Here is a 57,671-nt window from a genome sequence, read left to right on the forward strand (position 1 = left end):
GACAATTATTATTAATATTGACGTCATGTTAGCAAAATGAAAGATGAGTGTAACGGAGCTTTCGGAGAAGGTTGAAATTACGATGGCGAATCTTTCTATTTTGAAAAATGGGAAAGCAAAAGCGGTTCGTTTTTCAACATTAGAAGCGATATGTAAAGCTTTGGAGTGTCAGCCAGGGGATATTTTGGAGTATAAAAACGATGAGAATACTCAATAAAAACAGATAACAAATGTAAATAATAGAAGTCAATAAAGAAGGGATAGCCACTAAGCTATTCCTTCTTTACGTTAATTGCTGTTAGTAATAAAAAATATAATTTGAATTGCAATGTCTGCTTATCAAAAGGGAACTTGCTACCTTTGTATTATAGTTGATTTAAAACCCAGTTTGTTGCATCTTCAAAGTTATCTGCAATGTAGTTTGGTTCAATATGTGCCCATTTGTCTCGGTACGTATGCAAAGCATCATACCCAGCGCCTGTTCGGACTAGAATCGTTGTCGCATTTACTTTTGCTCCTGCAACAATATCAGTCCAGCGATCACCAACTACAGCACATTGTGTTAAATCAAGCCTATGTTTTTTTGCTGCTTTAAGCAGCATGCCTGTACTCGGTTTACGGCATTCACAACCATCACCGTGTTTATGAGGACATACATAAATATCATCAAAACCGAAGCCTTTTAATTCTTGTACAAAATCGGCTACAGTTGCTATTCCATCTGCAATCCCAGGTTGATTTGTGAAAGAGAAAATTTTTATATTCTTAGCTTTTAGTTTTTGCAAGGATGTTTTTGTGAATGGAAATAATGTAAAAGATCCTGGATAATGTATTGTAGTGTCACCACCAATTGTACCGTCACGATCAATGAAAATTGCTTTAATGTTTGTCATAGTTATAGCCCCTTCAATTTATAAGTAGTTTAAAAATGTTTTACAAATCGGTAGCCATTTACCTCATAGCCTAATTTTTTGTAAAAAGGATGAGCTTCTACTCTTTTTGTTCCACTAACTAGCCATGTGCCAATGCAATTATGTTTCTTTGCTAATTGTTCTGCATAATCCATCAAAACTTGTCCAATGCCTTTACGTCGTATGTTAGAATCAACGCTAATAATTGAAATCTCTCCATAACGTGTTACATCTTCTAAATTTTCACGTATACGAAATCCAAGTAATCCAAATATAGTTTCTTCTTCCTCGTAAACATATAAAAAATCAAACGGACTCATTTGTACGAATTGTAATCGATTGTTCATATCTTCATAGGAAATAGAGGAACCTTTTAATTCTTTTGTTAAAGAACAAAGTGCGTCTATATCATCTATCGTTGCTTCACGAATTTGAAAAGACATATTATCCACTCCAATAAAATGTAATCAAACATTTAGTATTCTGTTAAAAAATGTTTTTTCCTGCCATAAAAATAAATATTTTATAATGATATATAGATAGTTATATGTTATTCTTTTCCTTGATTGTATTGGAAATGGAAAGAGGGGAAATGCATGTTAGAAGTAAATATCCGCTCAGCTGGATATGAAATAGGTGAAAAAACAATTCGTGATATAGCTTTTTCTATCGAAAAAGGTGAACTAGTTGCTCTTATTGGAGCAAATGGTGCTGGGAAGAGTACGACGATAAAAACGATGCTGGGATTACTTGTAAATATGGACGGTGAAATATCATTCGGTGAAAAGAAAAATCCGTATGCATACGTACCAGAACATCCAACATACTATGATTACTTGACGCTCTGGGAACATATTGAATTATTAATGGCAGCTCGTGGAAGTGAAATGGGAAGCTGGGAAGAAAGAGCGGGACAATTATTACATACTTTTCGAATGGATAAGCATAAACATGAATATTTATCAAAGTTTTCAAAAGGTATGAAACAAAAATCGATGCTAATATTGGCGTTTTTAACTGAGCCAGATTTTTATATAATTGACGAACCCTTTATCGGTTTAGATCCAGTAGCTACGAAAGAGTTTTTAAGTTATTTATATAAAGAAAAAGAGCGCGGAGCAGGAATTTTACTTTGTACGCACGTATTGGATACTGCTGAAAAAATTTGTGAAAGATTTTTACTCATTTCACAAGGTACATTAGTCGCAGATGGGCATTTAGAATCTATTCAAATGTTAGCGGAAATGCCGGATAGCTCATTACTAGACTGTTTTGATATAATTGTAAGGCGTGAACAACATGATTAAACAACAATTTTATAAAAGATTATGTCATGAGCTCCAGCGGAAGTGGAATTCTATATGTTCGGTAACAGATTGGACAGTCGCGTTATATATTATTATTCCAACACTTATATTTATGGGAATCTATTATAGGTCACTATGGATAAATGAATTATCAATGGAAGAGACGATTTATTTCGGATTAGGATTACTCGCATTTTATCTAGTAACATATCCGAGAGGAGTTCGTTCGTTTTTTGAGCAAGCGGATAGTTTATTTTTAATTTCGTATGCAACACATATGCGAAAATTAGTCCAGTATGGCATGATGTACACATTTGTTCGAATAGCGATAACGAATGTAATAGTAGTCGTTATTATGTTACCAGTGTTGATGAAAAGTATCGGAGTAACAGAGATACAAGTCGTATTATTTTGGGTATTCTTTACTATATTTCGATTTATGTTGTCGTTGTTAACAAGATTTATTCATGTACAGGTGGGGAAACGATGGGTTTTATGGATTGTAAAAAATGTAGTATTTTCTATGAGCTTGTCCTTTTTTGGAATTAGTTTATTTTTTATTTATAAAAATCTATATTATTCAATTCTATTTATCGGTCTAGTAATTTTCTTAAGTAGTGTATTAGTAAAAGAGAAAATCAATTATAAAAAGTTCTTTTTTAAAGAAATCGAGAAAGAAAAAGAGGAAAGCATGCGCTGGACGAGCGGAATTATGCAAGTTGGTGGTCATGCAGCTAAACCGAGTAGCTCGAATAAAAAACCGTGGATGTTTCCGCGTTCTAAAAGACTATTAGGAAAAAAAGCAGATTCTCTTATTATCGAATCTTTTTTGAAAGAATTTTTCCGTACAAGTACTGCACGAATATTTTATATTCAAATTGTATGTATGAGTACTGCAAGTATAATCATGACTCCAAGGTGGATTGCAGCTATTGTTCTTGTATTTACTGTAGTTGCAATTTCTCGCTATGCGCGTGATTATTGGAATGAATTTACGAAAAAAATGTTTCTTCATTTATATTGTGAAGAAGGAAAATTACTTTTGCTAAGGTGGAAGGCAGATCGTTATTTACTACTACCAGCAATACTCTTGTATGCAATAGTTATACTTGCCCAGTTTTATTTATTGCCAGCTGTGATTGGTGGCTTTGTTTTTATTTTATTAATTGTATGGATTGTATTTTTACCATAAAAAAAGAGCCATTGACGGCTCTTTTTCTAGTCTGTAACACATTGATAAATAAAATATACTAAAACGAGTATGCTTGCGGCGGAATACATGACATCTAAAGTCATTCAAGTGCCTCCTCAATATTGTGGTATTAATATTGTATGAAATCTTACAATTTCATATTCAAGTGAAAAATATGTGAACGTTAACAAAATTGTAAAGTGCAAAAATTATAATCATTTTGTATAATAGAAGAAACCACCGTTATATAAAAAATAATGAGTGAAAGGGGAGGGAACATAAATGCCAAATTGGTTTAGAAAAACCTTAGTCGCATTAATTACCGTATTTACATTTGGTTTAGTGACGCCTCCTTCCATATTGCTTGATAATGCCAAAGCTGCGGACAAGCCTACGAGCACAGCTGGGCAACAAAGTTTGGAGAGCACGTCCTATACATATGAAGAAACGAATGACAGGTTAACCACCGATACTTTTATTACTTATGCAATGCAAGAAGCAGAGAAGCAGTCGATGCAAAAGTTTGGTACTAAAATTGGTCCAGTAATTGAAGATGAATTTAAAGATGTAATATTACCGAAAATTGAAGAGGCAATTGCTGAGCTTGCTAGTGATGTACCAGAAGACTCACTACAATCATTAGCGATTTCTCAAAAACCAGCTGGTGGAAATAATGAAAAGATTTTTCACGTCTACGATACGAAATCAGGAAATGATTTATTGCGTTTCCATGTAAGAAGAGATCATCCGCCGCAAGATGGTTATTATTTTAATTTCCATTATCACCGTTTTGATGATGGATACTCTGGACATCATGAGTTAGGAAATATTTATTGGAATACAAATGTACCGCCGAAATGGTTGTCTTAAAAAGAACAAGAGAAAATCTTGTTCTTTTTTATGTTTATAGAAGGGACAGACAACTATGTTGTTGAATAACATAGGTTTAGAAAAAAGAAGTAAAAGGAGTATGGAGATGCAAAAATACATTGTTTTTGACTTTGATGGCACATTAGTAGATTCGCAAAATATATTTGTACCAATTTATAATCAAATTGCTGAAAAGCACGGATATAAAACGGTAAAGGAAGAAGAAATTGAACATTTACGTAAATTAACGATGCCAGAGAGATGTAAACAACTCGATGTACCACTGTATAAATTACCGATATTAGCGTTGGAGTTTTATAAATTATATCAGCCTGCTATAAAAGATCTTGTTTTATTTCATGGGATGAAGGATGTATTAGATGAACTATATAAAAAAGGATACGGTATTGCGGTTATATCATCTAACTCAGAAGAGCATATTCGGGCATTTTTACACAAGAATGATATAGAAAATATACAAGAAGTGTATTGTTCTAAAAATCTGTTTGGTAAAGATAAAATGATAAAAAGATTTTTAAAATCGAAAAAGATAACAGAGCAGGATATGTTATACGTTGGTGATGAACAGCGAGATGTAGCAGCGTGTAAAAAGGCTGGAGTGAACGTGATTTGGGTATCTTGGGGATATGATGTCATTGAAACAGTGAAAAAAGATGCACCAGATTATATGGTTCATAAGCCGATGGAAATTGTGGAAGTAGTACAAGGAGCGTATTCTTAATATGAATACACTTCGAGCAGGCATTCATCATATTGAATTTTGGGTAGCGAATTTGGAGGAGTCCATTTCTTTTTATAATAAGTTGTTTTCCATAATTGGATGGAGAAAGTTAAATGAAGTAGCATATAGCACAGGAGAAAGTGAAATATATTTTAAAGAAGTAGATGAGGAAATCGTAAGGACGTTAGGGCCTAGACATATTTGTTATCAAGCTATTCATAGAGAAGTAGTTGATGAAGTAGCAGATTTTCTTTCTAGTACGAAAGTGAAGGTAATACGTGGTCCAATTGAAATGAATCATTATTCGGAAGGTTACTATACGATTGATTTTTACGATCCGAATGGATTTATTGTAGAAGTTGCCTATACACCAAAGGCAGAAATGTAAGGGGAATAGATATGAAGATAATTACAGCGCAGCAAAACAATATACAAATTGTAAAAGATGCAGTGGATATTAAAGAAATTTCTAAAGGTTTTTCGCCTGACAAGAAATATATAATTATGAGTGCGAATAATGAAAAATATTTATTTCGGACAGGCGATATAAAAGAGTATGAAAGAAAGAAAATAGAGTTTCAAATTTTAAATGAAATGGTAAAATGTAACGTACAGGCACAAAGGCCAATTGAAATAGGTATATTGGAAGAAGAAGGTGTATGCTATAGTATTTTTTCATATTTAGAAGGGGAAGATGCGAAGAGACTATTGTCTACGTATTCACCAAAAGAACAATATGATATTGGCATAGAGGCAGGAAAAGATTTAGCGAAAATGCATACACTTGAAGCTCCTAAGAATATACTTCCGTGGTATGAAAGAGCAATGAAAAAACATAGGAAATATTTAGAGGCGTATAAAACATGCGGAATTAAAATTGAAAATGATGATAAAATTATTAAGTTTATAGATGAAAATGAAATGTATGTAAAGGATCGCCCAAATCGATTTCAACACGATGATTTTCATTTAGAAAATATAATTGTACGGGATGGGAGATATGTAGGTGTAGTTGATTTTAATGGTTATGACTGGGGCGACCCACTGCATGATTTCGTAAAAATTGCACTATTTGCAAGAGACATTAGTATTCCATATTCAATCGGACAAATAGAAGGATACTTTAATGAGAGAATACCAGAGGAGTTCTGGAAATTATATGCGGTGTACGTTGGCATGACAGTTTTCTCATCAGTTGTCTGGACATTACGAGCAGCACCGCATATGTTGGAGGATACGTTAGAGCGTCTTCATATTGTATTAGAAGATCATAAAAACTTTGAACTATTGAAGCCGATTTGGTTTCAACCAGATAAGATGGATATGAAATAGAAAAGGTAGGTGTGATTCGCACCTACCTTTATTTTTTACCATCAAAATAATTATTTGATTTTCTTAAATGTCAGCGGCTGAGTACTTAACATAGCTGGCACATGTAACTGAAGAGATGGGAATTCACCACTCACATTCATTTCATAAGCGAATAATAAACTCATTTTCATTTGGAATAAGTCAATTTTTGCAGAGAAGATGTCGTAGTGATGATGGTGCAATTGAACCTTCATCTCCATAAATTGTACAAATAACGAATCATCTTGTTTGTATACTTGTAATGTTCCGTATGCAGGATGTTCAAAAGTACCAGTATAATCCTCTAACTTGTGAGAAGGTGTAGTCCCTTTAATTTGTTCAGGAAGCGATTCAGTTGCTTCTTTCATCATTTCCTTCATTTTCTCAGTATCTTCTACAGCACGTTTATGCCAATCAATGGATTCTAATTCAAGTAGTTCGTCATAAATTTGATTAGCGAGATAAGTAGGAAGTAATGTTCCTCCAGCATTCGTTAAAATGACAAGGCCTATGTTTTCTGTTGGTATGAATGAAACAAGTGCTGAAAACCCATCAATATTACCGCCATGATGAATTACCTTATTACCACGGTAAGCGCTAATAAACCAACCAAGACCGTAACTATTTAATGGAGATTCAGGAAGTGATAAAACTGGTTGATCTGGAATGGAATTATGTGGTGTATACATTTGTTGTAATAATTCAGAGGAGATTAATTCATGATTTCCAAATTTACCTTTGTTTAAGTGAAGAAGGACCCAATTTGCCATATCTTCAATTGTAGAATTAATACACCCAGCAGCTCCAACTGTATCGATGTTATGGAATGGAACTTCTTTTATTTTACCTTCATTTTCAACGTAAGGTAAAGCATAATCATCTGTAGTTTGTGAATCTGTAACAGAGAAGTTTGTTTGATTCATATTTAAAGGCTCTAAAATATGTTCTGTAACGTATTGTTCCCACGTTTGATTTGTAATATTTTCCACAATGTAGCTGATTGTTGTATACATTAAGTTGTTATATAGAAACGCTGTTCGGAACGGCGCATCAAGTGGTAAATGTTTTATTTTTTCAACGAGATTTTTTCGAGATAAGGAAGAGCTATACCAAAGAGCCTCATGACGGCTTACACCGGTTCGATGAGAAGCTAAATCTCGTCCGGTAACTTGTGAGCTAGCAAGTACTTCAGATAAAGAGAAGTTAGGTATAAAAGACTGGACAGGACTATCCCAATTAAATTTTTGTTGTTGTGTTAACAAACTTAATGAAAGTGTGCCAAAAGCTTTCGTTGAGGAACCGATTGCGAATCGAGTATGCGGTGTAACAGCCTCTTTTGTTTCTATATTACGATAGCCGAAACCTTCTGAAATAATAACTTCACCGTCTTTTATTACAGCGACAGCAGCACCAGGAACATTTAAATCCTTCATCATTTTTTCAACCGTTGTTTGTAAAGAAGTCATAACAGGCGTTCCAAATTTAGACATACTTCTAACCTCCAAATATAAATTTTGTTCTACCGCACTATACTTTCGGTAATAGAAAATGAAAACCTTTTTAAATTTGGAAAGTTAATAATTTTGTAAGAATTAGTGGGAGAAATTTTATTAATTAGGATTATTAACTTTACCATTTTTCATGTTATGATAAATTGCATATACGATTGAAAGAAGGTTTTCCTACATATGAAACATGCTGAAAATGAATACTTAAATTTATGCCGCCATGTAATGGAACATGGTACGAAGAAAGAAGATCGTACAGGGACAGGAACTGTATCTGTATTTGGATATCAAATGCGTTTTGATTTGAGTAAAGGATTTCCTTTATTAACGACAAAAAGAGTACCATTTCGCCTTGTAGCAAGTGAACTACTTTGGTTTATGAAAGGTGATACAAATATTCGCTATTTATTGCAGCATAATAATAATATTTGGAATGAATGGGCATTTAAGAGCTGGGTGGAAAGTGACGAGTATACTGGTCCTGACATGACTGATTTTGGTCTTCGCTCACAACAAGATGAAGAATTTAAAGTACAGTACGATGAGCAAATGGAATTGTTTAAAAAGAACGTTTTAGAAGATGATGATTTCTCAAATAAATATGGTTATTTAGGAGACGTATACGGTAAACAGTGGCGTGCTTGGAAAACGACAGCCGGTGAGACACTTGATCAATTAAAAGATGTAATTGAAATGATTAAAAAAACACCAGACTCACGTCGTTTAATCGTTTCTGCTTGGAATCCTGAAGACGTACCGAGTATGGCATTACCGCCTTGTCATACATTATTCCAGTTTTATGTAGCGGACGGAAAACTTTCTTGTCAGTTATATCAAAGAAGTGGTGACATATTCCTTGGAATTCCATTTAACATCGCAAGTTATTCACTACTAACACATTTAATTGCACATGAATGTGGTCTTGAAGTAGGAGAATTTGTTCATACAATTGGAGATGCACACATTTATACAAATCATTTTGAACAAGTAGAAAAGCAATTGGCACGTGAACCACGTCCGTTCCCGAAACTTACATTAAATTCAGATGTGAAATCTGTTTTCGATTTTGAAATGGAAGATTTAACGATTGAAGGATACGATCCGCATCCAGCAATTAAAGCACCGGTTGCAGTATAATTGTAGAGGAGATGAAAAAATGATTGTTTCATTTATGGTCGCAATGGACGAAAATAGAGTAATTGGTAAAGATAATAATTTACCTTGGCGTTTACCGAGTGAATTACAATACGTGAAGAAAACAACGATGGGTCACCCGCTTATTATGGGAAGAAAGAACTATGAAGCGATTGGTAGACCGCTGCCTGGAAGACGTAATATTATTGTAACTCGTAATGAAGGATATCACGTTGAAGGATGTGAAGTTGTTCATTCTGTAGAAGAAGTATTTGAACTATGTAAAAATGAAGAAGAGATTTTTATTTTTGGCGGGGCGCAAATTTATGATCTCTTTTTACCTTATGTAGACAAATTGTATATAACAAAAATCCATTATGCATTTGAAGGAGATACATTCTTCCCAGAAATGGATATGACAAATTGGAAAGAGATTTTTGTGGAAAAAGGTTTAACGGATGAACAAAACCCGTATACGTATTATTACCATGTATATGAGAAACAACAATAATAAAAAAGGTTGATGTGAGAATTCGCATCAATCTTTTTATTTATATTCACCAATATAAGTTTATAGATGAGATTCGATAGTGCTATAATGATAGGTAGCATGTAAAAAATGCTAAAATTTTCAAAATTACTAATATAGAAAGAGGAGGAGAATGGATTGAGAAAGATATGGGGGATTCTTTTTCTTTGCTTAACATTCATGTTAGTTGGATGCGGTAAAGAAGAAAAACCACAAGAAGCGTTTGATACATATGTAAAAGCATGGAATAAACAAAAATTTGCAGATATGTATGATCAACTATCAAAAAATGCAAAAAAAGATATTTCAAAGAAAGAGTTTACTGAGAAATATGAAAAAATTTATTCTGGTATCGAAGTAAAAGACTTAAAGGTAGAAACAGGGGAAGTAAAAGAAGATAAAAAAGATGAAGGCCCTGTTCCTTTTAAAGTAAGCATGGATACAGTTGGTGGTAAAATTACTTTTGGCCATGAAGCAAAAATGGTGAAAGAAAAAGATGGAGATAAAGAATCTTGGAAAATAGATTGGACTCCTGATTTTATTTTCCCTGGTATGACGAAAGATAGTAAAGTGCGTATGCAGACAACACAGCCAAAACGTGGTGAAATATACGATCGTAATGGAAAAGGTCTTGCAACGAATGGGAAAGCTTCTGAAATTGGAATAGTTCCAGAAAAATTAGACGATACTGCTCCGCAAACGAAAGAGACAGTAGCGAAGTTGTTAAATATGACTGTAGAAGAAATTGATCAAAAATTAGCTGCTAAATGGGTAAAACCAGGGTATCTCGTACCAATTGGAATTTTGCCTGAAGGGGCAACGCAAAATACGTACATTGATTTAGCAGGTGTTTCAACAAAACCTGTAAATGTTCGTACATATCCATTAGGGGAAGCGGCAGCTCATCTAACTGGTTATATCGGAAAGGTAAATGCTGAAGATTTAAAAACGCTTCAAAAGAAAGGCTATCAAGCTGATGATCCAGTTGGTAAAGCTGGTTTAGAGCAAGTATTAGAGGAAAAGCTACGCGGTAAAAAAGGTGGCCGTGTCTTTGTAGAAGATGCACAAGGAAAAGAAATTAAAAACTTGGCAAAAACAGATGCTGTTGATGGAGAAAACGTAACTTTAACTATTGATAGTGCTGTTCAAGAAAAAACGTACAATGAAATGAAGGGCGAAGCTGGTTCAAGTGCAGCAATTAATCCGAAAAGTGGAGAAACAATTGCACTAGTAAGTAGTCCAGCATATGATCCGAATTTAATTGCACGAGGAACATCGAAAGCACAACGCGAAGCTTGGAATAATGATCCGAAAAAACCGATGACGAATCGCTTTACACAATTATCGGTACCAGGTTCTGTATTTAAACCAATTACAGCTGCAATTGGTCTTGAAACGAAAACGATTGATCCAAAAGAAGAGTTAAAAATTGAAGGATTAAAATGGACAAAAGATTCTTCTTGGGGTAATTATTATGTAACGCGTGTGAAAGATGCAAATCCGATTGATTTTGATAAGGCGATGAAATACTCGGATAATATTTACTTCGCACAAGAAGCATTGAAAATCGGAAAAGACAAGTTTATGAGTGAAGCGAAAAAATTCGGATTCGATGAAAAATTACCAATTGAATATGGATTCCCTGCTTCTAAAATTGCAAATGACGGTATTAAAAATGATATTCAAATGGCAGATACAGGATATGGACAAGGGCAAGTATTAATGACTCCTCTTCATTTAGCTTTAACGTATGCGCCAATTGTAAATGATGGAACGATTCCATCACCGTATATTATTAAAACAGATAAACAACCAAAAGCTTGGAAAGAAAATGTAATTTCTAAAGGAAATCAGGATATATTAAAAACTGCTATGACGAAAGTAATTAATGATCCGGATGGTACAGGGAAAATTGCTAAAATTGATGGAATGACTCTTGCTGGAAAAACAGGTACAGCGGAATTAAAAGTATCCAAAGAGGCCGAAGGAAAAGAACTAGGCTGGTTCGCTGCATTTGATTTGAATTCACCAGATATGGTCATTACAATGATGATTGAAGATGTAAAAGGTAGAGGTGGAAGTAACATTCCAGCTGAAAAAGTAAAACATGTTTTTCAAAAATAATATGTAATAAAAGGCTATCTCTATAAATTATAGAGATAGCCTTTTTGTATGAGGAGTCTTAATATCTGTATACTAAATTTTAAAGAAACAAAATAAATCATTAACTTACGAAAAAAAAGTAGCTATTTTTTATTGACATTAATTAAAACTTTTTGTATTATACTTACATAAGGTAAGTTATTAACTTTCGAAAAATAAATCTTGAATTAAAGATAAAGAGAAAAAAGGGAGAGAATACAATGACAAAAGTACTATTTATCACAGCAAATCCAAATTCAGCAGAAGGTTCTTTCGGAATGGCAGTAGGGGAAGCTTTCATCGAGGCTTATAAAAACGAGCATCCACAAGACGAAGTTGTAACAATTGATCTATTCAATACTACTGTACCAGCAATCGATGCAGATGTATTTGGTGCTTGGGGTAAATTTGCAGCAGGTGAAGGTTTTGAAACTTTAACTGAAGTTCAACAACAAAAAGTAGCAGCAATGAACACAAACTTAGAAACATTTATGCATGCAGATCGTTATGTATTCGTAACTCCAATGTGGAACTTTAGCTATCCACCAGTAGTAAAAGCATACTTAGATAACGTAGCAATCGCAGGTAAAACATTCAAATATACTGAAAATGGTCCAGTTGGCTTATTAGAAGGTAAAAAAGCACTTCACATTCAAGCAACAGGTGGCGTATATTCTGAAGGAGCATACGCAGCTGTAGACTTCGGTCGTAATCACTTAAAAACTGTATTAGGATTTGTCGGAGTAAATGAAACTGAATATATTGCAGTTGAAGGTATGAATGCAAACCCTGAAAAAGCACAAGAAATTAAAGAAGCAGCAATTGCTAATGCTCGTGAATTAGCAAAACGTTTCTAATATAGAATGCCTTAAAAAGTCCAAACACTTGATGTTTGGACTTTTTTTCTTCTTTTTCCTTCGTTTGTCTAGTATAATGAAGGTCGGAATGATAATAGGTGGGGGTTCTGTATGATTCAAACGTTTTTTAAAATCTTTTATTTAATTTTAATCGTAATTGCGATTACACCGAGAATGTGGCGTCTTAAAAGACAAGTAAATACGATGGCGCCAAAAGAAAAAGATAATGCTGTGTACAAAACGACAAATTGGTTTGGTAAGAAAATGGTACGTGTAGCTGGAGGGACAGTAGAAGTGAAAGGGCTTGAAAATGTTCCGAAAGACAAGCCGGTACTAGTTGTAAGTAATCACCAAAGTAATATGGATATCCCTGTTTTACTAGGTTACTTAAATAAACCAATTGGATTCGTGTCAAAAGCAGAAATTAAAAAGTTCCCAGTTGTGCCAACTTGGATGGAACTTATGAATTGTGTATTTATGGATCGTAGCGATCGTCGTCAATCTCTTAAAGCAATTAAAGATGGAATCGAGCTATTAAAGAATGGACATTCTATCGTAATTTTCCCAGAAGGGACAAGAAGTAAGGGTGGCGAAGTTGGAGAGTTTAAGGCTGGTAGTTTTCATCTTGCAGTAAAGTCAGGTGTAGCAATTTTACCTGTAACGTTAGATGGTACATATAAGATGTTTGAAGCGAATGGAAATCGTATGAAGCCAGCTCATGCAACAGTAACAATTTCTAAGCCGATTACACCTGAAGATTATGCGAATATGGATATTAAAGAATTAACGAAGCATACACAGGAAGTTATCGCATCACAATTACATAAGTAGTAAAAAAGGTTTCAGCTTATAGTAAGCTGAAACCTTTTTTATTATGCTGTAGGTAAGACATAAAAGAGTACACAAAAGAACATCATCGCACTACCACCTAAAACGAACAGGTGCCATATGGCATGGTTGAAAGGTAGCTTTTCCCAAAGGAAGAATATAGCTCCGACAGAATATAAAATTCCACCTGCTAAAAGTAGTGAAAAACCATGTCCAGTTAGATTTTCATAAAGTGGTTTAATGGCAACGATTATGAGCCAGCCCATAATGATGTAACATAAAGTTGATGCCTTTATAAAGCGACGTACAAAGAAAATTTTGAAGACGATACCTCCGATTGCAAGTGTCCATATAATAGCAAGTAACGTCCATCCTAATGGGCCACGAAGTGTAATAAGTAGAAAAGGAGTATACGTGCCAGCAATCAATAAGTAAATGGCTGAATGATCTAAAATAGTAAATATTTTTTCAACTTTAGGATGATGGATGCTGTGTAGCAATGTTGAAAACAAGTACAGTAAGAACATGCTTACACCATAAACAGTAAATGCAACTACAGCTGATGCGGTACCGTGCTTAGAAGCATGAATAATCAATATGATTAAGGCAGGGATGCTTAAAATGGCACCGATACCATGTGTAATTGCATTTGCAATTTCTTCTTTTACAAATTGGGTCATTCGTGTCATTTTTTCAGTCATAATGCAAATCCTTTCTACTATCATGAAATAATATGTCATTTCCCTTACCATATCATACACAAGGGCAATAGAAAATGAAATTTGTATAATTGATTATATTTTTGAATTTTTTTGACAAAAGGCAATGGATTTGTTGACGTTTTCAAACTTTTTTGACAAAATAAAATTATGTAATAGTAGGACAAGGAAACTACTAATAAAGGGGATGGGGAAATGTTTTCAAATATTGGCTTTCCAGGGTTAATTTTAATTTTAGTAGCAGTACTCATTTTATTTGGGCCTAAAAAATTGCCGGAAATCGGGAAGGCTTTAGGGGAAACGTTAAAAGAGTTTAAAAAATCAACGAAAGAATTGACAGATGACGCATTTCAAGAAAAGGAAAAGAAAGAAAAAATGTAATGTATTTTCCTTGTAATGGATAAATAAAGTGTGGTGAACGAGTTGGAAGATCGGGAAATGAGCGTAGTAGAACATATTGTTGAGCTTCGAAAAAGAGTAATATATACGGTGTTATCCTTTGTACTATTTTTAATTATCGGATTTACTTTTACAAAGGATATTTATTTTTGGCTTGTAAAAGATTTACCAATGAAATTAACTGTTCTCGGTCCAAGTGATGTATTGTGGATTTTTTTCTCGATTGCTACAGTATTTGCTATCGTTTGTACAATTCCTTTTGCTGCTATACAAATTTGGTTATTTGTAAAACCGGGTTTACATCCAAATGAACAAAAGATGACAATAATGTATATACCGGTATTGTCTATATTATTTATTGCAGGTTTATGTTTTGGATACTTTATTGTAATGCCATTTCTATTTCACTTTTTAACTACGATAGGTAATGAAATGTTTAATACGATGTTTACGACAGAAAAGTATTTTCATTTTGTACTTAATTTAACAGTCCCATTTGCTGTGATTTTTGAATTACCAGTCGTTGTAATGTTTTTAACTAGTATTGGAATACTTACGGCGGAATTTTTAATAAAAATAAGAAGATATGCTTACGTAGCACTGATTATCATTGCATCTTGTATATCACCGCCTGACTTTTTATCTCATAGTTTAGTTGCGGTGCCGCTTATTTGTATTTATGAAGTAAGTATTGCTTTATCAAAGGTTGTTAGTAAGAGGAAAAAGAAAAGAGAAGAAATGCAGTCGAAAAGTGCCTCGTTATAAAGGCACTTTTTTATTTATTGGTTATACTATAGCTATAAACGTATACAATATATAGAAGAAAAAAATTATAGAATCTCCAAAATTTAGACAAACTTTGCGCTTTTATAAGCTTATACTAAATGTATTAAACAATTGATGGATAATGAGATTCCCGTCTCGGAGATATTTAGGATGGGAAGATGGATTAGGTGGAGATGAATAGAGTATAAATCTTCTAGCCATAAGGACTACAGAAATCATATAAGTCTGATTTTACTCCACGTTAAACAACGTGTTACAACGCAAAGTAGAGGAAGTTCAAAAATCCAATGAAAAAGAGGATTGATATTGTGATTACGAAAAGTTTTTATTTCACTCATTCAACAGGGGATTGTATTAAAATATTCGAAATCCCTGTCCTACAGGCGCAGCATCCATTATCGTTTCTAATTCAGTCTCGTCTTCAATTATTTATTGCAAAAATTCAAAAACAAAAACATCCAAGATTTGCATATTCTTTCCGTGAATATTTACAAAATTGTTTGAAGTGGAATGATTATTTAAATGTATATAAAACAAATACTCTTGAAAAAAATGCATGATATAGAGTAGAGACAGGGTTAGGAGCTCTGTCTTTTTCATTTTAGATATAAAAATATAATTAATTTGATGAAATTTCGTTCCAAATTGTTGAAAGCAATGGGAATACTAGTATAATAACAAGGAGAGCGTATTGGAAAGGGAAGAATATAATATGCAAAAAATTAAAATTGTAACAGATTCAACGGCAGATTTATCACAAGAAGTAATCGAGAAGTATGACATTCATGTTCTACCATTATCAATCTCTGTAAATGGACAAACATATTTAGATCGCGTTGATCTACAACCAGATGAATTTATTGAAGAAATGCTTAAATCAGAGGAATTACCAAAAACATCGCAACCAGCAATGGGTACATTTGTAGAAATGTATAACAAGTTAGGTGAAGATGGAAGTGAAGTACTTTCCATTCATATGACAAGTGGAATGAGTGGTACTGTAGCAACTGCAAATAGTGCTGCATCAATGACCGATACAAAAGTAACAGTTGTTGATTCTCAATTTATTACACATGCTTTAGCATATCAAGTAATTGAAGCTGCAAAAATGGCAAATGAAGGGCGCTCACTAGAAGAAATTTTAAAACGTGTAGATGAAGTAAGAAAGAATACTCGTTTATATGTAGTAGTAGATACATTAGAAAACTTAGTGAAGGGTGGACGTATCGGTAAAGGAAAAGCGTTTATCGGTTCGCTGCTTAATATAAAGCCAATTGCTAGTCTTGAAGACGGTGTTTATAATCCTGTAACGAAAGTTCGTAGCCAAGGCCAAATTGTAAAAACATTAGCTAAGTTATTTGAGCAAGATACAGCTGGAAAAGTTGTAAAGGCTGTTGCAATTCCACATGCGAAAGCAATTCCTTTAGCTGAAAGTATGAAAGCGGCGGTTGAAAAAGTGAGTGGGTTTGCTCAATCAGAAATTTTCTATACAACGCCTATAATTAGTACTCATACAGGTCCGGGTGCAATCGGATTTATGTATTTAGCAGAGTAATAAAAAAGCTACTTGAAAATATATTTCAAGTAGCTTTTTTATGTAAATAGAAAGTAAGAAATAAGAAGAGCTATACAGGCACTACCGCTAATGATATAGCGAGTCTGTAAATATCTATTCATAGAAAACACCCTTTATCCCGCAATTTGCGGACAGTAAAACTCCCACCTCAAAATTTAGCTGGAGCAAAGAGGTTAGGTAACGGGCTGTCCGTAAAAGCCTTCACTATAGGATTTTCTATATTATATGTTAGATGTAGAAAATCAGTCGCTACGTTACACATGTAAAGTTTCAATTTTTTCATTTATTTGCTTATCATTTGTTGCGTTACTATAAATAAAAGTTTGGCCTAAAAAGAGTACATGCAGTTGTTCCCATGGTAACATGCGCAAATTCCAATTATTTCGAAGTCTAGTTATTGCTTCACGAGGTGTTTCATCGGCGAGTGCAAATGCTCCGTAATGCATCGGTATAAAATGAGTAGCGTTTAAATCTAAATAAGCTTGCACAGCCTCTTCAGGTGAAACATGAGATACTTTCATAAACCATTCTGGTTCATAAGCGCCAATGGGCATAAGAGCAATATCAATTAAAAAGCGTTCACCAATTTCTTTGAAACCTTGGAAATAGCCACTGTCGCCACAAAAATATATGGTTTCCATAGTCGTTTCATTATCAATAATCCATCCCCCCCAGTGAGACGTATTCATATCAAATAAGAATCTTCTCGTCCAGTGCTGAGCAGGTACGAAGTGAAAAGAAACTTCGTTAATTATCGTACTTTCCCACCATTTATACTCTTCTACATGTTTAAATTTCTTACGAGTAAATAATTTTTTTAATCCGATAGGTACAAGGTATAGAACATCATCATTCAACTGACGAAGAGTTGAAAAATCTAAATGATCATAATGACCATGTGAAATAAGGACAATATCAATTTTAGGTAGTGCTTCTATAGAGAGTCCAGGTTCTGTAAGTCTTGGAACTAGCTTTAATTTATTGGCCCATACTGGATCTGTTAATATATTAAGTCCATTCGTTTGGATAAGAAAAGTAGAATGCCCAATCCATGTGACAGTCGTTTTTTTTACATTACTTTGCAAAAATGCACTTTGTTTAACGGGTGATTGTTCTACTAAGAAAGAAAAATCTTTTTTGTTTTGCTTTCGTTCTTTACGCCAGCGTAAAAAAGAGCGAATTGATTTTTTTGTACTAACATTATCCATATTTTCATAGCGCTTTGCCATGAACATCACCTCATTTAAAATCGTTGTATTTGTATTGTACCGAAATGTTGTTAAGGAATACAGTGTAAAACATGGATTAATGTTTAAGGAATTGTTAAAAAATAGGGAAAGGTATTTACAAAAGTAACAATAAAAATAGTTTTATCACTTCTATTTATAGAAATAATAGTAAAAAAATATATTTTGTCTAGTAATTCGCTTGAAATAAAGAAGTAACATACGTAAATTCGTACGATTTCGTGAACAAATGTAGTAAACAATTTTCTCGTAGTGTTAACTTTTGTTATTATAAACATAACCTATTTAAATTTAGGATAGAGAAAAGAGGTTTATAAATGAAGCGTTATCAAAAAATAATTGGTCTTATGGTTGTATTTTGTCTCTTTGTACTTGCTGGATGTAGTGGATCAGGTTCAAAGCTTCGTAAACCATTGAATTGGGATTTAGAAACTTTCCAATTTACAAATCAAGATGGAAAGCAATTTGGTACAAAAGATTTAAAAGGGAAAGTTTGGGTTGCAGATTTTATGTTCACAAATTGTCAAACAGTTTGTCCACCAATGACTGCAAATATGGCCAAGCTGCAAAAGATGGCAAAAGAAGAGAAGATAGACGTTCAGTTTGTTTCATTTAGTGTAGATCCAGACCTTGATAAACCAGAAAATCTGAAAGCATTTATTCAAAAGTTTACAGAGGATACTAGTAACTGGAATTTATTAACGGGATATTCGTTAGAAGATATTACAAAGTTTTCAAAAGATAATTTCCAATCACTTGTAGATAAGCCGGAGAACGGTCAGGTCATGCATGGTACATCATTTTATTTAATTGATCAAAACGGAAAAGTAATGAAAAAGTATAGTGGCATTAGTAATACGCCATACGAAGACATTATACGTGATATGAAGCGATTAGTGGATTAAAAATAAGGGTGCATAGCACCCTTATTTTTTTTGCATTAGTCTATGGATAAAATGTCATGTTGTTGGGGAAGTTTCGGCGCCCGAATTTCTAATACGCCGTTTTGATAAGAAGCTTTTGCTGCTTTTTTATTAATTGAATACGGCAACTTAATCAATCTTGATGCTTCTGAAATGGAACGTTCTCGGCGATAATAGTTATGGGATGTTTCTTCTTCCTCTTCGAGTATCTCTTCTTTTACAGAGACTTTTAAGTATTCACTTTGTATTTCAATTTGGATTTGCTCTTTTTGTATACCTGGTAGTTCAGCTGTAACAACGAGTTCTTCACCAACTTCATATAAATCTACAGGGAATGTTAATAAACGGTTTCCTTTTTGGAAAAAATGATTTAAATCAGCGATTACATTGCGAAGAGGTGTTTGCTCGAAGAAATCATCAATTTGCTTTAAGTAATTACGAACCGGTGGGCGAGAAGAATCTTTTTTTTCTTCACTCATGGTATTCCCTCCTAGAAATCAATTTGCAATATCATATGACAAAAGCGGAGAAAGGTGAGTGCCTAGTTTTCATGTTTTCATAAAAAATTGTTAAAAATGTGAAATGGAGTGATTTTTTTATAGTTTTTGGTCGCCATATTCAGTTGATTATGCTAGTATAAATAGGGTTGATATAGTAGTATAGAAACAGAATGAAAACCGAAAGAGGGTAAGAAGTATGTGTGGTTTTGTAGGATGTTTATGTGAAAACCCTAGAGAGTTTTCAGAAACAGAAAAACATCAATTTGAAAATATGAACACGATGATTTTCCACCGTGGTCCAGATGACGAAGGATATTTTCGTGATGAACATGTACAATTTGGCTTCCGCCGTTTAAGTATCATTGACTTAGAGGCAGGACATCAGCCGCTAACTTATGAAAATGATCGATATGTAATTATTTTTAATGGTGAAATTTACAACTATGTAGAATTACGTGAAATGTTACTTGAAAAAGGTGCAACGTTTGCAACGCAATCTGATACAGAAGTTATTATTGCATTGTATGCACATATGAAAGAAAAATGTGTAGACTACCTTCGTGGTATGTTTGCATTTATGATTTGGGATCGTGAAGAGAAGAAACTTTTCGGTGCACGTGACCACTTCGGTATTAAACCTCTATACATCGCACAGCAAGGTGATACTACATTCTTCGCATCTGAGAAGAAAAGTATTATGCATGTGATGGAAGATAAAGGCGTTAATCCAACGTCACTACAACATTATTTTACGTACCAATATGGCCCAGAGCCAGAAACATTAACAATTGATGTTAATAAAATCGAGCCTGGTCATTATTTCGTAAAAGAAATCGGTAAAGAGATGGAAATCCATCGCTACTGGAAACCTTATTTCAATGCTTCAAGTGCAACGAAAGAGGAGCATATCCAAGCAATTCGTGATGTACTATATGATTCAGTAAAAGTGCATATGCGTAGTGATGTACCAGTAGGTTCATTCTTATCTGGTGGTATCGATTCATCTATCATCGCTTCTATTGCAAGAGAAATGAATCCAAATCTTTTAACATTCTCTGTTGGTTTTGAGCAACGTGGTTTCAGTGAAGTTGATGTTGCAAAAGAAACTGCTGAGAAATTAGGCGTTAAAAACCATAACGTATTCATTTCAGCGAAAGAATTTATGGATGAGTTCCCAAAAATCATTTGGCATATGGATGATCCTTTAGCTGATCCAGCAGCTGTACCATTGTACTTCGTTGCTAAAGAAGCACGTAAACATGTAACAGTTGTTCTTTCAGGTGAAGGCGCAGACGAGCTATTTGGTGGTTATAACATTTACCGTGAGCCAAACTCACTAAAAATGTTCTCTTACATTCCTAGCCCAGGTAAGAGTGTTCTAAAAGCATTGAGTGGTGCTCTTAAAGAAGGATTTAAAGGTAAGAGCTTCCTAGAGCGTGGATGTACACCAATTGAAGAGCGTTACTATGGAAATGCGAAAATCTTCCGTGAAGAAGAAAAAGCTGAATTAATGAAGTATTACAATGAAAGTGTTAACTATATGGATATCACGAAACCATTGTATAACGAGATTAAAGATTATGATGATGTAAGTAAAATGCAGTACATTGACATGTTCACATGGTTACGCGGTGACATTTTATTAAAAGCTGATAAAATGACAATGGCAAACTCATTAGAACTTCGTGTACCGTTCTTAGATAAAGAAGTATTCGATGTTGCATCTAAAATTCCAACTGAACTTAAGATTGCTAACGGAACTACGAAAGCTATTTTACGTGAAGCAGCACGCGGAATCGTTCCAGATCACGTATTAGATCGTAAAAAACTTGGATTCCCAGTACCAATTCGTCACTGGTTAAAAGACGAAATGCATGATTGGGCTATAAATATTATAAACGAAAGTAAGACAGAGCATTTAATCGACAAACAGTATGTATTAAACTTACTGGAAGCACATTGTGCAGATAAAGGCGATTATAGCCGTAAAATTTGGACTGTACTTGCGTTTATGGTATGGCACCAAATTTATGTTGAGCATAAATACGATACGAACAAGTTCCATGAAGAAACAAAACGTGCGTATAGCTTAGTGTAATTAGAAAAACCTTAAGATCGCATACGGTCTTAAGGTTTTTTTCATAAATAGGAAGTATTATTGATACAATAATAGTAAAAGGATGGACAACATATGATTACGTTTGAGAAAGTTACTATAGAAAATGAAAGCGTTGTTAAAGAAATGTTTAAATCGCATAGTTTAGGTGAGAAAAAGGTACAGTATTGTGTGAAAGTTGATGATACATATATTGGTGTAATAGATTATAGTGTTCAAGAGGAACGAGCTGTTTTATCACAGCTAATTATTCATTTTGATTACCAAGGTTATGGTTATGGTACAAATACGTATTTTACATTTGAAGAAATGATGAAACAAAGAAATGTGAAAGAAATAAAAGTGCTACAAGAGGAATTAACAGAAAAAGCGCATTCTTTCATAGAGAGTTTTGGCTTTACTTCAGAAGATGGAGCGTATGTGAAGAAAATATAACGATGATTATTTATGCGATACAATAAATATAAGGCAGGTGGATGTATGACAATGACTTCTGGTCTTGTATTAATTGGAGGGTGCTTTATAGTAGCAGAACTATGTCATATAATCATTCGGAAAAGAATGATTAAGAAAAGAAAGCCGTATGAATTACAATACGTCCCTGTCTTTTTCATTATATTTTGTATGCTTAGTACATTACAAAATATAATGAACTTTCCACCACTTGTGAATGTTTTTTTAAAGTTCGGTTTACTTTATAGTGGTGTTGGAATAGTACTTTTATTTATTTTATTTTGCATACGTTATATTCACTATCAATCGTATATATTTATTTTAAATTGGTTAAAGCAAGATGATAGAAACCGCCTTACATAAGGCGGTTTTTTTATTTGTGATTGTAACAGAACTTGTACATTTCACATAAAATAGGACGAGTAGCAATGCTAACATATTACAAGAAAGGGGCGGGGTAGTAAAATGAAACTTGTTATAGACGCAGGGCACGGTGGATATGATTCTGGTGCTGTTGGTAATGGCTTAGTAGAAAAAAACTTAACGCTTCAAATTGCTAGACGCGTTCGAGATATTTTAACGGTAAATTACCCAATTACAATTAAAATGACACGTGATAGTGACGTGTTTATTTCCTTATCGGAACGTGCTAATATTGCTAATGCTTTTGGTGCGGATTATTTTATTTCATTTCATATTAATAGCGGCGGGGGTACAGGTTTTGAAAGCTATATTTATAATGCGTTATCCAACAGCAGCACTGCATATGCAAAGCAACAAAAGATGCATACAGCAGTAAATCCTGTATTAACAAAATACGGTCTTCGTGATCGAGGAGCAAAAAAAGAAAATTATGCGGTATTAAGAGAAACCGCAATGGATGCAATTTTAACTGAGACTGCCTTTATTGATACAACGTTTGATGCAAATTTATTAAAAAATCCACAATTTATTGAAGATCTAAGTCAAGCGTATGCAAATGGAATAGCGGCTATTTTTGGAGTAGCTCCAAATCCACAACCTCCAAACCCACAACCGACACCTCAAACGAAGGGAATCGCTTATATCCTTGGGAAAAATGTAAATTTAAGAAATGGTCCATCAACTTCTTCCTCAGTTATTCGTCAATTAAATTCTCCAGAATCTTACGTTGTATATCAGGAAAGTAACGGATGGTTAGATTTGGGGAATGGACAATGGGTGTATAATGATCCTTCTTACATTAATTTTGTAAAGACAAGCAATAGTGATGGAAGTCCGATTGGGGTTGCATATATACAAGGGATGAATGTAAATTTAAGAAGTGGTCCATCAACTACATCTGCAGTTATCCGTCAATTAAATCCTCCAGAATCTTATTTAGTATATATAAATGAAAATGGCTGGTTAAACCTTGGTGGAAATCAGTGGGTATATAATGATCCATCGTATATTAAGTATACTCAATATTAGGAATTAAAATGATAATGCAATATGGATGCGTATCTTTGTTATGTATAACTCAGATACGCATTGTAATAACAACATAAATTTTCATACTTATACACTATATGTTAAAAAGAAACATTAGAAAAGCCAATAGAATCGAAATGGTATATATTAAAAAAGTTTTCTGATATACATTGACAATGTATGTAGTATACATTAATCTTTAATTGTTAATGATAATCGATTTCATCTAGGGAGGACATATGATACATACTAAAAAACTAATTATGTTCTGCATTATGATACTCATGGTTGTAATTGCAGGATGTAGTAAAGAAGAGAAAAAAGAAAATGATATATCAGCTAAAGCAAAAGATTCATATACGGTCAAGCATGCAATGGGCGAAACGACAGTAAATGGTACACCTAAAAAAGTTGTTGTTTTAACAAATGAAGGTGCAGAGGCTCTCCTAGCTGTGGGCGCAACGCCAGTGGGGACTACGAAACCACGTGCTGGTGATGAATGGTACCCTCATGTAGCGAAAGAATTAAAAAATACGGAAGTTGTAGGAACTGAACGTGATATTAATTTAGAAGCAGTAATGAAGCTTAAGCCAGATTTAATTATCGGAAATAAAATGCGTCACGAAAAAATATATGATCAGCTAAAAGAAATCGCACCAACTGTTTATGCAGAAACATTACGCGGTGATTGGAAAGAAAACTTTACGCTTTATACAAAAGCTGTAAATAAAGAAAAAGAAGGGCAAAAAGCTCTTGATGATTATAAAAAACGTATTGAAGGAATGAAAGAGAAGTTAGGCGATAAATTGAATTCTAAAGTTTCTATTATTCGTTTCGTGCCAGGTGATGTTCGTATTTATCAAAAAAACTCATTCTCGGGAGTTGTTTTAAATGATATTGGATTTAAACGACCACCATTACAAGATAAAGATGATTTTGCGATAAAAGGAATTACAAAAGAGCAAATTCCAAATATGGACGGGGACTACTTATTTTATTTCACGTCTGATAAAGATGCAGATAAGAATAATGAAGGAAATTCGTTAGCAAAGGAATGGACAGAAGATCCACTCTTTAAGCAACTACAGGCTTCTAAAAATAATAAAGTATTCCAAGTGGATGAAGTAATCTGGAATACAGCAGGCGGTATTAAAGCTGCGAATCTTATGTTAGATGATATTGAAAAATATTTCCTTAAATAAATGATAAAATACATCACTTTTACGAAGTGATGTATTTTTTGTTCGTGAAAATACAGAAAATTCCTTCTTTAAGGGTGACATAAGTTGTACAATAAAATCAATCATGTGATAAAGGAGTGGGGAAGAATGAAAGCTACTCATAAAGAGTGGATCTTGTTTAATGGGAGAATGATTAATACGAAGGAAGAACAGCCGATGGTCGCATTAGAAGAGCGCGGCTTCCAATTTGGTGATGGTATTTATGAAGTATTTAGACTATACGATGGCAAGCCTCATTTATTAGATTTACATTTGGAACGATTCTTTAACTCTATGGCAGAAATAAAACTAATTCCACCATTTACGAAGGAAGAATTAGTGGAAGAGTTACATCAAATGATTGAAAAAAATCAATTTCAAGAAGATGGGAATGTATATTTACAAATATCAAGAGGTGCACAACCACGCAATCATGTATATGAATCAGATTTACAACCGACATATTTTGCAAATCTTGTTTCGTTCCCAAGACCAGTTGCTTCAATGAAGGCAGGGATTAAGGTAACGGTAGAAGAGGACATCAGGTGGAAGTTTTGCCATATAAAATCATTAAATCTTTTACCAAATATCATGATTAAAAATAAAATAAATGAACAAGGGTATCAAGAAGCAATATTAGTACGAGATGGCATTGTGACTGAAGGGTGTCATTCGAATTTCTTTATGGTGAAAAATAATAAATTGATTACACATCCGGCTGACAATTTCATTCTACAGGGCATTACGCGGCACTATGTTATTACATTAGCGAAAGAGTTACATATCGAAGTAGAGGAACGAGAGTTTTCATTACAAGAAGTATATGAGGCTGATGAGTGCTTCTTTACAGCGACGCCGCTTGAAATATTCCCAGTCGTTCAAATTGGTGATGAACAGTTTGGAAACGGCGAAAGAGGACCAATTACAAAGAAACTCCAAGTGGCATATGAAGAAAGTATTAGATTGTTTAAAGTTATGAACTAATATTGAAGAAAAAAGCTGATATTCCTTCAGCTTTTTTTCATGATATAATTCAAGCGTAGGAAAAGATTTGAAAACGCTGTAAAAAGGGGATTTAATGTATGAATTATGAAGGTTTTAAAGAAGTAATTCACGGAAGACGAAGTGTTAGAAAGTTCACAGAACAAGAAGTATCTACTAATGATATAAAAGAAATAATTGATTGTGCTCGTTATGCACCGAGCGATACGAACTCACAAACGTGGGAATTCTTGGTCATTATGAACCGAGAGAAGATTAAAGAAATTGAACAAATGACATGGGATGCTTTACATAAACTTGCGGCAAAAGCAACAGATAATGGAGAAGAGAAAGCAGGGAAATTACTTACGCGTTCTTTCGGACCATATGCGACAGCTTTCTCTGAGGCACCAGTATTAATCGTATGCTTGGCAACACCATATGAATCAAAGTTTCGTGAAAAGATATTTGATCCCATTGCTTTTGTTCCAGATTCAGTTTGGGAAGAAGAAGGGATTAAGAGTAGCTGTTTAGCGGCACAAAACTTAATGTTAGCTGCACATGCAAAGGGACTTGGTACTTGTCCAATGACAGGGCCAGTATTGCTAGCTCAAGATGAACTGCGCCAATATTTACAAATTGAGCCTGAAAAACAAATAAATATGGTTATTTCACTCGGATTTCCGAAAGATAAGCCAAAAAAACTTCCAAGAAAAGAAGTAGAAGAAATCACAACATTTGTTTTTTAAAGTGCAAAATAAAAAGACATTGGACATATCAATGTCTTTTTATTTTGGAGCGGGTATTATATCGATTTGTTGGGCTAAAATGATAAATAAGAAGGAATTACTATTTATTTCATAAAAAAAATTAATGTTCTATTAAGGAAAGTATGATACATTAATCGTGAGCAAGCTTCTATATGTTCATAAAAGTTTTAAAAGTTATTTTTGTATAATAAATTATAATCAAATGACAGGGGGGATGAATTTTGAAAAAATTCATAATCACTGGATTGTCTGTATTGTTATTAGTAGGTTGCGGTGCTCCACAGGAAAAAGAGGACGCGCAATCAAAACAGGAAGAACAAGTTGTAAACGCAAGTGATGAGAATATGGTTGTATTTCCTGAAGGCGCAATGTCAATTGGAGAAGGGAAAGTAAAAGTTATTACTCCAGATGGTACTTCTGAAAATGGAAATATACCGACTGTATTCATCAAAAAGGATACTTTAATTCAGCAAGTTGAATTAGAACTTTCTAATTTTCAAAGTGATAAAGAAACATTCATATTTGTAGATCAAATGTATACAGATAAACATCAAGTAACTAGTACAACACAGACAACAGTACAATTAAAAGAAAAGACGCTGGAAACAGGTAGTCATACAATTACTGCAGTTCAGTATGAAAACAATGACCCGAAAGGAAAGGTTATTAGTTTTAATCAAGCAACATTTGAGACAAAGCCTGCGTCTTAATCAGAATAAAAAGTACATTACTCAAAAAAGTAGTGTGCTTTTTTGTTTGGATGGAATGGTGTAATAGGGAATAATTTATTTCGTTTTCTAGTACGATTAAGCAGTAAGGAATCACTTGTTACTACTATGATGGAGAAAAAGGTTGAAGGTATGAATCGATATGTTCGTATCTTCTTGATTAGTATAATCATGTCAGTAATTTGGGTTACTATACAAGACGTTAATCAACTTACGTTTAATTATCAAACTTATGACTTGTTAATGGGAAGTATATGTTTTGTCATTGTGTGCCTGTTTTATGATAAACTTTGATTAAGATAAGTTTTACAAGAAAAATGTAGGTATTTCATTTGAAATGTCGAATAGTACATACGATGTCGTAATAACAAATTTTCTATTGTTTACTGTGAAACAGGAGAAGGGGAGATAGTAGTTATGAAACGAGCTCTTATTAATATTGATTATACATATGATTTTGTAGCGGAAAAAGGCGCTTTAACTTGCGGAAAACCAGGTCAAGAAATCGAACAGGAAATTGTACATATAACGAAGCAATATATTGAAAATGGAGATTACGTAGTGTTTGCAATTGATAAACATGAAGAAAATGATGAATATCATCCCGAAGCGAAATTATTCCCTCCTCATAATATAGCAGGTACAAATGGTAGAGACTTATTCGGTGAGTTACAAGAAGTATACGAAACATATAAAAATGCTGAGAATGTATATTATATGGATAAAACGCGATACAGTGCGTTTGCTGGAACAGATTTAGAGATGAAGTTAAGAGAAAGAGGAATAGAAGAAGTTCATCTTGTAGGTGTTTGTACTGATATTTGCGTTCTTCATACAGCAGTAGATGCGTATAATAAAGGATTTAAAATTGTTGTTTATGAAAAGGCAGTTGCATCTTTTAATGCGCAAGGGCATGAATTTGCACTTGGACATTTTAAATCTTGTTTACATGCAGAAGTGAAATGAAAAAGAGGCCTTTAAAAAGGTCTCTTTTTTGCGTTTAAACCGAGACGACATTTTGCTCAATTAATTTTTTTATGAATGGACTAATATTTTGTGGTAGCTCATTTAAATTAAAAAACTGTACATGTAATGATTCGACTCGATCAGCTTGTAGCGAGCCACCTGTAATATCTTTGCAAAGGTAAGCGATTGTCATAGGGTAAAATTCATCTCCGTTCGGTAATTTCACAAAAAATTCTTTACCTGAAAATACACTTACCAGCTGAAGTGTACCAATTTCAATTCCTGTTTCTTCAAGTACTTCTCGTCTTCCAGCTTCTTCTGTAGATTCACCAAGTTCCACAAAACCTCCTGGGACACCCCACATGCCATTTCGCCTTTGTTGTAGTAATATTTGTCCTTGTTCATTGAAAACAGCTACCGCAACGCCTGCTAAATTGAGTGGCCTTGATCCAACAACTTCTCTTAGTTCTTTAATATATCCCATTGGTTGTAACCTCCGTGAGTAATAATATTTTCAAATGAACTATTCGATATAATGTAAATGTTTTCCTTTTGTTGAGATGAGTAGTGTAGTTTTAAAGTAAAGTCATAAAAAATTTCAATTGCCAGCTCCCTTTAGGTTATGAAAAAGGGTATATTTATAGAAGAATGTCTAATGAATTTAAAAAATATAGCGGCTTTGTATAGAATTTTTATTAGTTAAGGAAGTGGATGGATGAGTTTATTAACGTATACTGAAGAATTTTTTAATTATGTAAGGGAGTTTTTACTTTTAAGATTTTTGCTATTTGCTTTAGTTTTAATCATTATTTCGTTTGTAATAAACCGTATTATTGATTGGTTTTTTAGGAAATCAAGCTTTTTTGATGAAGAGGTAGAGCAGACAATTCAAAGTGTAATTCGATCTATTTTTAGATATATCATTATCATCAGTCTTATCATATATTTAATTAGCCAATTTGTAGATATAAAAAGTATTATTGCAGGTGCAGGGATAGCTGGAGTTGTCATCGGTTTTGCTGCACAACAGATGCTAAAAGATGTTATATTAGGCTTTGCAAGATTAGCGGACAAAGAGTTTCGAGTTGGTGATTTTGTAACTTTTAACGGAACAAATTCAGGAACTATTGAAGAGATTAGTATTCGTTTTATGCAAATACGTGAATGGTCAGGAAAATTACTTACCATCCCACACGGAGAGATTAGAACGATACAAAATTTTAATAAAGGATGGATGCGTGTAATTGAACGTATCACGGTAAGTTATCAGGAAGATCCAACAAGAGTGAAGGAATTGTTAGAAGAAGTATGTGTTATATGCAATGAAAAATTGGATCAAACTCTTTATAGAGTAGAGGATGAGGCTGTTGAACCATTTAAATACGTCGGTGTTACAGACTTAAATCCTAACCTGAAATATGTTGGCTATGAATTTTGTATTACAGGTTTAATAAAGCCAGAAGATTATTTTGAAACTTCTAGACAAGTAAGATTTGAATTAATGTCTATATTCCATAAGAATCAAGTGCAAATGCCGGCAGCGAATATGGTTGTTACTACTGAAAGTTTACAGCATATTCATGGTGGAAAATCTTTATCGGACAGCTAAAGTAGAATCGCTTGTTAACAAAAATTCTGATTCCAACATTGGATAGAATAACAATAATAAAATGATTGATATAAAGAAAGGGCTGAAGGAATTCGGTTCTTTTTTTATTTATAGAATTTAGAAATTTCTTAATGTTATAATTGTAGTTGGTGATGAGAATGAACTTTGAAGAAAAAGAGATGCATCGTTTAGAAGCATTAAAAGAAATTGCTGAATTATTAAATGAAGCAACAAACTTACAGGATATGTTAGAAAAAGTGTTGCATACATTGTTACAAGTAATGAATTTACAAACAGGGTGGATATTCTTTATTGATGAAAGTGGAAAGCATAGCATGCTTGTAGACGAAAATTTACCAGAGGCTCTTACGTGGCAAGAGAAGAAGCCGATGTGTGAAGGAAACTGTTGGTGTGTAGAACGTTTTGTGAATGGGAGATTAGAAAAAGCGACTAATATTATTGAATGTAAGCGAATAGAAGATGCAATTGAATGTAATTGGGGAGAGACAGAAGATGTTACACATCATGCGACAATTCCGCTTAGGTCTGGATCAGAGAAATTTGGCCTATTAAATGTAGCCGCGCCTCATAAGACACATTTTTCTGAGGAAGAGTTAGCGTTATTAGAATCAATTGCATTTCAAATTGGAACGACAATACAACGTATTCAATTAGTTGAGAAAGAACGTAAATATGTAGTGGTAGCGGAAAGAAATCGACTTGCACGTGATTTACATGATTCAGTAAAACAATTGTTATTTTCTATTATGCTAACAGCAAAAGGTACTTTGAATATGACGCAAGATAGAGAATTGCAAGAGATGTTAAGTTATATTGGAGAATTATCACAAGAAGCATTACAAGAGATGACGTTATTAATTTGGCAATTAAGACCTGAAGGATTAGAGAAAGGATTAGCAGAAGCAATTCAAAATTACGGGAAGTTGTTAGGAGTTCAAGTGGAAGTTCGAATTGATGGGATGGTTTCAATTGGGGATGAAATAGAAGAAGTTTTATGGCGTATTAGCCAAGAGGCGCTACATAATTGTAAAAAGCATGCTTCGTGTGAAAAGGTACATGTTCTTTTAAAAATAGAAAATAACCAGTTATTTTTTTACATAGAAGATAATGGAATAGGATTTATACAAGATCAAGTAAGGGAGTCAGCACTTGGCCTGAAAAGTATGAAGGAACGTATTCAATTAATGAAGGGATCGTTTCAAATTATAACAGAGCTGAGAAAGGGTACAAAAATAGAAATTCAATTGCCGATTTGAAGGGGAGAATAAGATTGAAGATTAAATTGCTATTAGTTGAGGATCATCATATCGTTCGAAGAGGACTTGTATTCTTTTTGAAAACGAGAGGAGAATTTGAAATTATTGGGGAAGCGGAAAATGGCGAAGAGGCATTACATTTCGTGCAAAAAGAAAAACCAGATGTCGTACTAATGGATGTATCAATGCCGAAAATGGATGGAATTGAGGCGACAAAACGTCTAAAGCAATACGATGAGACGATAAAGGTACTTATATTAAGTAGTTTTTCAGAGCAAGATTATGTTATACCAGCACTTGAAGCTGGAGCAGATGGTTATCAATTAAAAGAAGTACAACCTGAGCAACTTGTCGCTTCTATTATTGCAGTACATCAAGGAAATGCGAATTTTCACCCGAAAGTAACACCTGCATTAATGGGGCGTTCCGCAGTAAAGAAGGAAATAGAAAATCCTTTTTCAATGTTAACGAAAAGAGAGCAAGAGGTACTTCGTGAAATTGCGAAAGGAAGAAGCAACAAGGAGATTGCAGCAGAACTTCATATTACAGAACAAACTGTGAAAACACACGTTTCAAACGTTTTAGCTAAATTGGAAGTGGATGATCGTACGCAAGCCGCATTATACGCAGTGAAACATGGGGAGAATTATTCATAAGTATGAATAATTCTGTTATATCGTATGACAGAATACATAGGAGCAATTAAAATTTATAGTAATCCCTAATATAGGTTTTTCTTCTTTTAATAATTAGGTACAATAAAGTGAAACTCTAATCAGGGGGGACCATCCCCACTGATGATTAGTTTAACTAATCGATTTTTACAGGATAAAGCTACGATGGAAGGGGAAGATATGCTATGCCTGGTACAAGAAGTGGGATTGGAAAGATTCAGGCTTCGTTAAATGGTTTATCACCGAAATTGCGAAGTATTGCCGAACATATTTTGAAACATCCACAAGATGTTGTACATAAATCTATTACAGAATTAGCTGAAGTTACGAATAGTTCCGAAGCTACGATATTCCGCTTATGTAAACACCTTGGTTTGCAAGGTTTTCAAGATTTAAAGATTACATTAGCCCGTGAAATTGTACATACACCAATGCAAAATATTCATGAAGAGGTATCAGCAGAAGATAGTATGGTAACTGTTGCTAAAAAAGTTTTTCATTCGCATATTACAGGACTGCAAGATACTTTACATTTGCTAAATGAAACAGCACTTGAGCAGGCTGTACGAGCCTTGCAAGAAGCAAGTCGAATTGAGTTTTATGGAAATGGTGGCTCTGGTATTATTGCGATGGATGCGTATCATAAGTTTATGAGAACGGGTATTTCTTGTATCGCTCATACTGATTCGCATTTTCAAATTATGGGAGCAGGTTTACTCTCGAAAAATTCAGTTGTTATTGGCATTTCTCACTCTGGTAGCAATAAAGGATTACTTGAAGCATTAGAAGTAGCGAAAGCAAGAGGGGCCAAAATTATTGCGATTACGAGCTATAAGAAATCAGCATTAAGTCAACTTGCTGATATAACGTTATATACATCAACACGTGAGACTGAGTTCCGCACAGAAGCAAGTTCATCACGATTAGCACAGTTAAGCTTATTAGATACTTTGTATGTAGGGTTGTCGTTGCAGCGACAAGAGGAAACGCTTAAAAATTTACAAAGTATACGTGAAACGATTTCGATGAAGCGAATATAAAAAAGCTCTTCAAATGAAGAGCTTTCAGACTGTAGACAAACTATTTTTGGAGAGTTCAAATGCTAAAAATAGTTTGTCTCGTATTATATGGATAATTTATCCAATTATATTTATATGTAGTGCTTTCTATATATAATTTACTATAAGTGAGGAAGGTGTCTTATGAAAATATCCGTTTATGTTGCAAGTGCATTTAGCAAGGATCATAAAGGCGGAAATAAAGCAGGAGTGGTATTTATTGAGAATACAAATACATTGACCACTACTCAAAAAATGACAATAGCGAAACAACTGGGTTATGCGGAAACCGCATTTATATCAGAATCTGAAATTGCTGATTATAAATTTGAGTATTTTACTCCAAAAGAAGAAGTTGATTTATGTGGTCATGCCACAATTGGCTCTTTCGCGATACTGATGCATTTAAATAAAATTTTCAAGAATCGCTATACGATTGAAACGAACAGCGGTGTTCTTACTATTACCATAACAGATGACATCATATTCATGGAACAAAATAAACCGATATTCTATGATGTTGTATCTCCAAATGAGTTCACCGACTGTTTTGACATTAAAGATATAGACAATAAATACCCAATCCAAATTGTCTTCACGGGCTTAAAAGATATTTTAATTCCTATAAAAAGCGAAACACAATTACATGCACTGCAACCTAATTTTGAAAAAATTAAAGAAATCAGCAAGTATTATAATGTTGTTGGGATGCATCTATATACTTTTAATGACAATCGAATTATATGCAGAAATTTTGCTCCACTATACGACATTAATGAAGAAGCAGCGACTGGAACTTCAAACGGTGCATTAGCTTGCTACCTTTATGAACAGCACTATTTGCAAAAAGAAGTCTATGTATTTGAACAAGGTTATTCTTTACACTCGCCTTCCGAAATATTAGTTAAATTAGCAACCAATAGCAAAAATAAAATAGAAAAAGTTTATGTTGGCGGTAAAGGCTATTACTGTGAAACTAAGTGTTTAAATGTAGAAAATATTGAGTAAAGAGCTTTTTTTTATCGTTGAGAAGTTTGTTAATTTATTTTCTTTTAGAAATGTATGACTTACATATAGTCAGTGATAAACTCTCATTTTTAAAAATTAAAAATAAAGACCGATTTGTGTAATGATTCAAATATTGTTCATAATTTCACAATTTGTTTATGAAGTGTCATGTTATGATGAACATGTAATGATGATTGAATACTTAAATTTGGTACGGTAACTAGCCAAAGTAGTGAGGAAAGTAGTTGTGAGATAAACTCATTAAAACGCTAGAACACTAAAGGGGAGATCACATATGAAAGCAGTAGTGGTTAATAAAAACAGCAAAGCAAACATCGAAGTGGTTGAAAAAGAATTACGTCCGTTACGCTCAGGTGAAGCGTTAGTAGATGTAGAGTATTGTGGAGTTTGCCACACTGATTTACACGTTGCGAATCATGATTTTGGTAACACTGATGGCCGTATTCTTGGTCATGAGGGTGTAGGTATTGTTACGAAAATAGCTGATGATGTTAATTCGCTAAAGATAGGTGACCGTGTAAGTATTGCATGGATGTTCCAATCTTGTGGACGTTGTGAATATTGCGTAACTGGTAGAGAAACATTTTGCCGTGAAGTTAAAAACGCAGGTTATTCAGTAGATGGTGGTATGGCTGAACAATGTATCGTTACAGCTGATTATGCGGTAAAAGTACCAGAAGGATTAGATCCTGCTCAAGCATCATCAATTACATGTGCTGGTGTAACTACATATAAAGCTATTAAAGTATCAGATATTAAACCTGGTCAACCTATTGTAATCTATGGCTGCGGTGGATTAGGTAACTTAGCTATCCAATATGCTAAAAATGTATTTGGTGCAAAGGTAATCGCAGTAGACATTAATGACGACAAATTAGCCTTAGCGAAAGAAGTTGGTGCTGATATGACTATCAATCCAATTTCTCAAGGTCCTGCTGATAAAATTGTTCAAGAGGAGCTTGGTGGCGCTTATGCTGCGGTAGTAACAGCAGTCTCTAAAGTAGCCTTTAACTCAGCAGTTGATGCAGTACGTGCTTGCGGTAAAGTAGTTGCAGTAGGGCTACCAGTAGAAACAATGGACTTAAACATCCCGCGACTTGTACTGGATGGAATTGAAGTAGTTGGTTCTCTAGTTGGTACTCGTAAAGATTTGGAAGAGGCGTTTATGTTTGGGGCAGAAGGAAAAGTAGTGCCGGTTGTTCAAACTTGTTCGCTAGATAAAGTACAAAATGTATTCGAAGAAATGGAACAAGGTAGAATTCAAGGGCGTATGGTAATTGATTTTAAAAAACATAATTGTGATTGCAAATAATTCACTTTAAATATAAAAATTGTGAGTCTAGCAAAGGACATGTAAAAAAAGTTAGACGGCATAAAAAGATGATCCCTGTATTTAATAGGGATCATCTTCTTTATTTTCTACTAATATCGATGCCAATTAATACTTGATTAATGAGAAACGATTAAAGGTTTACTTTATTTGCAAACGAAAAAGAATCTTTATGTTTAACAAATTTTTTATGATCTGGAACGTTTTGAATTGCTACAATTTGCGAATCTCTTGCTTTCAGTGCATCTTGAATCCCGATGGTCATAAGCTTAATAAATAGAATCGTAATAAAGAATGAAGCGAGAGTATAAAAAATAATCCACCATGAAAGATTCATTTCATTACGATTTAATCCAATAAGGCCTGCCCAATCATTAGATAGAGAAACAGGTTTGAGCACTCCGTCATAGAGTTCACGCATTTGTATGCCGCCAATTACAATGTTAAGCAACGCTAAATGGATAACGAGTATGAGTGTTTGGACGATATGTTCCATAAATAATACAAATAAGCGGTCAAGTAATAAGACTCGTAAGTGTTTTTTAATAATATGAAAACGACTAGCCCCCAGTAATTGTGAACTTAAGATGTAATCTTGTTTCATAAATTCATCAACCTCTGAGGATATGTATAAAGAAAGTGTAGGCAGAGCGACGAAAATAAGTACGAGTACTTGATAAAACGTAAATGAAATATTTGGATCTACCCCATCAGCATTTGACGTGATTACAATATTAACGGGCGTGATAAGTATGAATGCGATAAATAGAGTTGGAATATAATAAAAAACTTCTGAGCATGACTGGAAAAATCTCTTGAGTTTTGGAGCAAATAAACTTAAGAGGATTCCTATACATGTTCCGCATAAAATTCGAAAGAAGCTAATTGCCACGGCTAATAAAATAGTAAATTTTGCTCCTTCTACAATTTGTAAGAAAACAGACTCTCCAAAACGATCAGATCCAAAAGGTGGAATTAACGATGGTGGAAAGGGAGCCTTTCCAAGTAATTCGTTATTTTCATTGTAAAGTAACTGAGGAGGTTTTGGGATGTTATCTTTAAAGAACCAACTATAAATAAAACTAGCTGAAATAAGTATGAATAAATAAGTAAAGCCGATTAAAAAGCGTTTTGATTTCCAAATAGATTTCATAATGATACTCCTTTCAATTGCTTTTTCCATCTATTCATCATGAATGAGATTATTTGGAAAATGGCGTAAAACGGTAAAATAATCATAACAAGTATAATAAATGTAGCTGGAGGTGAAACAAACGCCTTATTAAATAAAAATTGAATAATGCCTTCCATATTAAAAACAAATTCTAAAATGAATAAATTAGAAAGTAAGAAAACAAAAATCGTTTTTAAATGGTGGAAGAAGTGGATAGATATATTTTTGAATAAATGAATGCATAATATATAACTTGATGAAAGGCCTTTTCCATATGCAACCTCTACGTAATGTTTTCCTTGTTCTTCTTTTATGTATAACACCATCATCCGAAACATTTGTAATGTAGGTAAGACAGCTAATGATAAAATAGGGAGTAAATAAGCTCGATTTTCATTAAAAGAAATAATAGTGACAGGAGATTCCCCAAATTTCTGAAGTACCCATATGAAAAATATTTGCAAACAAATCATCATCATCATATCAGGGACAGCTTCTAATATGAACACAATTCGGTTTATCCATTTTTTTATATAATCTTTTGCTAAAAAATAAAAAAATGCCATGCTAGATGATAAAAAGAGAGCAAGAAAAAAGGCTGAAAATAATATAGTAAATGAATATAGGTAAGGTTCTAAAACAGTTGGAAATAATGGTGTTTTTTTGAAATGGCCAAACTTCGGGTCTGATCCTATAATCACTAATGATTCAAGGGAGAAGACCTGTTTTAACATGGTAACGATCTGATTAAAAAAATAAATTGGTTGAAAGGTAAATCCTTGTTGAGTGATAAATAAATAAGGTAAATTTAATAATAGTAAGAGTGATAAAAGAATTGATGAAAGCTTAATTGTGAATTGAGATATTGTATTTAACATTAAATCCCTCCGACATCTTTTTACAACATTATACAATAAATTCTATATTATTGTTTTATTTTTCTGAAAAATAAAAATACTGTTGAATTTTATAGTATGCAAGATATATTTACAAGATAAAAAAGTAATAGTAGGGGCCGCGCTCTATTTTTATCAAGACAAAAGGACTAGTGAACTTAAAACAATAAACAAGAGCAAAATGCACAGAATTTTCATTCTGCGGGTAGTTACTTTTCTTGGCTTGATAGCGATATTACGTGACCGCTAAAAATGAATATTGCTTTTCAACTCTTTCTTCATGCAAATGAGTAGAACGTATGGAGGACTATGTATGTGTTGTTAATGAGAGGAAAGAGTGTATTGCGTAACGAATATAACGTAATTTTACCGCAAGGAGTAGCTAAATTTAGTGTATAAGTGAAATGGAATGAGTAGATTTATTTTTTATATGAAAAAAATTTTCTTTTTATAACTTGATAAATGAAAAAATATTTTATATACTAATTCATGTAAACGGTTTACTAAATCGTATTTTGCTAGAAATGAAGGGAAGATTCGCATGGAAACAAGGGGGAGAGTAATCGGGATTGATATCGGTACCACAAGTACGAAAACGGTTGTGTTCACAGAAAAAGGAAAAGTCATTGCATCACATGCAATCGATTACCCAATTATTCAACCGAACGTCGGATGGGCTGAGCAAGATCCTGATGTAATATGTGCCGCTGTATACAAAAGTGTAAGCGTTGCCATCGAAAAGGGTAATGTATTACCAGAAGATATTTCATCAATCGGTATTAGTACAGCTATGCACGCATTAATTGCAGTAGATGAAAATGGTGCGCCATTAACGCGTTCTATCATTTGGGCAGATAATCGAAGTACGAAGCAATCAGAAAAATTATTACAACAAATGAATGGGCATGAAATTTATAGACGTACAGGTACACCAATTCATCCGATGTCACCACTTTCTAAATTGTTATGGATGAAAGAAGAGGAACCAGAGTTATATACAAGTGCTTATAAATTCATTTCCATTAAAGAGTATGTGATTTACCAATTATTTTCACGCTACGTAGTTGATTATTCGATTGCTTCTGCTACGGGGTTATTTAATTTAGAAACATTAAACTGGGATGAAGATGTTTTAACTATGTTACATATGTCACCAGAACAATTATCAACCCCTGTACCAACTACATATATTTTATCAGGTATGAAGCCAGAATTAGCACAGAAGATGGGGATAAGTGCAGAGACACCAATTGTCATAGGAGCAAGTGATGGGGTTCTTGCAAATGTAGGAGTTGGGGCGATATCACCGGGTGCGGCTGCAATTACCATTGGAACGAGTGGTGCGGTTCGAACAATCTCATCAAATATAAATACAGATGAGAAAGGGAGAACGTTTTGTTACGCATTAACAGATGAGCACTGGGTAATCGGTGGTCCAACGAATAACGGCGGAATATTACTGAGATGGTTACGTGATGAATTTGGTAGTCCAGAGCAAGAAGTAGCAAGAAAGCTCGGAATTGATCCTTATGATTTATTAATTAAATATGCAGAAAGCGTACCAGCTGGAGCGGATGGGCTATTGTTCTTACCTTTCTTATCTGGAGAACGCGCACCTTACTGGAATGCAAATGCTCGTGGTACATTCTTTGGAATCAATCTTCAACATAAGCGAGAACATTTTATACGTGCAGTGATGGAAGGTGTTTGTATGAGTGTATATTCAGTAGCACTCGCAATTAGAGATTGTACAGGGCCACTTACTGAAATACGAGTTTCAGGAGGGTTTGCGAAATCTGCATTTTGGAGACAAATGTTGTCCGATATGATGGGGAAAGAATTGCTTGTACCTGAAAGTCATGAAGCATCTGCGCTTGGGGCAGCGGCAGTTGCTTTATATGCTGTAGGAAAAATTGAATCTCTTGAAGAGGTAAAGGATTGGATTGATATTGTTCATCACCATGTACCGAATAAAGAAAATACGGCTATATATTTAGAAATGTTTTATATGTATGAACGACTTTACAATCGCTTGAAAGAAGAATTTGATTGTATAGCTGCTTTCCAACGTAAATAATAGGGGGATTGGGAGAAATGGTAGTTGGGATCGTACTAGCGGCAGTTGTCATACTACTTTTACTTATTACGGTAGTAAAATGGCATCCATTTGTCGCATTAATTTTAACAGCAATTGGTGTAGGATTAGCAATGGGAATGCCTTTAATTGGAACTTCACCAAAAGATCCAGGAATTATTGATTCTATTAAACTAGGGCTTGGTAATACGTTAGGATTTTTAGCAATAGTTTTAGCACTAGGAACGATGCTTGGAAAAATGATGGCCGAATCTGGTGGTGCTGAACGTATCGCTAACACATTAATTAATCGTTTTGGGAAGAAACGAGTTCACTGGGCGATGATGTTCGTTGCATTTTTAGTAGGGATTCCGGTATTTTTCCAAGTTGGATTTGTCCTATTAATTCCGTTAGTATTTACAATTGCGTTAGAAACTGGGGTATCACTTATTACAATCGGTATTCCGCTAGTAGCAGGACTGTCAGTCGTACACGGACTTGTTCCACCGCATCCAGCGGCAATGGCGGCAGTTGGTATTTTTAAAGCAGATGTAGGGAAGACAATTTTATATGCGTTAATTGTCGGACTTCCAACTGCAATTATTTCAGGTCCACTTTACGGGAAATGGATTGGTGCTCGTATCCATAAGGAAGTACCATTAGATATAGCGGAGCAATTTATTGAAAGAGATAAGAAGAAAGAACTTCCTAGCTTCGGAAATACATTGTTTACTATTTTACTTCCAGTATTTCTTATGCTTGGTGCATCCATTGCTGAAGTAGCGTTACATAAAACGAGTCAACTTGCACAAGTGTTACACTTTATTGGAGATCCAATAGTCGCTTTATTAATTGCAACGATTTATTCTTTCTTTAGCCTTGGTTATGCAAAAGGATTTTCTAAAGATAAAGTATTACAATTTACAAATGATTGCCTTGGGCCAATTGCAAACATATTGTTAGTGATTGGTGCAGGCGGCGCATTTAATAAAGTACTATTAGATTCTGGAATTGGAACGACAATTGCAGATATGGCGAAAGAATCGCATATTTCACCGATATTATTAGGGTGGGGAATTGCGGCACTAATCCGAATCGCAACTGGATCGGCAACTGTTTCTATGATGACAGCAGCTGGAATTGTAGCACCGATTGCAGCAAGTACACCTGGTGTAAATGTTGAACTACTAGCACTTGCAACAGGCGCAGGGTCATTAATTTTATCACACGTGAATGATTCGGGATTTTGGATGATTAAAGAATATTTCGGAATGACTGTGAAAGAAACATTATTAACATGGACCGCAATGGAGACTATACTATCAGTTGTAGCACTTGGATTAATTTCGATATTAAATATATTTGTATAGAATGGGAGATTGATTAATATGAAACTAGGTTTAATTGGATTAGGAAAAATGGGATTCCCATTAGCTGAACACTTACATGAAGACAAGCATGAAGTAGTTGTATACGATGTAAATAAAGAGCTTGTAGAAAAGGCAGGAAAACTAGGAATTACTGCACGTCATACATTAAAAGAAATGATCGCTGAATTAGAAGCTCCTCGTACGATCTGGGTAATGGTGCCTGCAGGAGAAGTTGTAGAGTCAGTATTAAAAGATGTGTATCCGTTATTAGATGAAGGTGATATCGTTATTGAAGGCGGAAATTCATTCTATAAAGATACGTTACGCCGTGCTGAAGAAGCGAAAAGCTTTGGGTTACATTATGTAGATATCGGTACATCTGGCGGTGTAGAAGGAGCTAGATACGGTGCTTGTTTAATGGTTGGTGGAGAAAAAGAAATTTATGACCAATTAGAACCTTTATTTAAAGATTTAGCAGTAGAAAATGGCTATTCTTATGCTGGCCGCGTTGGTAGTGGTCATTTCTTAAAAATGGTTCATAACGGTATTGAGTACGGCATGATGCAAGCAATCGCTGAAGGATTTGAAGTACTAGATAAGAGTGACTTTGATTTCAATTATGAAGATGTTGCAAAAGTATGGGCGAACGGATCAGTAATCCGCGGTTGGTTAATGGACTTAACTGAAAAAGCATTTGCAGATGATCCTAAACTTGATGGCATTAAAGGTGTAATGAACTCTTCAGGAGAAGGGAAATGGACTGTTGAAACTGCGCTTGAGTTACAAGCAGCGGCACCAGTAATCGCGATGTCATTATTTATGCGCTATCGTTCTCAGGAAGATGATACATTCCATGGAAAAGTAGTTTCAGCACTACGTAATCAGTTCGGTGGACATGAAGTTGTAAAAAAATAAGGATGTTTTTGAAAAGAAACTTGTGCATAAGCGCAAGTTTCTTTTTTATAGTTTAAGAAATTACTAATTTACAAATACCAATCAATCATCGTTTTTTTGTCACAAATGACAGCTTCAACATTCATTGATTGAACAATATATTCTATATTTTCTTCTTTAGCTAATAATAAGGTTGTAAAGGAATCGTATATACTCATAAACGCATACTCATTGTCTTCGCCAGTAATAATTAACTCATTATTGCTAATGTCCCAAATATCTAATGGAGTAGTATTATTTACCTGTAATAATCCGTTTGTATCAAGAATTGGTTCAGAGAAATATAGATTTCTTGCACCTTTAGAACCGAGGAGTTTAAGTAATTTGTGTAATAAAAATATAGACGTATAATCTTCTGTTGGATAATAAAGATCTTTTTTTAAGTTTGAATGTAGCTTTTCAGCTAAATCCTCTCTTTTATATTCTTCTGAAAGGGCACTAATGGAAGTCAACATGGCCATTGCTAATTCTGCGTATGAATGTAATCCACTACAAGACATCATTTCCTTCCAAGAAACGGATTTCTCATTATGAATGATTTCTTCAGTGCTAGGATAGATGTGCTCATATGGTCTTTTTCTCACAGACTTTTCCCATCCTAAAGGCATTTGGATAAAAGGATGTAGCAATATAGCTGCAGATTTAAAGTTTCTTGGTAGTTGTTCTAAAATTGGTGATTTGTCATCTAGCCAAATGTAATCCAACAAAATATAACCTCCCCTTAGACTTTGAAATGTACGGATTCCCATATTATATTTTTTGGCATTGATTGTATCAAATATAAAGCGAAGTATGAAATATGTCCCAACATAAAAGTAAGAATAAATAAAATGAAGTTTTCATAAATAGTAAAAGGGTGCTTATGTCATCAGTATAGCTAAAAAATGTTGTTACATATGAGAAGAGCGTGCTAATAAAATATGAGGTGGTTAAATGGGAAATGAGCAAGTGAAGTCTGTAAAGGAAGAAAAAAAGTTATGTCTTTGTATGATCGTCAAAAATGAGTCTAGAATTATGGAAAGATGTTTAAATGCAACAAAATCAATTGTAGATTTTGTTTCTATTTGTGATACTGGATCGACGGATAATACGCCTGAAATTATTGAAAATTGGTGTAAGGAAAATGAGATACCTGGAACGGTTCATCATGAGCCGTTTAAAAACTTTGGTTATAACAGAAGCTTAGCTGTTTCATTAGCGCAAAAAACATATCCAGAAGCGGATTATTTATTAATATTAGATGCAGATATGATTTTAGAGGTTGATCCGAATTTCGATAAAACGAGCTTAACGGAAGATCATTATCTTACATTGCAATATGATGTTCATATTAAATATTGGCTTACACGTCTTTTGAAAGCTTCTTTACCATGGAAATCTGTCGGTGTTACTCATGAGTATTGGGATATAGATCGTTCAAAAGTTGGAGTGAATTACAATACGAGGGTAGATCGGTTAGAGACTCTTGTCGTGAATGATCCTGGAGATGGCGGGAGTAAAGCTGATAAATTTGAAAGAGATGAGAGGTTGTTATTACAAGGAATAAACGACCCAGAAACAACGCCAGATTTGCATATAAGATATTTATTTTATTTAGCGCAGACTTATTTTCATTTAAGTCAATTTGAAGATTCGATTAAATGGTATAAAAAACGAGTGGAAGCAGGGGGATGGGTTGAAGAGGTATTCTATTCGTTATTGCGAATAGGATTTTGTTATGAGCAGTTAACAAATCGTTCAGCAAATAAACAAAATGAAGTGACAGATGCTGATGAAAAAGAAACTGTTAAAGGGCAAGAAGAGCAATATTTAGCATTAGCTGTTTTTTATTTTCAAAAAGCGTGGGAATATAGACCAACCCGGGCTGAACCATTATATCAACTTGCAAGGTTGTATCGATTACGATCTCAAAACAATATTGCTTTGATGTATGCTCTGCAAGGGAAGGAAATTCCTTTTCCAAAGGATGATCTTCTATTTGTAGATTATCATGTGTATGATTACTTATTTGATTATGAAATTTCTATTAGTGCTTTCTATATACCTCATAAAAAACATTTAGGGGCCGTTTCGCAAAAATATTTGGAATCGATTAAAGAAGAGATTCCATTTCATATAGCAAATATAGTAGAGAATAATGCAAAATTTTATTAAATACATTTTCGGTTAAAGGAGTAGTGGAGTAATCATGGAATTAATGCGATGGGCGATTGAACTAGGAGAATCGGTGCATGGAAATACGTATGAAGAATTGATGCCACTACTAGACTATTATTATGATCGTGATCATTTAAAAGCGTATTGTATCGCAAATCTTCTTTTAAACATGGATGTATTAGATGAACATCGGGAAAGAATCGAATTAAGAAGATGCATTGCTGCTTATTATGCTGGATTATATAAAGTAGCAAGAAAACATGCAAATGAGTTAGTACTTAAACATCCGGATGTAGATTTATATAAAAATAATCTAAAATTAATGGAAGCTTATTTGAATAAAGAATATGATTATTGTCTTTTTATATGCCCAAAGACATACGGTAGTTTCATAGATGTTGCGCGAGCTTTAAAGTGGCGGTTGGAGCAGGAGGGGAATACAGTAATTATATCAGAAACAATACTGGGAAATGTAAAGAATACAATTGTTTTTGGAGCGCATACATATGCATATAACCCGAACCTTCTTCCGAAAGACGCAATTATTTATAATTTAGAACAGCTATACGAAGGAAGTCCATATGCGCACCCCCTTTATTTAATATTATTAAAAGATAGAGTGATTTGGGATTATAGTAAACAAAATATAGAATGGTTAAAACAAAAAGGGGTAGGAAAAGAAATAAAACATGTAGAAATGAACTATGCTCCAACTTTGGAAATAAAAAAAGATGCATTTGAAGATGAGATTACTGAAGATATTGATATTCTGTTTATAGGTGCTCTTAATCCGAGGCGGCAAGCTATTTTTGATCACCTAAAAGCGATTGCCCCGAATTTAAATATAGTTTTTAAAAATAATGCGTGGGGAATTGTTAGAAATGAATTGATTGCTAGGTCGAAAATTATATTAAATATTCATTTTTACTTATCAGGAATTCTTGAAACACCTCGCGTGTCTTATGCAGTCGCAAATAAAAAATTTATTATTTCCGAAAATAGTAATCCAGAAGATGAGGTAGAGTGGCCGGGAATTGTATTTACTCCGTACGAAAAAATAATTGAAAACGTAATGAAATATATAGAATTACCAGAAGAACGGAAAAGATTAGCGGAAAAAGCATATAATCATTTTGAAGCAAATGAAAGTTTAGGTACATTGAGTCTGAGAGATGAAACGAAGTAATTGTACGAAACTCATACGAAAGTATGAGTTCTTTTTTGTTTATCATACTATTTTATGAAACAAGTTAACTCTTTATATTGTATTTTGTATAGAAATTTCTGATAATATATAAGTAGAACTTAAAAACAAAGGGGAGAAATAATCATGAAACTAGTCGTTATTAACGGTACACCAAGAAAATTTGGCAGAACTCGCGTGGTGGCAAAATATATTGCGGATCAATTTGAAGGGGAATTATATGATTTAGCAATCGAGGAGTTACCTTTATACAATGGAGAAGAGTCACAACGTGATTTAGAGGCAGTAAAAAAATTGAAAACGTTAGTGAAAGCTGCGGATGGGGTTGTATTATGTACACCAGAATATCATAATGCGATGAGCGGTGCGCTGAAAAACTCTTTAGATTACTTAAGTAGTAGTGAATTTATTCATAAACCAGTTGCGTTGTTAGCGGTTGCTGGTGGCGGTAAAGGTGGAATAAATGCATTAAACAGCATGCGAACGGTCGCTAGAGGTGTTTATGCAAATGCAATTCCAAAACAAGTTGTGCTTGATGGATTACATGTGCAAGATGGGGAACTTGGGGAAGATGCGAAACCATTAATTCATGATGTAGTTAAAGAGTTAAAAGCATATATGAGCGTATATAAAGAGGTGAAAAAGCAACTAGGAGTGGAGTGATATGTCCTCCCTTTATCATGATTCTCGCTTGTATTACATTCTAGGGGCCAATAGTCTATCTGCTATTGGTTCCGGAATTGTTATGATAACGATTCCGTGGCTGTTAATTAAAGAGAGTGGAGGAGAGACAACATTTGGTTATGTTTCTATCATTGCAACCCTCATTATGTTTTTATTAACACCATTCATTGGGCAAAGTATTGATCGTTTTTCAAGAAAATCTTTATTGCTATGTAACGAAGGAATCGGAATAGCTGTAATTGGAATAATGTTTATATGGGGATTTGCTGGGCAACCTTATCATTCTATTCACTATATTCTTATTTATATAGCCGGATCATTCTACTATTTATTATTTTATCCTACAATATTTGCGTTCAACCAAGAGATATTTCAAGCGGAACATTATAAAAGTTTAAGTGGAACGATGGAAATACAAGGACAGTTAACACAAGTTATTTCTGGAGCGGCCGCGAGCTTCTTAATTGAAATTGTATCTTTGAAGTGGATTTTGTTAGTAGACATGTTAACTTTTGCTGGAGCATTTTTTCTTTTCTTATGTATACCGTACGTAAAGAAAAAAGAAGTGAAAAGAAAAATAACATTTAAGAAGCAATTATTTGAAGGAATTCACTTTATGAAAAAACGTCCTAAGCTCTTTTGGTTCTTACTGGCCACTTATATGCCGTTTATAGGTGTTATGATGGCAAATTATTTAATACCAGTTTATATTTCGGATATACTTAAAGCCAATGCCTCTGTATACGCAATAGAGGGGATGATGTACGGTGTTGGAGCGGTTGTTGCAGGAATCTGTATTCCACTCATAATGAAATATGTAAAAACAGAAGTTTCAATCGTTATGACGATGTTCATTTATGTAATTTCAATTACCGCAATGAGTATTGAACCTTCCGTAATTTTCTTATATGGACTTGCAATTTTTCATGCAGTTGGAAATGCGGGTACAAGAGTGGCGAGAAATGTATTGATGATGGAGGAAATTCCAAATGAAGTAATGGGACGTGTAGACAGCTTATTTCGCCTAATTGGTACTGGAATACGAATTTTATTATTAATGTTGTTTACAGCGGGTGTATCTAAAGTTGGAGTCATGCTGCCGTTTTACGTATTAAGCTGCATATTGATCTTCTCATTAGGAATCGCTATTTATTATGTACTATCACAACGTAAAGTAGCGGCGCATGTTTCTAATAAATCAATCGTTTGAAAAAACACTTCTGCCTCCCTTTCTTTTTCTATATAATAACAAGAAAGGGAGTGAATACTTATTTATGAACAAATGGATCTTTCTTATGATTTTATTATTACCGCCACTATACATCATTTATATGACGTTTCGAATGAACAAAGTTGCTCGTGAAAAGTTGAGCTATCACTCTCCGTACGTTCTTATACTGGGTGCAAAGTTATTTGGAGATAGACCGTCTTTATCTCTTCAAAATCGTTTGGATGTAGCGTTGGAGTATTTATTTTCCCATCCTGAAGCGAAAGTAATTGTTTCAGGTGGCCAAGGAGAAGATGAAGATATACCGGAAGCTCATAGCATGAGAAACTATTTAATGGTACATGGTATAGATGAGAGTCGTATTTTAATAGAAGATCAATCTACAAATACGTATGAAAACTTAAAGTTTAGTATGGATTTATATAATGTGAAACATGCGGTAGTTGTAAGTAATACGTATCATTTATATCGAACGAAAATAATTGCAAAGCGTTTAGGCATGAAGATGGAGGCACTAGCTGCTGAAACACCAATTCGTTCTAAGAGAAAAATGTATGTTCGCGAATATGCTGCTATTATGAAAACAATATTGTTCGATCGTTAGAGCTCAAATGCGAGCTCTTTTTTAATTTAAAAGCGTATCATTTGAAATGAATGCCATATTCCATCAAAATAAAGGAAACAACAGTAAAGGAGTTGTATTTGTGATTCAATTTAATCATGTGTCAAAATCGTATGAAGATGGCACGAAAGCAGTGGATTCATTGCATTTAGAAATTAAAAAGGGAGAATTTTTTGTTCTCATCGGTCCGAGTGGTTGCGGGAAAACAACGACAATGAAGATGATTAATCGTTTAATCGAAACGACTGAAGGGTCGATTTTAATCGATGGAAAAGATATTCAACAATATAATATAAACGAATTACGTTGGGATATAGGATACGTGTTGCAACAGATTGCTTTGTTTCCTCATATGACAATCGCTGAAAATATTGCAGTTGTTCCTGAAATGAGGCAATGGAGCAAAAAGGAAATAAAAGCACGCGTCGATGACTTGTTACATATGGTTGGATTAGATCCGGATATATATCGAGATCGTATGCCTGATGAATTGTCAGGAGGACAAAAACAACGTGTCGGTGTCGTGCGAGCATTAGCCGCAAACCCGAAAATCGTTCTTATGGATGAACCATTTAGTGCGTTAGATCCATTAAGTAGGGAACAGCTTCAGAAGGATATTGTACAGTTGCAAAAAAAGATTCAAAAAACAATCGTGTTCGTAACACATGATATGCAAGAAGCATTATCACTTGGAGATCGCATTTGTATTATGAAAGAAGGAAAAGTTGTTCAACTAGATACACCAGAAGGAATTATACATAATCCGAAAAATGAATTTGTAGAGGAGTTCATTGGAAATCGTGGACGAACTTGGTATGAGGAGAAAAGTGTAGCAGATGTATTGCCGCTTGATCAAAGTGTGCAATTAGAAGGGCAGGCACTATCATTACATTCTTCTTTAGAAGAAGCGCTAGTTCGTGTGCGTGACGAGGAGGTCGTTCCAGTTGAAGAAAACGGTCAATATATTGGAGCGTTAACAAGTCGTCATATTGTCAATTACATTGTTGAACAAATGAAGGAAAGAGGTTAAACAGTGACTAATTTTATACAAACGTTCCAAGAACGAAAAATAGAATTACTAACTGCATTAAGTGAGCATTTACAAATATCGCTTATTTCATTATTTTTTGCAGTAATTATAGCGGTGCCACTTGGCATTTTATTAACAAGAAAAGAACGAATGGCTGAATTTATAATAGGAACTTCTGCGGTAATGCAGACAGTGCCATCACTTGCATTACTCGGACTATTAATTCCGTTAGTAGGAATCGGAAAACTTCCAGCGATTATCGCATTAGTTGTGTATGCACTATTACCTATTTTACGAAATACATATACAGGAATAAGGGAATTAGATGAATCACTAATAGAAGCCGCGAGAGCTATGGGGATGAATAGTTGGAGAAGGTTGTGGAAGGTAGAACTTCCTCTTGCATTGCCTATCATTATGGCCGGTATTCGTACAGCGATGGTATTAATTGTTGGAACGGCTACATTAGCAGCTCTCATTGGTGCTGGTGGGCTAGGTAAGCTTATATTATTAGGTATAGATCGAAATGATCATGCACTTATCATTTTAGGGGCCGTACCAGCCGCGTTACTCGCTTTATTCTTTGATATAGTACTTCGCATACTTGAACGACCGAAACGCTCTTCTAAGCGTGTTATATTGACGATATGTATAGTTGTAGTAATGATTGCTTCTCCATTTCTTTGGAGTACAGAAAAGAAAGATATTGTTATTGCGGGCAAACTTGGATCAGAACCTGAAATTTTAATTCAAATGTATAAGCAGCTTATTGAACAAGATACCGATTTACACGTACAATTAAAACCAGGTCTTGGGAAAACAGCATTTGTATTTGAAGCGTTGAAATCAGGTGAAGTAGATGTGTACCCAGAATTTTCAGGAACAGCGCTATCTACTTTCGTGAAAGAAGAACCAAAGAGTACAAATCGTGATGAAGTATATGAGCAGGCTCGCGTTGGACTGGAAAAGAAATATAATATGATTATGTTGATGCCAATGGAGTATAACAATACATATGCACTAGCCATGCCGAAAAAAATAGCAGATCAAAAGAATATAAATACTATTTCTGATTTAGGGAATGTTGCGCAGGAAGCCAAAGTAGGATTTACATTGGAATTTGCTGATCGTGAAGATGGTTATAAAGGAATGCAAAAATTATATAACTATAAGTTCTCGAATGTTAAAACGATGGAGCCGAAGCTGCGTTATAGCGCAATTCAATCTGGAGATGTTAACGTAATTGATGCATATTCAACAGATAGTGAATTGGAGCAATACGGACTAAAAGTGCTAAAAGATGATAAAGGGTTATTCCCACCTTATCAAGGAGCACCATTATTAAGAAAAGAAACGTTACAGAAATATCCTGAACTTGAAAAGGTATTAAATAAATTATCTGGAAAGATTACAGATGAAGAAATGCGAAAAATGAATTATGAAGTTAATGTGAATGGTAAAAGTAGTGAAGAAGTCGCAAAACAATTTTTACAAAAAGAGAATTTACTTCGTTAAATTTACAAGAAATATACAAATTTATATGTTTGAAATGACCGTTCATTACAAAATGAGCGGTTTTTTTGTGCATACTTATACATTTTTTCAAAAAAGTATTCCATTTTTGTTCATTTTCTTTTAGAATAAGTAATGTTTTCCTGAAAAAATATAAGAGAAACGTCTATTAGAGAAAAAGGTGACTTTAATAGTTGAACGAACATAACACCTAGAATGACAGATGGGGTGGTACAAATAGAAAAGAAATTAGGATTCTTTCCATTAATCGCATTAGTAGTTGGAACGATGGTTGGTGGCGGTGTTTTTAGTTTACCGCATGATTTAGCAGTAGGAGCAAACAGTGGCGCAATAATAATTGGCTGGTGTATTACAGCGATGGGAATGATTCCACTTGCGCTCGTATATCAAACGTTAGCAAGACAAAAACCGGAACTTGAAGGTGGAATTTATAGTTATGCACGTGCTGGTTTCGGTGAATATATTGGGTTTAATAGTGCTTGGGGATATTGGCTAGCAGGAATCTTAGGTAATGTCGCAACAATTATGTTACTGTTTAGTACATTAGGTTATTTCTTCCCAATTTTTAAAGGAGGAAATAATGTTGCGTCAATCGTTGGGGCATCACTTTTATTATGGACACTTCACTTTCTAATTTTATTTGGAATTCGTGAAGCTTCTATTATGAATGTTATCGCAACAATAGGAAAGTTAGTTCCAATCGTACTATTTATCGCTGTAATGGTAACAGCATTTCGCTGGGACACATTTACACATGATTTTTGGGGAGAAGGAACCTTCTCACTTTCTGCTATACTTGGTCAAGTGAAAAATACAATGCTTGTAACACTTTGGGTTTTCATTGGAGTTGAAGGAGCGGTCGTATTATCTGGAAGAGCGAAAAATAGCCGAGACGTTGGTAAGGCAACAGTAATGGGGCTTATTTTAGTAATGTCCATTTATATTTTAATTTCTGTCCTATCAATGGGAGCTATGACAAGAGGCGAACTTTCTGTGTTAGAAACTCCGTCAATGGGACATGTATTAGAGCATGTTGTTGGTCCATGGGGGGCAGGTGCGATTAATATCGGGTTAGTTGCTTCACTTGTCGGTACATTAATTGGCTGGTTTTTACTTGTTTCTGAAATTTCTCATGTAGCCGGAAAAGATGGCGTATTTCCGAAAGTCTTTACGAAAACAAATAAAAAGCAAACACCGCACATGGCATTATGGATTTCAAATGGTGTTGCCCAAATTATATTTATCATCGTTCTGTTTTCAGAATCAACATATCAAATTATGTATTTCATTGCATCAACATCAATTTTATTACCATATTTATTATCAGCGTTATTCCAATTTAAATTAGTCATTACAAACGAGCTAAAAGACGCTAAATTAAAAAATGGAGCGTTAGCTTTAATTGCTTCGATTTACTCTGTATGGCTTCTTTATGCAGCTGGTTTAAAGAATTTACTACTCGTTTCAATTGTGTATGGAATTGGAATTATTGTTTACACGTTTGCAAGAAAAGAACAAGGGAACCGTTGTTTTGCAGGTGCAGAGAGATATGTGATGGGGGCAATTATTGTTGCGGCTATCACATCCCTGTATATGTTATTAACTGGAAATATAAAAATGTAAAAAGTCCTTTTTATTTAAAGGGCTTTTTTCTTTGTTTAGAGAATATTTACTACATAAGATATTCAGGAGGGATGAGAATGGAAGAAAAAGAACAGTTGTCTAGAATAATTGATTTAGCTAGTGAGTTAAGGAAAGTATTAGTGCAAGAATCTTTTTTTAATCATCATCCTGAATTGAGAGGAGTCATTGAAAATTTAGCAAGTTCTGTTGAAAATTTGGCGGAATTACAAAAAAGTAAAGATGAAAATGCTGAAGATCGATTACGTTACGTACTTGCTAAAATGAAAATTGCTCATAATGCAATTTTACAAGAGAAAAAAGCATTTCCTTCTCATTAATATACGTTTTAATTTTGAACCTGGCGGATAACGTCAGGTTTTTTATTTCTAGTTTTTCGTTTCTTTCATACACTAAGAATAGTATGAAAAAAGAAGGTGACTAAGGTGAGATTACATAAAGCTCTTCAGCCAAGTTTTATAAAACGAATGTACTATATGAGATTTTTAGGGAAATTTACAAAAGCTGAGAAAGAGAAGAGTGGAGAGAATTTCTTTGTACAATGCTTATCGCCAATACCATTCACTTTACAGGAACAATTTGCAAATGAACCATATGTATTTGAAGGGGTATGTAGTAATAAAAAGAATGAAAAAATCTTTTCGGAATTAAAGAAGAGGAAATTAGAAAAGCAATTAGTGATGTTTCGTCTTTATTATGAAAGAGGAAATGTATACGTGGAGTTAATATGTACAGAAGAACCGAAAGAAATAGCAAGCAGCTATAAAATGATTCCTGCACCTAAAGTTACAAATAATAAAAAAAGAGAGTCTTTAGAACGAAAACTTAGCAACGGTTATTTATCATTTCTTATGCCAAAATTTCCGAAAGACTTTGAGCCTCCCGAATTATTGTGGCATGATGGAAGACTGTATGGAAACATATCCTTAAAGTCATCAATTAGCTCAATCGCATATTTTGAACAGAAACGGGAATGTAAATATATAAACTGCAGTGACTGGACGAAGTATGTAGAAATAGCGGTAGAAGATCAATTATATTTTGTAAGTGATCATGTGTATGAGCAATTAAAAAAACGAATGCATGAAGAAGGTAAGATAGTTGAAGTAGAGGATATAAAAGTGCAAAAAGAGGAATGGGAATGGGATGAGCGTGAATCGTCCTTTTTACAGTATGTACAAAGTATGGTGCATAATAAAGGGCTATATTTGGATGAAACGGATATTTATAATTTCCATATAAGTGTAAAAACAAATATATTAACGATTCTTGGTGGTATACCGGGCGTTGGGAAATCACGTTTTGTGCAAACTTATGCAGAAGCATTAGGGTTACAGTATGGGGAGGAATTGGTTTGGATTCCAATTTCGCCATCGTATCAAGAACCACATGATTTACTTGGTTACCTTCATCCGAATGGTACTTTTATTGAAAGTGAAACGAAGTTAGTTAGGACGTTAATGAAGGCGAAAGAAAATCAAAATCAACTGTATATAATCGTTTTTGATGAAATGAACATGTCTCATATTGAGCATTGGTTTACTCCATTTCTCTCTGTTCTTCAACTTGAAACAAAAAATCGTATTTTAAACTTGTATGAGGGTGTTCAGGACATTGAGAATTCAATTCCATCAACAATTGAAATTGGAGAAAATATTATATTTGTAGGTACTGTGAATTTTGATGAAACAACGAAAGAGCTCTCCGATCGATTATTAGACCGAACGAACCTAATAACGTTACAGAAAATTCCGTTTTGTGAGATGGGCATGGAACAGGGGAAAGTCGTATTACACCCACCTTTGAAAGTAACAGCGGGAGAATTTCGGATAAATTGGATGAGAAATAAAGCGATGATTGAAGTGTTTTCTGAAGAAGAATTAGAGCTATTAGATAAGTTGCATGTCGTATTGTCATCACATGATGCGTCTAAGGGAATTTCTTTCCGATGTGCAAATGCAATTGCGACTTATTTGCAAAACATACCGTTCCAAAATAACCATACCTATATGATCAGTAGAGAAGAGGGGTTTGATTTACAAATAAAGCAGCGTGTATTAACGAAAATCAGAGGGACCGAAATGATGGTTGGGTCTTTACTTTCTGAAGAAGCAAAAAGGGGAGCGACCTTAGTACCTCTTTTGCAATCTGCACTTGCAAACAGAGTATCTACATTTGAACATTCTTTAGCATATATACGAGAAAAACGTAGGGAACTGGAGCTGTATGGATATGCAAAATGAAGGGCGTTACGAAACAAAAATCGTTGATACGAATGAAACGCTCCCTTTTGTATTAAAGTTAATCATTGGAAATGAGGGGAAAGGAGATTATATTTTATTAAATCGTCTTTGTACATCTACTACAGCATTGGTTCAATGTATTTATAAAGTACAAGAATTAAAACCAATTAGATTGCAGTATAATTATGAAATCCCAATGAATATTACTTTTATATGGAATAAAGTATATGAGGGACAGAAAAATATAAAAGAGGCTCAATATGAAATAAATGAAAAAAAACAAAGAGTATTAATATATGAACATGGGAAAACAGAATTCTTTTATCCATGGCGCTGCGGTTTATACCATTTTGAAGTGCGCATAGAAGATACAACGTATTATGGCGCTTTTCAAATCGTACCGAAAAACTTTTTTGATGATCAATTTGAAATGATTCAAGACTATGTGAAGTCAATTTTAAATGAGTTGATTTTGGATAGAGGTTATTATAAAAAGACTTTCTCTGCACTTAGCGATATTGAGGATTCTTCTTATTTAGTGTTGCTTAGAAAGTTACCCCAAAAAATGAAAATGATAAAGCAAATCTTTAAGAAAATAGAATCAAGTTCAAAATTTATAAATGCATATAAATGGGAAGGAAAAGAGCGAAAGCCAACAAGAAGAGGAACTATAGTGGCAGAAAGAAAACCTTATGCCAAACATTATAATCGTAAGTTTATGGAACAAAAAAATAGTAAGGAAAATGCATTTCTTAAATATAAAGCGATGCAATTTTATCATTATTTAATTGAAGCTAAAAGTTTTTTACGTCAAACAATTGAAATCTTAGAAAGAGAAAAAAAGAAAAAATCAGAAGAGTTTCAAGCCGTAAAAACGATTATACAAACAATTGAGCGAAATGGATCGGTAACCGATAGAGAGAAGCAAAAATATAAAAATATACATTTACTAAAAGAAGCCGATTTACGAAAGAGCTCAATGAAAATACAAGAATATAAAATATTGGCGCATATCGTGCATGAAAATGTACAATACTTTCAAATGTTAATGCACTCTTCGTTTTGGAGGGAAGTTACTGAAACAAGTAACATGAACTTACATGATTTACCGATACCACATCAACAATTACTACATCATTTAGAAGTACTCCCGCAATATACGGATCAATCTCCATCGTTATTATTTGTTTATAAGCCAACGTTTTTAGTGTATGAATATTACGCTTTTTTTATCGTTATTTCAATTTTAGAGCAAATTGGTTTTGAGGCTAGAAACTCAATTCGTGAACAAATACAAGAACATTTTTATGTAGATGGATTACAAGATGGAACGACAGTAGTTTTAGAACGAGATGATATAAAGGTGCATGTCGCATTTAATGATTTAATTGAAACACATCCTCTTATTGCATTAAGTAAAGGTAGTAATTTTTACAATGGTGAGGATACGAAGAAGCCAGATATTCGCTTAGACTGTTATGTAAAAGAAGATGGGAACTACGTATATAAATCTTCTATTATTATTGAAGTGAAATACAGTCCAATGTACAATATTTTTCAGCATGTCGGAAATACAAAAGCAACTGAGCAAATGTATAAGTACTGGTCTATAAAGTATGTAGAAGAACAGGATGGAAAGCGAGTCTATTATCGAAGGTCAATTTATGAAGTCATTTGTGTATATCCAGGAAGCCATATGCATAGTAAAAAAATTGAGTCTGGATGCGGTGTTTTCTTGCAGTTATATCCATATAAGACGAAACAAGGGGAAGAGAAATTAGCTGGAAAACATGGGATGGTACAAATTTTTGAAAAATGGTTAAAAAGCATTCAGAAGTAAAAGAAATCCTTTTTCATAAAGGATTTTTTTAGATTAAGAAGAATTATATGCTGTATGGAAAGAAACATAATGTAATTTAGGTTTGAAAAGTGATACGAATGTGTTATTAAAAGGAATGTGAGCGCGGGATAAAAGTCGATTAAATTGGAATCTAATTCACTTTGCAGAATATAATAAGTCATAAATATTTTTAGTTGCATACGAAGATTTGTTCTTATATGATAGATAGTGAAAGCGTTATCAAAAACAGAGCGGCGATGGGAAAGGCGGTTAAATATGTTCCAGCGTGTTCAAACAAAGGAAGAACATTTTGGGTTCGAGCAACTATGGGGAGATTTTTGTGAAGAAAGAAACTTAATGTTTGTAGAACGTAATTTAAATCCATCACGATTTTTATTAATAGAAGATGAACATCCTATTGGTACAGTAGAATGTATTAAGTATACGGTACCTGAACAATCAAATTCTGAGTTTTTCTATCCGTTTTCTAAAAATGATTTAGTAAAAGATTTGAAGAATGTGTATGAAATAGGCAAGTTAAGTATTTCGAAAACATCTCGTGGGAGAGGACATTTCAAAAGGTTAACAGCTATTTTATTTATACATGCGTTAGAAACAAAAGCTGAATGGTACATTGCAGCAGTGACAAAAAGAATGTATATGTATTTACTTACACTCGGTTTTCCAATTGAACCGATAGATAATCCATTTCAGTTTCATGATACTTTACAAGGTGTACCAGTAAGAATTCATGCTCGAAAAGGGGTTACGCATTTGTATTCTTTAAAAGAATTTCGTGATGTGATTCAAGGGAATGCTCATGCACAGGCATTAATTGCAGAATACAGTAAAAATATTATGTTAACGAAATAAAACGAAGTGAATATGTATAATAAAGAGAATAATATTTTTATAAGATATAACTCTTCATTAAAAAAGACCCTTATTATTTTAATAAGGGTCTAAAAATTATAATCCAAATATACTAAAAATCATTTTGCGGCGCTTCGGTTTCTTTTCTCGTTCGTATGTTGGTTTTGAATCAGGAGTAATATAAATGGGTTCTTCTTTCGTTAGCGCAGCTTCTAACTTTTGAATTCGCTCTAACATTTCCTCCATTTCACGACGGTGTTGTAAAAGTTGGTACGTGACGACATCATTTGCCTTATCTTGCATTTGTTCTTCCATTCGATCGAGCCTTCTTGTAATAGTGTTTAATTGATTAGCTAATTGCTCAAAATCATTCGATGATATGTTTTGAACAATTGTATTGACTTGAGTTTTTAATTCTTCAACCTCATTTGAGGAAGCCTTTTGAGTAGGTTGAGGATTTTGAGACTGCTCTATTTGAAATAGATGGTGTTCTAACATTTGATCGACATCATCTTGTGTGAAAATAAAGTGGCCATATTTGTTTTTTTCTATCGTAAGATTTAATTGTTGCGCGATCCGGACAACAGCCTTTGGGCTAACACCTAATTTTTTTGCGATAAATGGTGTTTTATATTCCAAAATAATCCCTCCTATATATATCCTGTTGAATGATTTCGAGCTATGAAGTAAGTTCCCTTCTAGTGTGACAAAAGAAGTGTGGAATCGGCAAAGAAAGTGTTTTTTCACGAAATTGAGTTGAGAAGAATAGTTCGTTTAAATAAAAATGTTTTATCGTAACATTTAGAATAATTTGACTAGTGTAAATGAATTAGATTATCATAATGATAAATATCTTTTTTATGTATGCATATAATATATAAAAAGGTGGTTGCTAATGTAGAATTTTGTTAGAGTATTAGAATGCTTACTTCACTTGAATATAATTAAGTAGGAGGTGGCTTCCT

Annotated in this window: 58 protein-coding genes; 47 read left to right on the forward strand and 11 right to left on the reverse strand. The window is 33.9% G+C overall.

What is annotated here, in order from left to right; translation table 11 throughout:
• Positions 1–43 precede the first annotated feature (43 nt).
• Positions 44–217: a helix-turn-helix domain-containing protein gene (locus CN409_RS06145; RefSeq protein ID WP_015945765.1), complete on the forward strand. Its 174-nt coding sequence runs from the start codon at positions 44–46 to the stop codon at positions 215–217.
• Between the two features lie 148 nt (positions 218–365).
• On the opposite strand, the gene CN409_RS06150 is transcribed toward CN409_RS06145, so the two are convergent.
• Positions 366–893: an HAD-IIIA family hydrolase gene (locus CN409_RS06150; RefSeq protein WP_097980867.1), complete on the reverse strand. Its 528-nt coding sequence runs from the start codon at positions 891–893 to the stop codon at positions 366–368.
• Between the two features lie 29 nt (positions 894–922).
• Positions 923–1,354 (reverse strand): GNAT family N-acetyltransferase, encoded by a 432-nt coding sequence (locus tag CN409_RS06155; RefSeq protein ID WP_016077782.1) that lies wholly within the window; start codon positions 1,352–1,354, stop codon positions 923–925.
• A gap of 153 nt (positions 1,355–1,507) precedes the next feature.
• Here CN409_RS06155 and CN409_RS06160 point away from each other — a divergent pair, with 153 nt between their 5' ends.
• The 6 genes from CN409_RS06160 (at position 1,508) to CN409_RS06185 (ending at position 6,354) form a co-directional block, all read left to right on the forward strand.
• Positions 1,508–2,218, forward strand: a complete 711-nt coding sequence (locus tag CN409_RS06160; protein ID WP_000895248.1) for an ABC transporter ATP-binding protein — start codon at positions 1,508–1,510, stop codon at positions 2,216–2,218.
• On the forward strand, positions 2,211–3,410 hold the full coding sequence (locus CN409_RS06165) for an ABC transporter permease (protein WP_086391031.1): 1,200 nt from the start codon (positions 2,211–2,213) through the stop codon (positions 3,408–3,410). The genes CN409_RS06160 and CN409_RS06165 overlap by 8 nt, the downstream gene beginning before the upstream one ends.
• A 282-nt stretch (positions 3,411–3,692) precedes the next feature.
• Positions 3,693–4,280 carry a YpjP family protein gene (locus CN409_RS06170; RefSeq protein ID WP_001134421.1) on the forward strand — a complete coding sequence of 196 codons (588 nt, stop codon included), beginning with the start codon at positions 3,693–3,695 and terminating at the stop codon, positions 4,278–4,280.
• Between the two features lie 106 nt (positions 4,281–4,386).
• The gene (locus CN409_RS06175; RefSeq protein WP_001174980.1) at positions 4,387–5,022 is read left to right on the forward strand and encodes an HAD family hydrolase; all 636 of its coding nucleotides are present in this window, start codon (positions 4,387–4,389) and stop codon (positions 5,020–5,022) included.
• 1 nt (position 5,023) lies between these two features.
• Positions 5,024–5,410, forward strand: a complete 387-nt coding sequence (locus CN409_RS06180; RefSeq protein ID WP_001094667.1) for a VOC family protein — start codon at positions 5,024–5,026, stop codon at positions 5,408–5,410.
• 11 nt (positions 5,411–5,421) lie between these two features.
• A complete protein-coding gene (locus tag CN409_RS06185; RefSeq protein ID WP_000692069.1) occupies positions 5,422–6,354 on the forward strand; it encodes an aminoglycoside phosphotransferase family protein in 933 nt (310 codons plus the stop codon).
• 50 nt (positions 6,355–6,404) lie between these two features.
• Here CN409_RS06185 and CN409_RS06190 read toward each other — a convergent pair whose 3' ends face one another.
• Positions 6,405–7,862 (reverse strand): serine hydrolase, encoded by a 1,458-nt coding sequence (locus tag CN409_RS06190; protein ID WP_000032719.1) that lies wholly within the window; start codon positions 7,860–7,862, stop codon positions 6,405–6,407.
• Between the two features lie 198 nt (positions 7,863–8,060).
• On the opposite strand from CN409_RS06190, the gene CN409_RS06195 reads away from it, so the two are divergent.
• The 5 genes from CN409_RS06195 (at position 8,061) to CN409_RS06215 (ending at position 13,373) form a co-directional block, all read left to right on the forward strand.
• On the forward strand, positions 8,061–9,017 hold the full coding sequence (locus CN409_RS06195) for a thymidylate synthase (RefSeq protein WP_000679602.1): 957 nt from the start codon (positions 8,061–8,063) through the stop codon (positions 9,015–9,017).
• A gap of 19 nt (positions 9,018–9,036) precedes the next feature.
• Positions 9,037–9,525 carry a dihydrofolate reductase gene (locus tag CN409_RS06200; protein WP_000637208.1) on the forward strand — a complete coding sequence of 163 codons (489 nt, stop codon included), beginning with the start codon at positions 9,037–9,039 and terminating at the stop codon, positions 9,523–9,525.
• 156 nt (positions 9,526–9,681) lie between these two features.
• A complete protein-coding gene (gene pbpC, locus CN409_RS06205; protein ID WP_001227237.1) occupies positions 9,682–11,667 on the forward strand; it encodes a penicillin-binding protein 3 in 1,986 nt (661 codons plus the stop codon).
• 239 nt (positions 11,668–11,906) lie between these two features.
• On the forward strand, positions 11,907–12,542 hold the full coding sequence (locus CN409_RS06210) for an FMN-dependent NADH-azoreductase (RefSeq protein WP_000170033.1): 636 nt from the start codon (positions 11,907–11,909) through the stop codon (positions 12,540–12,542).
• A gap of 111 nt (positions 12,543–12,653) precedes the next feature.
• Positions 12,654–13,373, forward strand: a complete 720-nt coding sequence (locus CN409_RS06215) for a lysophospholipid acyltransferase family protein (RefSeq protein ID WP_000616579.1) — start codon at positions 12,654–12,656, stop codon at positions 13,371–13,373.
• A gap of 41 nt (positions 13,374–13,414) precedes the next feature.
• Here the strand turns inward: CN409_RS06215 and trhA are convergent, their stop codons facing one another.
• The gene (gene trhA, locus CN409_RS06220; RefSeq protein ID WP_000136889.1) at positions 13,415–14,071 is read right to left on the reverse strand and encodes a PAQR family membrane homeostasis protein TrhA; all 657 of its coding nucleotides are present in this window, start codon (positions 14,069–14,071) and stop codon (positions 13,415–13,417) included.
• A gap of 213 nt (positions 14,072–14,284) precedes the next feature.
• Here trhA and CN409_RS06225 point away from each other — a divergent pair, with 213 nt between their 5' ends.
• The 4 genes from CN409_RS06225 to CN409_RS06240 all read left to right on the forward strand — a co-directional run bounded on the left by CN409_RS06225 (position 14,285) and on the right by CN409_RS06240 (position 16,829).
• Positions 14,285–14,470, forward strand: coding sequence for a twin-arginine translocase TatA/TatE family subunit (locus CN409_RS06225; RefSeq protein WP_000492443.1), 186 nt, complete (start codon positions 14,285–14,287; stop codon positions 14,468–14,470).
• Between the two features lie 57 nt (positions 14,471–14,527).
• Positions 14,528–15,253, forward strand: coding sequence for a twin-arginine translocase subunit TatC (gene tatC / locus CN409_RS06230; RefSeq protein WP_000117643.1), 726 nt, complete (start codon positions 14,528–14,530; stop codon positions 15,251–15,253).
• A gap of 329 nt (positions 15,254–15,582) precedes the next feature.
• Positions 15,583–15,834 (forward strand): DUF2535 family protein, encoded by a 252-nt coding sequence (locus tag CN409_RS06235; RefSeq protein WP_000629010.1) that lies wholly within the window; start codon positions 15,583–15,585, stop codon positions 15,832–15,834.
• 152 nt (positions 15,835–15,986) lie between these two features.
• Positions 15,987–16,829 (forward strand): DegV family protein, encoded by an 843-nt coding sequence (locus CN409_RS06240; RefSeq protein WP_014894780.1) that lies wholly within the window; start codon positions 15,987–15,989, stop codon positions 16,827–16,829.
• A 275-nt stretch (positions 16,830–17,104) separates the two neighbouring features.
• Here the strand turns inward: CN409_RS06240 and CN409_RS06245 are convergent, their stop codons facing one another.
• A complete protein-coding gene (locus tag CN409_RS06245; protein ID WP_001129637.1) occupies positions 17,105–18,079 on the reverse strand; it encodes an MBL fold metallo-hydrolase in 975 nt (324 codons plus the stop codon).
• A 335-nt stretch (positions 18,080–18,414) separates the two neighbouring features.
• Between CN409_RS06245 and CN409_RS06250 the strand changes: the two genes are divergently transcribed.
• A complete protein-coding gene (locus CN409_RS06250; protein ID WP_000833341.1) occupies positions 18,415–19,002 on the forward strand; it encodes an SCO family protein in 588 nt (195 codons plus the stop codon).
• Between the two features lie 35 nt (positions 19,003–19,037).
• Here the strand turns inward: CN409_RS06250 and CN409_RS06255 are convergent, their stop codons facing one another.
• Positions 19,038–19,499, reverse strand: a complete 462-nt coding sequence (locus CN409_RS06255) for an Hsp20/alpha crystallin family protein (protein WP_001288086.1) — start codon at positions 19,497–19,499, stop codon at positions 19,038–19,040.
• A gap of 217 nt (positions 19,500–19,716) precedes the next feature.
• Here CN409_RS06255 and asnB point away from each other — a divergent pair, with 217 nt between their 5' ends.
• From asnB to CN409_RS06305, 9 genes are all read left to right on the forward strand, one after another.
• Positions 19,717–21,618 carry an asparagine synthase (glutamine-hydrolyzing) gene (asnB, locus tag CN409_RS06260; protein ID WP_000333819.1) on the forward strand — a complete coding sequence of 634 codons (1,902 nt, stop codon included), beginning with the start codon at positions 19,717–19,719 and terminating at the stop codon, positions 21,616–21,618.
• Between the two features lie 93 nt (positions 21,619–21,711).
• Complete coding sequence (locus CN409_RS06265; RefSeq protein WP_000627501.1) at positions 21,712–22,071, forward strand: GNAT family N-acetyltransferase; 360 nt, start codon at positions 21,712–21,714, stop codon at positions 22,069–22,071.
• 51 nt (positions 22,072–22,122) lie between these two features.
• Positions 22,123–22,452 (forward strand): hypothetical protein, encoded by a 330-nt coding sequence (locus CN409_RS06270; protein WP_000200457.1) that lies wholly within the window; start codon positions 22,123–22,125, stop codon positions 22,450–22,452.
• 102 nt (positions 22,453–22,554) lie between these two features.
• Positions 22,555–23,541: an N-acetylmuramoyl-L-alanine amidase gene (locus CN409_RS06275; protein ID WP_000779884.1), complete on the forward strand. Its 987-nt coding sequence runs from the start codon at positions 22,555–22,557 to the stop codon at positions 23,539–23,541.
• Between the two features lie 239 nt (positions 23,542–23,780).
• Positions 23,781–24,743 carry an ABC transporter substrate-binding protein gene (locus CN409_RS06280; protein WP_086391029.1) on the forward strand — a complete coding sequence of 321 codons (963 nt, stop codon included), beginning with the start codon at positions 23,781–23,783 and terminating at the stop codon, positions 24,741–24,743.
• A gap of 126 nt (positions 24,744–24,869) precedes the next feature.
• Complete coding sequence (dat, locus tag CN409_RS06285; protein ID WP_000648395.1) at positions 24,870–25,745, forward strand: D-amino-acid transaminase; 876 nt, start codon at positions 24,870–24,872, stop codon at positions 25,743–25,745.
• Positions 25,746–25,843: 98 nt separating this feature from the next.
• Entirely contained in the window at positions 25,844–26,491 is a 648-nt protein-coding gene (locus tag CN409_RS06290; protein ID WP_001105348.1) for a nitroreductase family protein, read from the forward strand.
• Between the two features lie 242 nt (positions 26,492–26,733).
• Positions 26,734–27,222 (forward strand): putative periplasmic lipoprotein, encoded by a 489-nt coding sequence (locus tag CN409_RS06295; RefSeq protein ID WP_000713494.1) that lies wholly within the window; start codon positions 26,734–26,736, stop codon positions 27,220–27,222.
• A 435-nt stretch (positions 27,223–27,657) separates the two neighbouring features.
• The gene (locus tag CN409_RS06305) at positions 27,658–28,206 is read left to right on the forward strand and encodes a cysteine hydrolase family protein (protein WP_000816791.1); all 549 of its coding nucleotides are present in this window, start codon (positions 27,658–27,660) and stop codon (positions 28,204–28,206) included.
• Positions 28,207–28,240: 34 nt separating this feature from the next.
• Here CN409_RS06305 and CN409_RS06310 read toward each other — a convergent pair whose 3' ends face one another.
• On the reverse strand, positions 28,241–28,690 hold the full coding sequence (locus tag CN409_RS06310) for an NUDIX hydrolase (protein ID WP_086391027.1): 450 nt from the start codon (positions 28,688–28,690) through the stop codon (positions 28,241–28,243).
• 231 nt (positions 28,691–28,921) lie between these two features.
• Here CN409_RS06310 and CN409_RS06315 point away from each other — a divergent pair, with 231 nt between their 5' ends.
• The 6 genes from CN409_RS06315 to adhP all read left to right on the forward strand — a co-directional run bounded on the left by CN409_RS06315 (position 28,922) and on the right by adhP (position 35,165).
• Complete coding sequence (locus CN409_RS06315; protein WP_000055428.1) at positions 28,922–29,815, forward strand: mechanosensitive ion channel family protein; 894 nt, start codon at positions 28,922–28,924, stop codon at positions 29,813–29,815.
• Between the two features lie 158 nt (positions 29,816–29,973).
• Positions 29,974–31,092 carry a two-component system sensor histidine kinase CasK gene (gene casK / locus CN409_RS06320; protein WP_001008458.1) on the forward strand — a complete coding sequence of 373 codons (1,119 nt, stop codon included), beginning with the start codon at positions 29,974–29,976 and terminating at the stop codon, positions 31,090–31,092.
• A 14-nt stretch (positions 31,093–31,106) separates the two neighbouring features.
• Positions 31,107–31,748 (forward strand): two-component system response regulator CasR, encoded by a 642-nt coding sequence (gene casR, locus CN409_RS06325; RefSeq protein WP_000694653.1) that lies wholly within the window; start codon positions 31,107–31,109, stop codon positions 31,746–31,748.
• 203 nt (positions 31,749–31,951) lie between these two features.
• Positions 31,952–32,806 carry a MurR/RpiR family transcriptional regulator gene (locus tag CN409_RS06330; RefSeq protein ID WP_001119645.1) on the forward strand — a complete coding sequence of 285 codons (855 nt, stop codon included), beginning with the start codon at positions 31,952–31,954 and terminating at the stop codon, positions 32,804–32,806.
• A gap of 162 nt (positions 32,807–32,968) precedes the next feature.
• Positions 32,969–33,832, forward strand: a complete 864-nt coding sequence (locus CN409_RS06335; RefSeq protein WP_086396556.1) for a PhzF family phenazine biosynthesis protein — start codon at positions 32,969–32,971, stop codon at positions 33,830–33,832.
• A 295-nt stretch (positions 33,833–34,127) separates the two neighbouring features.
• Positions 34,128–35,165: an alcohol dehydrogenase AdhP gene (gene adhP / locus CN409_RS06340; protein ID WP_000649140.1), complete on the forward strand. Its 1,038-nt coding sequence runs from the start codon at positions 34,128–34,130 to the stop codon at positions 35,163–35,165.
• Positions 35,166–35,316: 151 nt separating this feature from the next.
• On the opposite strand, the gene CN409_RS06345 is transcribed toward adhP, so the two are convergent.
• Positions 35,317–36,336 carry an ABC transporter permease gene (locus CN409_RS06345; RefSeq protein ID WP_000836579.1) on the reverse strand — a complete coding sequence of 340 codons (1,020 nt, stop codon included), beginning with the start codon at positions 36,334–36,336 and terminating at the stop codon, positions 35,317–35,319.
• Positions 36,333–37,235: an ABC transporter permease subunit gene (locus CN409_RS06350; protein ID WP_000935302.1), complete on the reverse strand. Its 903-nt coding sequence runs from the start codon at positions 37,233–37,235 to the stop codon at positions 36,333–36,335. Before CN409_RS06350 ends, CN409_RS06345 begins: the two co-directional genes overlap by 4 nt.
• Before the next feature lie 559 nt (positions 37,236–37,794).
• On the opposite strand from CN409_RS06350, the gene gntK reads away from it, so the two are divergent.
• Genes gntK through gnd form a run of 3 tightly spaced genes read left to right on the forward strand, consistent with a single transcriptional unit; the run spans position 37,795 to position 41,612 of the window.
• A complete protein-coding gene (gene gntK / locus CN409_RS06355) occupies positions 37,795–39,330 on the forward strand; it encodes a gluconokinase (RefSeq protein WP_086391024.1) in 1,536 nt (511 codons plus the stop codon).
• Positions 39,331–39,347: 17 nt separating this feature from the next.
• Positions 39,348–40,697: a GntP family permease gene (locus CN409_RS06360; protein WP_000260204.1), complete on the forward strand. Its 1,350-nt coding sequence runs from the start codon at positions 39,348–39,350 to the stop codon at positions 40,695–40,697.
• Between the two features lie 18 nt (positions 40,698–40,715).
• Complete coding sequence (gnd, locus tag CN409_RS06365) at positions 40,716–41,612, forward strand: phosphogluconate dehydrogenase (NAD(+)-dependent, decarboxylating) (protein ID WP_000765981.1); 897 nt, start codon at positions 40,716–40,718, stop codon at positions 41,610–41,612.
• A gap of 68 nt (positions 41,613–41,680) precedes the next feature.
• On the opposite strand, the gene CN409_RS06370 is transcribed toward gnd, so the two are convergent.
• Positions 41,681–42,445: a DUF2711 family protein gene (locus CN409_RS06370; protein WP_141527690.1), complete on the reverse strand. Its 765-nt coding sequence runs from the start codon at positions 42,443–42,445 to the stop codon at positions 41,681–41,683.
• Positions 42,446–42,584: 139 nt separating this feature from the next.
• Between CN409_RS06370 and CN409_RS06375 the strand changes: the two genes are divergently transcribed.
• The 12 genes from CN409_RS06375 to CN409_RS06430 all read left to right on the forward strand — a co-directional run bounded on the left by CN409_RS06375 (position 42,585) and on the right by CN409_RS06430 (position 56,706).
• Positions 42,585–43,805 (forward strand): glycosyltransferase, encoded by a 1,221-nt coding sequence (locus tag CN409_RS06375; RefSeq protein WP_017763115.1) that lies wholly within the window; start codon positions 42,585–42,587, stop codon positions 43,803–43,805.
• A gap of 34 nt (positions 43,806–43,839) precedes the next feature.
• Positions 43,840–44,994 (forward strand): CgeB family protein, encoded by a 1,155-nt coding sequence (locus CN409_RS06380; RefSeq protein ID WP_000422336.1) that lies wholly within the window; start codon positions 43,840–43,842, stop codon positions 44,992–44,994.
• A gap of 144 nt (positions 44,995–45,138) precedes the next feature.
• On the forward strand, positions 45,139–45,675 hold the full coding sequence (locus CN409_RS06385; RefSeq protein ID WP_000780355.1) for an NADPH-dependent FMN reductase: 537 nt from the start codon (positions 45,139–45,141) through the stop codon (positions 45,673–45,675).
• 1 nt (position 45,676) lies between these two features.
• Positions 45,677–46,906, forward strand: a complete 1,230-nt coding sequence (locus CN409_RS06390; RefSeq protein WP_000097155.1) for an MFS transporter — start codon at positions 45,677–45,679, stop codon at positions 46,904–46,906.
• A gap of 64 nt (positions 46,907–46,970) precedes the next feature.
• Positions 46,971–47,528, forward strand: a complete 558-nt coding sequence (locus CN409_RS06395) for a YdcF family protein (protein WP_001045718.1) — start codon at positions 46,971–46,973, stop codon at positions 47,526–47,528.
• 100 nt (positions 47,529–47,628) lie between these two features.
• Entirely contained in the window at positions 47,629–48,576 is a 948-nt protein-coding gene (locus tag CN409_RS06400; protein ID WP_000614075.1) for an ABC transporter ATP-binding protein, read from the forward strand.
• 3 nt (positions 48,577–48,579) lie between these two features.
• A complete protein-coding gene (locus CN409_RS06405; protein ID WP_000181021.1) occupies positions 48,580–50,091 on the forward strand; it encodes an ABC transporter permease/substrate-binding protein in 1,512 nt (503 codons plus the stop codon).
• Positions 50,092–50,304: 213 nt separating this feature from the next.
• A complete protein-coding gene (locus tag CN409_RS06410) occupies positions 50,305–51,732 on the forward strand; it encodes a basic amino acid/polyamine antiporter (protein ID WP_017763116.1) in 1,428 nt (475 codons plus the stop codon).
• A 77-nt stretch (positions 51,733–51,809) separates the two neighbouring features.
• Positions 51,810–52,070: a hypothetical protein gene (locus CN409_RS06415; protein ID WP_000391447.1), complete on the forward strand. Its 261-nt coding sequence runs from the start codon at positions 51,810–51,812 to the stop codon at positions 52,068–52,070.
• Positions 52,071–52,175: 105 nt separating this feature from the next.
• Positions 52,176–53,993, forward strand: coding sequence for an AAA family ATPase (locus CN409_RS06420; protein ID WP_118961732.1), 1,818 nt, complete (start codon positions 52,176–52,178; stop codon positions 53,991–53,993).
• Positions 53,983–55,833 carry a hypothetical protein gene (locus CN409_RS06425; RefSeq protein ID WP_002162815.1) on the forward strand — a complete coding sequence of 617 codons (1,851 nt, stop codon included), beginning with the start codon at positions 53,983–53,985 and terminating at the stop codon, positions 55,831–55,833. Before CN409_RS06420 ends, CN409_RS06425 begins: the two co-directional genes overlap by 11 nt.
• A 276-nt stretch (positions 55,834–56,109) precedes the next feature.
• Complete coding sequence (locus CN409_RS06430; RefSeq protein WP_000487795.1) at positions 56,110–56,706, forward strand: hypothetical protein; 597 nt, start codon at positions 56,110–56,112, stop codon at positions 56,704–56,706.
• 96 nt (positions 56,707–56,802) lie between these two features.
• Here the strand turns inward: CN409_RS06430 and racA are convergent, their stop codons facing one another.
• Positions 56,803–57,345: a chromosome-anchoring protein RacA gene (gene racA / locus CN409_RS06435; protein WP_000456012.1), complete on the reverse strand. Its 543-nt coding sequence runs from the start codon at positions 57,343–57,345 to the stop codon at positions 56,803–56,805.
• Positions 57,346–57,671: the final 326 nt, after the last annotated feature.

Origin of the sequence: Bacillus sp. AFS012607 (assembly GCF_002558005.1) — a bacterium.
Taxonomy (GTDB): domain Bacteria; phylum Bacillota; class Bacilli; order Bacillales; family Bacillaceae_G; genus Bacillus_A; species Bacillus_A thuringiensis_S.

Excerpts from the sequence above, each read along its gene's own strand:
- CN409_RS06145 (WP_015945765.1), top strand. The coding sequence starts at position 44 with ATGAGTGTAACGGAGCTTTCGGAGAAGGTTGAAATTACGATGGCGAAT.
- CN409_RS06150 (WP_097980867.1), bottom strand. The coding sequence starts at position 893 with ATGACAAACATTAAAGCAATTTTCATTGATCGTGACGGTACAATTGGT.
- CN409_RS06155 (WP_016077782.1), bottom strand. The coding sequence starts at position 1,354 with ATGTCTTTTCAAATTCGTGAAGCAACGATAGATGATATAGACGCACTT.
- CN409_RS06160 (WP_000895248.1), top strand. The coding sequence starts at position 1,508 with ATGTTAGAAGTAAATATCCGCTCAGCTGGATATGAAATAGGTGAAAAA.
- CN409_RS06165 (WP_086391031.1), top strand. The coding sequence starts at position 2,211 with ATGATTAAACAACAATTTTATAAAAGATTATGTCATGAGCTCCAGCGG.
- CN409_RS06170 (WP_001134421.1), top strand. The coding sequence starts at position 3,693 with ATGCCAAATTGGTTTAGAAAAACCTTAGTCGCATTAATTACCGTATTT.
- CN409_RS06175 (WP_001174980.1), top strand. The coding sequence starts at position 4,387 with ATGCAAAAATACATTGTTTTTGACTTTGATGGCACATTAGTAGATTCG.
- CN409_RS06180 (WP_001094667.1), top strand. The coding sequence starts at position 5,024 with ATGAATACACTTCGAGCAGGCATTCATCATATTGAATTTTGGGTAGCG.
- CN409_RS06185 (WP_000692069.1), top strand. The coding sequence starts at position 5,422 with ATGAAGATAATTACAGCGCAGCAAAACAATATACAAATTGTAAAAGAT.
- CN409_RS06190 (WP_000032719.1), bottom strand. The coding sequence starts at position 7,862 with ATGTCTAAATTTGGAACGCCTGTTATGACTTCTTTACAAACAACGGTT.
- CN409_RS06195 (WP_000679602.1), top strand. The coding sequence starts at position 8,061 with ATGAAACATGCTGAAAATGAATACTTAAATTTATGCCGCCATGTAATG.
- CN409_RS06200 (WP_000637208.1), top strand. The coding sequence starts at position 9,037 with ATGATTGTTTCATTTATGGTCGCAATGGACGAAAATAGAGTAATTGGT.
- CN409_RS06210 (WP_000170033.1), top strand. The coding sequence starts at position 11,907 with ATGACAAAAGTACTATTTATCACAGCAAATCCAAATTCAGCAGAAGGT.
- CN409_RS06215 (WP_000616579.1), top strand. The coding sequence starts at position 12,654 with ATGATTCAAACGTTTTTTAAAATCTTTTATTTAATTTTAATCGTAATT.
- trhA (WP_000136889.1), bottom strand. The coding sequence starts at position 14,071 with ATGACTGAAAAAATGACACGAATGACCCAATTTGTAAAAGAAGAAATT.
- CN409_RS06225 (WP_000492443.1), top strand. The coding sequence starts at position 14,285 with ATGTTTTCAAATATTGGCTTTCCAGGGTTAATTTTAATTTTAGTAGCA.
- tatC (WP_000117643.1), top strand. The coding sequence starts at position 14,528 with ATGAGCGTAGTAGAACATATTGTTGAGCTTCGAAAAAGAGTAATATAT.
- CN409_RS06240 (WP_014894780.1), top strand. The coding sequence starts at position 15,987 with ATGCAAAAAATTAAAATTGTAACAGATTCAACGGCAGATTTATCACAA.
- CN409_RS06245 (WP_001129637.1), bottom strand. The coding sequence starts at position 18,079 with ATGGCAAAGCGCTATGAAAATATGGATAATGTTAGTACAAAAAAATCA.
- CN409_RS06250 (WP_000833341.1), top strand. The coding sequence starts at position 18,415 with ATGAAGCGTTATCAAAAAATAATTGGTCTTATGGTTGTATTTTGTCTC.
- CN409_RS06255 (WP_001288086.1), bottom strand. The coding sequence starts at position 19,499 with ATGAGTGAAGAAAAAAAAGATTCTTCTCGCCCACCGGTTCGTAATTAC.
- asnB (WP_000333819.1), top strand. The coding sequence starts at position 19,717 with ATGTGTGGTTTTGTAGGATGTTTATGTGAAAACCCTAGAGAGTTTTCA.
- CN409_RS06265 (WP_000627501.1), top strand. The coding sequence starts at position 21,712 with ATGATTACGTTTGAGAAAGTTACTATAGAAAATGAAAGCGTTGTTAAA.
- CN409_RS06270 (WP_000200457.1), top strand. The coding sequence starts at position 22,123 with ATGACTTCTGGTCTTGTATTAATTGGAGGGTGCTTTATAGTAGCAGAA.
- CN409_RS06275 (WP_000779884.1), top strand. The coding sequence starts at position 22,555 with ATGAAACTTGTTATAGACGCAGGGCACGGTGGATATGATTCTGGTGCT.
- CN409_RS06280 (WP_086391029.1), top strand. The coding sequence starts at position 23,781 with ATGATACATACTAAAAAACTAATTATGTTCTGCATTATGATACTCATG.
- dat (WP_000648395.1), top strand. The coding sequence starts at position 24,870 with ATGAAAGCTACTCATAAAGAGTGGATCTTGTTTAATGGGAGAATGATT.
- CN409_RS06290 (WP_001105348.1), top strand. The coding sequence starts at position 25,844 with ATGAATTATGAAGGTTTTAAAGAAGTAATTCACGGAAGACGAAGTGTT.
- CN409_RS06305 (WP_000816791.1), top strand. The coding sequence starts at position 27,658 with ATGAAACGAGCTCTTATTAATATTGATTATACATATGATTTTGTAGCG.
- CN409_RS06310 (WP_086391027.1), bottom strand. The coding sequence starts at position 28,690 with ATGGGATATATTAAAGAACTAAGAGAAGTTGTTGGATCAAGGCCACTC.
- CN409_RS06315 (WP_000055428.1), top strand. The coding sequence starts at position 28,922 with ATGAGTTTATTAACGTATACTGAAGAATTTTTTAATTATGTAAGGGAG.
- casK (WP_001008458.1), top strand. The coding sequence starts at position 29,974 with ATGAACTTTGAAGAAAAAGAGATGCATCGTTTAGAAGCATTAAAAGAA.
- CN409_RS06330 (WP_001119645.1), top strand. The coding sequence starts at position 31,952 with ATGCCTGGTACAAGAAGTGGGATTGGAAAGATTCAGGCTTCGTTAAAT.
- CN409_RS06335 (WP_086396556.1), top strand. The coding sequence starts at position 32,969 with ATGAAAATATCCGTTTATGTTGCAAGTGCATTTAGCAAGGATCATAAA.
- adhP (WP_000649140.1), top strand. The coding sequence starts at position 34,128 with ATGAAAGCAGTAGTGGTTAATAAAAACAGCAAAGCAAACATCGAAGTG.
- CN409_RS06345 (WP_000836579.1), bottom strand. The coding sequence starts at position 36,336 with ATGAAATCTATTTGGAAATCAAAACGCTTTTTAATCGGCTTTACTTAT.
- CN409_RS06350 (WP_000935302.1), bottom strand. The coding sequence starts at position 37,235 with ATGTTAAATACAATATCTCAATTCACAATTAAGCTTTCATCAATTCTT.
- gntK (WP_086391024.1), top strand. The coding sequence starts at position 37,795 with ATGGAAACAAGGGGGAGAGTAATCGGGATTGATATCGGTACCACAAGT.
- CN409_RS06360 (WP_000260204.1), top strand. The coding sequence starts at position 39,348 with ATGGTAGTTGGGATCGTACTAGCGGCAGTTGTCATACTACTTTTACTT.
- gnd (WP_000765981.1), top strand. The coding sequence starts at position 40,716 with ATGAAACTAGGTTTAATTGGATTAGGAAAAATGGGATTCCCATTAGCT.
- CN409_RS06375 (WP_017763115.1), top strand. The coding sequence starts at position 42,585 with ATGGGAAATGAGCAAGTGAAGTCTGTAAAGGAAGAAAAAAAGTTATGT.
- CN409_RS06380 (WP_000422336.1), top strand. The coding sequence starts at position 43,840 with ATGGAATTAATGCGATGGGCGATTGAACTAGGAGAATCGGTGCATGGA.
- CN409_RS06385 (WP_000780355.1), top strand. The coding sequence starts at position 45,139 with ATGAAACTAGTCGTTATTAACGGTACACCAAGAAAATTTGGCAGAACT.
- CN409_RS06390 (WP_000097155.1), top strand. The coding sequence starts at position 45,677 with ATGTCCTCCCTTTATCATGATTCTCGCTTGTATTACATTCTAGGGGCC.
- CN409_RS06395 (WP_001045718.1), top strand. The coding sequence starts at position 46,971 with ATGAACAAATGGATCTTTCTTATGATTTTATTATTACCGCCACTATAC.
- CN409_RS06410 (WP_017763116.1), top strand. The coding sequence starts at position 50,305 with ATGACAGATGGGGTGGTACAAATAGAAAAGAAATTAGGATTCTTTCCA.
- CN409_RS06415 (WP_000391447.1), top strand. The coding sequence starts at position 51,810 with ATGGAAGAAAAAGAACAGTTGTCTAGAATAATTGATTTAGCTAGTGAG.
- CN409_RS06425 (WP_002162815.1), top strand. The coding sequence starts at position 53,983 with ATGCAAAATGAAGGGCGTTACGAAACAAAAATCGTTGATACGAATGAA.
- CN409_RS06430 (WP_000487795.1), top strand. The coding sequence starts at position 56,110 with ATGTTCCAGCGTGTTCAAACAAAGGAAGAACATTTTGGGTTCGAGCAA.